Annotated in this window: 43 protein-coding genes (1 of these 43 cut by a window edge); 20 read left to right on the forward strand and 23 right to left on the reverse strand. The window is 73.0% G+C overall.

What is annotated here, in order from left to right:
- The first annotated feature begins 7 nt into the window (after positions 1 to 7).
- The 3 genes from glgX to ACIGXM_RS06480 all read left to right on the forward strand — a co-directional run bounded on the left by glgX (position 8) and on the right by ACIGXM_RS06480 (position 5,897).
- A complete protein-coding gene (gene glgX / locus ACIGXM_RS06470) occupies positions 8 to 2,200 on the forward strand; it encodes a glycogen debranching protein GlgX (protein ID WP_396557499.1) in 2,193 nt (730 codons plus the stop codon).
- Between the two features lie 83 nt (positions 2,201 to 2,283).
- Positions 2,284 to 4,095 carry an ABC transporter ATP-binding protein gene (locus tag ACIGXM_RS06475; RefSeq protein ID WP_396557501.1) on the forward strand — a complete coding sequence of 604 codons (1,812 nt, stop codon included), beginning with the start codon at positions 2,284 to 2,286 and terminating at the stop codon, positions 4,093 to 4,095.
- Positions 4,092 to 5,897 carry an ABC transporter ATP-binding protein gene (locus ACIGXM_RS06480; RefSeq protein WP_396557503.1) on the forward strand — a complete coding sequence of 602 codons (1,806 nt, stop codon included), beginning with the start codon at positions 4,092 to 4,094 and terminating at the stop codon, positions 5,895 to 5,897. Before ACIGXM_RS06475 ends, ACIGXM_RS06480 begins: the two co-directional genes overlap by 4 nt.
- 258 nt (positions 5,898 to 6,155) lie before the next feature.
- Here the strand turns inward: ACIGXM_RS06480 and glgP are convergent, their stop codons facing one another.
- A complete protein-coding gene (glgP, locus tag ACIGXM_RS06485) occupies positions 6,156 to 8,804 on the reverse strand; it encodes an alpha-glucan family phosphorylase (protein WP_396557505.1) in 2,649 nt (882 codons plus the stop codon).
- Between the two features lie 954 nt (positions 8,805 to 9,758).
- On the opposite strand from glgP, the gene ACIGXM_RS06490 reads away from it, so the two are divergent.
- The 7 genes from ACIGXM_RS06490 to pyk all read left to right on the forward strand — a co-directional run bounded on the left by ACIGXM_RS06490 (position 9,759) and on the right by pyk (position 22,745).
- On the forward strand, positions 9,759 to 11,684 hold the full coding sequence (locus tag ACIGXM_RS06490) for an alpha-1,4-glucan--maltose-1-phosphate maltosyltransferase (protein WP_396557507.1): 1,926 nt from the start codon (positions 9,759 to 9,761) through the stop codon (positions 11,682 to 11,684).
- Positions 11,681 to 13,384, forward strand: a complete 1,704-nt coding sequence (treS, locus tag ACIGXM_RS06495) for a maltose alpha-D-glucosyltransferase (protein WP_396557509.1) — start codon at positions 11,681 to 11,683, stop codon at positions 13,382 to 13,384. Before ACIGXM_RS06490 ends, treS begins: the two co-directional genes overlap by 4 nt.
- Before the next feature lie 227 nt (positions 13,385 to 13,611).
- Positions 13,612 to 15,135 carry a maltokinase gene (locus ACIGXM_RS06500; protein WP_396557511.1) on the forward strand — a complete coding sequence of 508 codons (1,524 nt, stop codon included), beginning with the start codon at positions 13,612 to 13,614 and terminating at the stop codon, positions 15,133 to 15,135.
- A 70-nt stretch (positions 15,136 to 15,205) separates the two neighbouring features.
- On the forward strand, positions 15,206 to 17,671 hold the full coding sequence (glgB, locus tag ACIGXM_RS06505) for a 1,4-alpha-glucan branching enzyme (protein ID WP_396557512.1): 2,466 nt from the start codon (positions 15,206 to 15,208) through the stop codon (positions 17,669 to 17,671).
- 201 nt (positions 17,672 to 17,872) lie between these two features.
- The gene (gene pta, locus ACIGXM_RS06510) at positions 17,873 to 20,047 is read left to right on the forward strand and encodes a phosphate acetyltransferase (protein ID WP_396557514.1); all 2,175 of its coding nucleotides are present in this window, start codon (positions 17,873 to 17,875) and stop codon (positions 20,045 to 20,047) included.
- Complete coding sequence (locus ACIGXM_RS06515; RefSeq protein WP_396557516.1) at positions 20,044 to 21,249, forward strand: acetate kinase; 1,206 nt, start codon at positions 20,044 to 20,046, stop codon at positions 21,247 to 21,249. The genes pta and ACIGXM_RS06515 overlap by 4 nt, the downstream gene beginning before the upstream one ends.
- 65 nt (positions 21,250 to 21,314) lie before the next feature.
- Complete coding sequence (gene pyk, locus ACIGXM_RS06520; protein WP_396557518.1) at positions 21,315 to 22,745, forward strand: pyruvate kinase; 1,431 nt, start codon at positions 21,315 to 21,317, stop codon at positions 22,743 to 22,745.
- Positions 22,746 to 22,816: 71 nt separating this feature from the next.
- Here the strand turns inward: pyk and ACIGXM_RS06525 are convergent, their stop codons facing one another.
- The 4 genes from ACIGXM_RS06525 to trxA all read right to left on the reverse strand — a co-directional run bounded on the left by ACIGXM_RS06525 (position 22,817) and on the right by trxA (position 27,319).
- Positions 22,817 to 24,256, reverse strand: a complete 1,440-nt coding sequence (locus ACIGXM_RS06525) for a hypothetical protein (protein WP_396557520.1) — start codon at positions 24,254 to 24,256, stop codon at positions 22,817 to 22,819.
- The gene (locus ACIGXM_RS06530) at positions 24,253 to 24,801 is read right to left on the reverse strand and encodes a DUF6114 domain-containing protein (RefSeq protein WP_396557522.1); all 549 of its coding nucleotides are present in this window, start codon (positions 24,799 to 24,801) and stop codon (positions 24,253 to 24,255) included. Before ACIGXM_RS06530 ends, ACIGXM_RS06525 begins: the two co-directional genes overlap by 4 nt.
- A gap of 166 nt (positions 24,802 to 24,967) precedes the next feature.
- Complete coding sequence (locus tag ACIGXM_RS06535) at positions 24,968 to 25,612, reverse strand: DUF6230 family protein (RefSeq protein WP_396557524.1); 645 nt, start codon at positions 25,610 to 25,612, stop codon at positions 24,968 to 24,970.
- Between the two features lie 705 nt (positions 25,613 to 26,317).
- Complete coding sequence (gene trxA, locus ACIGXM_RS06540) at positions 26,318 to 27,319, reverse strand: thioredoxin (RefSeq protein WP_396557526.1); 1,002 nt, start codon at positions 27,317 to 27,319, stop codon at positions 26,318 to 26,320.
- A 377-nt stretch (positions 27,320 to 27,696) separates the two neighbouring features.
- On the opposite strand from trxA, the gene ACIGXM_RS06545 reads away from it, so the two are divergent.
- Positions 27,697 to 28,323 carry a TetR/AcrR family transcriptional regulator gene (locus ACIGXM_RS06545; protein WP_396557528.1) on the forward strand — a complete coding sequence of 209 codons (627 nt, stop codon included), beginning with the start codon at positions 27,697 to 27,699 and terminating at the stop codon, positions 28,321 to 28,323.
- A 55-nt stretch (positions 28,324 to 28,378) separates the two neighbouring features.
- Here ACIGXM_RS06545 and ACIGXM_RS06550 read toward each other — a convergent pair whose 3' ends face one another.
- From ACIGXM_RS06550 to ACIGXM_RS06565, 4 genes are all read right to left on the reverse strand, one after another.
- Positions 28,379 to 30,064 carry a methylmalonyl-CoA mutase gene (locus ACIGXM_RS06550; protein WP_396557530.1) on the reverse strand — a complete coding sequence of 562 codons (1,686 nt, stop codon included), beginning with the start codon at positions 30,062 to 30,064 and terminating at the stop codon, positions 28,379 to 28,381.
- A 149-nt stretch (positions 30,065 to 30,213) separates the two neighbouring features.
- Positions 30,214 to 30,552 (reverse strand): DUF3817 domain-containing protein, encoded by a 339-nt coding sequence (locus ACIGXM_RS06555; protein WP_396557532.1) that lies wholly within the window; start codon positions 30,550 to 30,552, stop codon positions 30,214 to 30,216.
- A 98-nt stretch (positions 30,553 to 30,650) separates the two neighbouring features.
- Positions 30,651 to 31,166: a MarR family winged helix-turn-helix transcriptional regulator gene (locus tag ACIGXM_RS06560; RefSeq protein ID WP_396557534.1), complete on the reverse strand. Its 516-nt coding sequence runs from the start codon at positions 31,164 to 31,166 to the stop codon at positions 30,651 to 30,653.
- 76 nt (positions 31,167 to 31,242) lie between these two features.
- Complete coding sequence (locus ACIGXM_RS06565; RefSeq protein WP_396557536.1) at positions 31,243 to 31,569, reverse strand: DUF3817 domain-containing protein; 327 nt, start codon at positions 31,567 to 31,569, stop codon at positions 31,243 to 31,245.
- Between the two features lie 192 nt (positions 31,570 to 31,761).
- Between ACIGXM_RS06565 and ACIGXM_RS06570 the strand changes: the two genes are divergently transcribed.
- Both ACIGXM_RS06570 and ACIGXM_RS06575 read left to right on the forward strand, forming a co-directional pair.
- Positions 31,762 to 32,538: a DUF2127 domain-containing protein gene (locus ACIGXM_RS06570; protein ID WP_396557538.1), complete on the forward strand. Its 777-nt coding sequence runs from the start codon at positions 31,762 to 31,764 to the stop codon at positions 32,536 to 32,538.
- 97 nt (positions 32,539 to 32,635) lie between these two features.
- Positions 32,636 to 33,160: a MarR family winged helix-turn-helix transcriptional regulator gene (locus ACIGXM_RS06575; RefSeq protein WP_396557540.1), complete on the forward strand. Its 525-nt coding sequence runs from the start codon at positions 32,636 to 32,638 to the stop codon at positions 33,158 to 33,160.
- A gap of 10 nt (positions 33,161 to 33,170) precedes the next feature.
- On the opposite strand, the gene meaB is transcribed toward ACIGXM_RS06575, so the two are convergent.
- Together meaB and ACIGXM_RS06585 are read right to left on the reverse strand one after the other, a co-directional pair.
- A complete protein-coding gene (gene meaB, locus ACIGXM_RS06580; RefSeq protein ID WP_396557542.1) occupies positions 33,171 to 34,130 on the reverse strand; it encodes a methylmalonyl Co-A mutase-associated GTPase MeaB in 960 nt (319 codons plus the stop codon).
- A 78-nt stretch (positions 34,131 to 34,208) separates the two neighbouring features.
- Positions 34,209 to 35,414, reverse strand: coding sequence for an acetyl-CoA C-acetyltransferase (locus ACIGXM_RS06585; RefSeq protein WP_396557544.1), 1,206 nt, complete (start codon positions 35,412 to 35,414; stop codon positions 34,209 to 34,211).
- A gap of 209 nt (positions 35,415 to 35,623) precedes the next feature.
- Between ACIGXM_RS06585 and mce the strand changes: the two genes are divergently transcribed.
- The 3 genes from mce to ACIGXM_RS06600 all read left to right on the forward strand — a co-directional run bounded on the left by mce (position 35,624) and on the right by ACIGXM_RS06600 (position 42,159).
- Positions 35,624 to 36,061, forward strand: coding sequence for a methylmalonyl-CoA epimerase (gene mce, locus ACIGXM_RS06590; protein WP_396557546.1), 438 nt, complete (start codon positions 35,624 to 35,626; stop codon positions 36,059 to 36,061).
- Between the two features lie 453 nt (positions 36,062 to 36,514).
- On the forward strand, positions 36,515 to 41,122 hold the full coding sequence (locus ACIGXM_RS06595; protein WP_396557548.1) for a hypothetical protein: 4,608 nt from the start codon (positions 36,515 to 36,517) through the stop codon (positions 41,120 to 41,122).
- 107 nt (positions 41,123 to 41,229) lie between these two features.
- Entirely contained in the window at positions 41,230 to 42,159 is a 930-nt protein-coding gene (locus ACIGXM_RS06600; RefSeq protein WP_396557550.1) for a cellulose-binding protein, read from the forward strand.
- Positions 42,160 to 42,235: 76 nt separating this feature from the next.
- Here ACIGXM_RS06600 and ACIGXM_RS06605 read toward each other — a convergent pair whose 3' ends face one another.
- Positions 42,236 to 43,039 carry an alpha/beta fold hydrolase gene (locus ACIGXM_RS06605; RefSeq protein ID WP_396557552.1) on the reverse strand — a complete coding sequence of 268 codons (804 nt, stop codon included), beginning with the start codon at positions 43,037 to 43,039 and terminating at the stop codon, positions 42,236 to 42,238.
- 99 nt (positions 43,040 to 43,138) lie between these two features.
- On the opposite strand from ACIGXM_RS06605, the gene ACIGXM_RS06610 reads away from it, so the two are divergent.
- Positions 43,139 to 44,161, forward strand: a complete 1,023-nt coding sequence (locus ACIGXM_RS06610; RefSeq protein ID WP_396557554.1) for an ABC transporter ATP-binding protein — start codon at positions 43,139 to 43,141, stop codon at positions 44,159 to 44,161.
- A gap of 1 nt (position 44,162) precedes the next feature.
- Positions 44,163 to 44,930, forward strand: a complete 768-nt coding sequence (locus tag ACIGXM_RS06615) for an ABC transporter permease (protein WP_396558325.1) — start codon at positions 44,163 to 44,165, stop codon at positions 44,928 to 44,930.
- Positions 44,931 to 44,966: 36 nt separating this feature from the next.
- On the opposite strand, the gene ACIGXM_RS06620 is transcribed toward ACIGXM_RS06615, so the two are convergent.
- Complete coding sequence (locus tag ACIGXM_RS06620) at positions 44,967 to 45,299, reverse strand: ATP/GTP-binding protein (RefSeq protein WP_396557556.1); 333 nt, start codon at positions 45,297 to 45,299, stop codon at positions 44,967 to 44,969.
- Between the two features lie 433 nt (positions 45,300 to 45,732).
- On the opposite strand from ACIGXM_RS06620, the gene ACIGXM_RS06625 reads away from it, so the two are divergent.
- On the forward strand, positions 45,733 to 46,878 hold the full coding sequence (locus ACIGXM_RS06625; RefSeq protein ID WP_396558327.1) for an LLM class flavin-dependent oxidoreductase: 1,146 nt from the start codon (positions 45,733 to 45,735) through the stop codon (positions 46,876 to 46,878).
- A 100-nt stretch (positions 46,879 to 46,978) separates the two neighbouring features.
- Here ACIGXM_RS06625 and ACIGXM_RS06630 read toward each other — a convergent pair whose 3' ends face one another.
- Positions 46,979 to 47,371 carry an SCO5389 family protein gene (locus ACIGXM_RS06630; RefSeq protein WP_396557558.1) on the reverse strand — a complete coding sequence of 131 codons (393 nt, stop codon included), beginning with the start codon at positions 47,369 to 47,371 and terminating at the stop codon, positions 46,979 to 46,981.
- 695 nt (positions 47,372 to 48,066) lie between these two features.
- Between ACIGXM_RS06630 and nucS the strand changes: the two genes are divergently transcribed.
- The gene (gene nucS, locus ACIGXM_RS06635; RefSeq protein WP_396557560.1) at positions 48,067 to 48,726 is read left to right on the forward strand and encodes an endonuclease NucS; all 660 of its coding nucleotides are present in this window, start codon (positions 48,067 to 48,069) and stop codon (positions 48,724 to 48,726) included.
- 86 nt (positions 48,727 to 48,812) lie between these two features.
- Here nucS and ACIGXM_RS06640 read toward each other — a convergent pair whose 3' ends face one another.
- From ACIGXM_RS06640 to atpA, 9 genes are all read right to left on the reverse strand, one after another.
- Positions 48,813 to 51,206, reverse strand: coding sequence for an ATP-binding protein (locus ACIGXM_RS06640; RefSeq protein WP_396557562.1), 2,394 nt, complete (start codon positions 51,204 to 51,206; stop codon positions 48,813 to 48,815).
- Positions 51,207 to 51,447: 241 nt separating this feature from the next.
- On the reverse strand, positions 51,448 to 51,834 hold the full coding sequence (locus ACIGXM_RS06645) for an STAS domain-containing protein (RefSeq protein ID WP_396558329.1): 387 nt from the start codon (positions 51,832 to 51,834) through the stop codon (positions 51,448 to 51,450).
- Between the two features lie 266 nt (positions 51,835 to 52,100).
- Complete coding sequence (locus ACIGXM_RS06650) at positions 52,101 to 52,973, reverse strand: 3-hydroxyacyl-CoA dehydrogenase family protein (protein ID WP_396557564.1); 873 nt, start codon at positions 52,971 to 52,973, stop codon at positions 52,101 to 52,103.
- Between the two features lie 184 nt (positions 52,974 to 53,157).
- On the reverse strand, positions 53,158 to 53,730 hold the full coding sequence (locus ACIGXM_RS06655) for a cob(I)yrinic acid a,c-diamide adenosyltransferase (protein ID WP_396557566.1): 573 nt from the start codon (positions 53,728 to 53,730) through the stop codon (positions 53,158 to 53,160).
- Between the two features lie 248 nt (positions 53,731 to 53,978).
- Positions 53,979 to 54,479 carry a DUF2550 domain-containing protein gene (locus ACIGXM_RS06660; RefSeq protein WP_396557568.1) on the reverse strand — a complete coding sequence of 167 codons (501 nt, stop codon included), beginning with the start codon at positions 54,477 to 54,479 and terminating at the stop codon, positions 53,979 to 53,981.
- A gap of 174 nt (positions 54,480 to 54,653) precedes the next feature.
- On the reverse strand, positions 54,654 to 55,034 hold the full coding sequence (locus ACIGXM_RS06665) for a F0F1 ATP synthase subunit epsilon (protein ID WP_396557569.1): 381 nt from the start codon (positions 55,032 to 55,034) through the stop codon (positions 54,654 to 54,656).
- 201 nt (positions 55,035 to 55,235) lie between these two features.
- Complete coding sequence (gene atpD / locus ACIGXM_RS06670; RefSeq protein WP_396557571.1) at positions 55,236 to 56,681, reverse strand: F0F1 ATP synthase subunit beta; 1,446 nt, start codon at positions 56,679 to 56,681, stop codon at positions 55,236 to 55,238.
- 2 nt (positions 56,682 to 56,683) lie between these two features.
- The gene (locus ACIGXM_RS06675; protein ID WP_396557573.1) at positions 56,684 to 57,598 is read right to left on the reverse strand and encodes a F0F1 ATP synthase subunit gamma; all 915 of its coding nucleotides are present in this window, start codon (positions 57,596 to 57,598) and stop codon (positions 56,684 to 56,686) included.
- Between the two features lie 32 nt (positions 57,599 to 57,630).
- Positions 57,631 to 57,671 carry the 3' portion of a F0F1 ATP synthase subunit alpha gene (gene atpA, locus ACIGXM_RS06680; RefSeq protein WP_396557574.1) on the reverse strand. Its footprint extends 1,534 nt past the window's final position, so 41 of the gene's 1,575 nt are visible here — the last part of the coding sequence; its start codon lies beyond the right edge, outside the window — the gene reads right to left on this strand; the stop codon is at positions 57,631 to 57,633.

Consider the following 57,671-nt stretch of genomic DNA (forward strand, 5'->3'; position numbering starts at 1 on the left):
CGTGGTCATGACGGCAGGGCAGGAACTGGAGAGCGGACCCGGCCGTCCCGCCGCCCCGACCAGCGCCCCGCACCAACCGCCGCAGACCCCCTGGCCGGGCAGCTGGCAGCCGCTCGGCGCCCGCTACCGGCACGACCCGCAGGGCACCCGCGGCACCAACTTCGCGCTCTGGGCGGCCGGCGCCGAGGCCGTCGAGCTCTGTCTCTTCGACGACGACGGCCAGGAGACCCGCCACCCGCTCACCGAGCAGACCTTCCAGACCTGGCACGGCTACCTGCCCGGAGTAGGCCCCGGCCAGCGCTACGGCTACCGGGTGCACGGCCGCTGGGACCCGTGGACCGGCGCCCGCTGGAACCCGGCCAAGCTGCTGCTCGACCCGTACGCCCGGGCCGTGGACGGCGTCTTCACCGGCCACGACGCCTGTTGCGGCTCGGTCCGCGACTGGCCCGAGCCCGGGGTCGCCGACACCGTCCGGGACAACCGCGACTCCGCGCCGTACGTGGCCAAGGGCGTGGTGGTGCACGACGACGACGACTGGTCCGACGACCGCCGCCCGAAGACCCCGTGGGCCGAGACCGTCCTCTACGAGCTGCACGTGCGCGGCTTCACCCGCCGCCACCCGGGCATCCCGCCCGAACTGCGCGGCACCTACGCCGGCCTGGCCCACCCCGCGGCCATCGAGTACCTGACCGGCCTCGGCGTCACCGCCGTCGAGCTGCTCCCGGTCCACCAGTTCGCCAGCGAGGACCACCTGCACGCCAAGGGCCTCGCCAACTACTGGGGTTACAACTCGATCGGCTGGTTCGCCCCGCACGGCGGCTACTCCTCCTCCGGCACCCGCGGCCAGCAGGTCGGCGAGTTCAAGCGGATGGTCCGGGCGCTGCACCGGGCCGGCATCGAGGTGATCCTCGACGTCGTCTTCAACCACACGGCCGAGGGCGGCGAGCTGGGCCCGACCCTGTCGCTGCGCGGCATCGACAACGCCGGCTACTACCGCCCGGCCCGCGGCAACCGCGGCTACGCCGACTACACCGGCTGCGGCAACACCCTGGACACCCGGCAGCCGCACGCGCTGCGGCTGGTCACCGACTCGCTGCGGTACTGGGTGAGCGAGATGGGCGTGGACGGCTTCCGCTTCGACCTGGCCGCCGCGCTGGCCCGCGGCGGCGACGGGGTCGAGATGCACCACCCGTTCCTGGCCGCGGTCTCCCAGGATCCGCTGCTCAGCCGGGTCAAGCTGATCGCCGAGCCCTGGGACGTCGGCCACGGCGGCTACCAGGTCGGCAACTTCCCGCCGCTGTGGGCCGAGTGGAACGACAAGTACCGGGACACCGTGCGGGACTTCTGGCGCGGCGCCCGACCGGACGTCCGCGAGCTGGGCTACCGGCTCTCCGGCTCCTCCGACCTCTACCAGCTCGGCGGCCGCCGCCCGTACGCCTCGGTCAACTACGTGACCGCGCACGACGGTTTCACCCTGCGCGACCTGGTCACCTACCAGGCCAAGCGGAACGCCGCGAACGGCGAGGACGGCCGGGACGGCACCGACGACAACCGGTCCTGGAACTGCGGCGTCGAGGGCGAGACCGACGACCCGGCGGTGGCCGCGCTGAGACTGCGCCAGCTGCGCAACCTGATGGCCACCCTGCTGCTCTCGACCGGCGTCCCGATGATCACCGCCGGCGACGAGTTCGGCCGCACCCAGCAGGGCAACAACAACGCCTACTGCCAGGACAACGAGATCAGCTGGGTGGACTGGTCGCTGCTGGCCGACCCCGAGTGGCGCCGGTTGCACGAGCTGACCGCCCGGCTGATCCGGCTGCGCCGCGAGCACCCGGTGCTGCGGCAACGGGCGTTCTTCTCCGGCCGGGCCGCCGTGCCGGGCGGGCAGCGCGACCTGACCTGGCTCACCCCGCGCGGCGAGGAGATGACCGAGGCCGACTGGTTCGCCCCGACCGCGGTGCTCGGGATGCTGCTCTCCGGCGGCGCGATGTCCGAACGGGACGAGCACGGCTGCGAGTTGAGTGACGACAGCTTCCTGCTGCTGCTCAACGCCTCGGCCCGGCCGGTCGAGTTCGTGCTGCCGCCGGGCGGCCCATACCGGACCGTGCTGGACACCGCCGACCAGGCGACCGGCGCGCTGGCCGCCCGTTCGCTGCGCCTGCTGCGGGCCGTGGCGGGGGCCGCGAACGGGCGGCGCTGACCGCACCGCCGGTGGCCGGTTCCGGACCGCGCGACGTGAAAACCTGGTGAGAAATCAAGGTCCGGCGCCCTACCCTCTCGGCGATGGACGAGAACACCACCCCCGCGCCCTCGCCCGCCACGGAACCCACCAGGTCGACCGTGCGCTCGCTGCTCCGGCTGCGAACCTACGCCCGACCGATCCGCTGGTACCTGGCCGGATCGATCCTGGCCGCCCTGATCGCCTCCTCGACCGTCCTGGTGGTGCCACTGGTGCTGGGCCGGATCGTGGACGGCCCGATCGCCCACCACGACCTGGGCGGGCTCTGGGCACCCACCGGACTCCTGCTGCTGCTCGGGCTGGCCGAGGCCGGGCTCTTCGGCCTGCGCCGGGTGCTGATCGCCCGTCCGCTCTCCCGGGTCGAGGCCGCCATGCGCGACGACCTCTACGCCAAGCTGCAACGGCTGCCGGTGGCCTTCCACGACCGCTGGCCGTCCGGCCAGTTGCTCTCCCGGGCCACCTCGGACATGTACACCCTGCGGCTCTTCCTGGCCTTCCCGCTGGTCTTCCTGATCGTCAACACGCTGGTCTTCCTGGCCGGCAGCACGCTGATGTTCGCGCTGGACTGGCGGCTCGGACTGATCGCGCTGCTGCCCACCGGTCCGCTCATCGTGCTCTGCCACTACTTCGAGAGCCGCTACTCGACCGCCGCCCGACTGGCCCAGGACCGCAACGGTGACCTGGCGACCGTGCTGGAGGAGTCGGTGCTCGGCATCCGGATCCTCAAGTCCTTCGGCCGGCACCGGACGATGGCCCAGCGGTTCCGCGAGCAGGCCGGCGGGCTGCGCTCGGTCGAGCTGCACAAGGCCCGGATGCTCGCCAACCTCTGGGCGGTGATCGTCGGTCTGCCCGAGGCCGCGCTGGGCTGCTCGCTGGCGGCCGGGGTCACCCTGGTGGCGCACGACGAGCTCAGCGCGGGCAACCTGGTCGCCTTCCTCTCCACCGCGCTGGCGCTGCGCTGGCCGGTCGAGTCGCTGGGCTGGCTGCTCGCCTACAGCAACGAGGCCGGCACCGCCGCCGACCGCTACTTCGAGGTGATGGACACCCCGGAGGAGCCCGAACTGGCCGTCGAGCAGACCGTGCCGACCGGCGACGGCATCCGCTTCAGCAAGGTCACCTTCCGCTACCCGGACGCCCCGGCCGACAGCCCGGACCTGCTCCGCGGCATCGACCTGCACATCCGCAGCGGCGAGACGATGGCCCTGGTCGGCGCCACCGGCAGCGGCAAGACCACGCTCACCGCGCTGCTCCCCCGGCTGTACGACGCCACCGGCGGCACCATCACGCTGGACGGCCAGGACATCCGGCGGCTGCCCCGGCCCCGGCTGCGCGAACTGGTCGCGGTGGCCTTCGAGGAGCCCACCCTGTTCTCCGCCAGCGTGCGGGAGAACGTGCTGATGGGCGCCCCGGACGCACCGCCGGAGGCGCTGGAGCGGGCGCTCGCCACCGCCCAGGCCGGCTTCGTCCACCAGCTGCCGCAGGGGGTCGACACCGAGGTCGGCGAGCAGGGCCTGAGCCTCTCCGGCGGCCAGCGCCAGCGGCTGGCGCTGGCTCGGGCGGTGGTCGGCGACCCGCGCTTCCTGGTGCTGGACGACCCGCTCTCCGCGCTGGACGTGCACACCGAGGCGCTGGTCGAGCAGGCGCTGCGCGAGGTGCTCGCCGGCTCCACCGCGCTGGTGGTCGCGCACCGGCCGAGCACGGTGCTGCTGGCCGACCGGGTGGCCGTGCTCGCCGACGGCCGGATCCTGGCCGTCGGCACCCACCAGGAGCTGCTGGACTCCTGTCCCGCCTATCGCGAGCTGATGTCCGGCCGCAGCGCGCTCGAAGAGAGCCTGGAAGGGAGCGTGGCCCGATGACCACCGTCGTGGAAGAGCCGATCGTCACCGACGACGAGGACATCCCCGTCCCGCCCGGTGCCTCGCGCGCGCTGCTGCGCTCGCTGCTCGCGCCGCACCGGCGCCGGGTGGTGCTGGCGATGCTGCAGATCATGGTCCAGCAGGCCGCCCTGCAGTCCGGCCCGCTGCTGGTGGCCGTCGCCATCGACCAGGGGATCCCGGCGCTGCGCCGGCACGACAGCGGCCCGCTGGTCGCGGTCACCGCCGCCTACCTGGGCTGCGCCGCGCTGAGCACGCTGCTGCAACGGGCCTTCATCCGGCTCTCCGGGCTGATCAACCAGGACATCCTGCTGGAGCTGCGGAGCCGGATCTTCCGGCACGCCCAGCGGCTCGGGCTGGACTTCCACGAGCGCTACACCTCGGGCCGGATCATCTCCCGGGCCACCAGCGATGTGGACACCCTGCGCGAGCTGCTCAACGAGGGTCTCCAGGAGCTGCTCTCGGTCGCCCTCTCGGTCGCCTACATCGCGGTCATCCTGCTGGTGATGGACTGGCGGCTGGGCCTGCTCTCGCTGGTCTCCGCGCTGCCGATGTACCTGCTGGTGCGGATGTTCCAGCGGCGCAGCGGACGGGTCTACCGGCGCTCGCGGACCGCCAACGCCTCGGTGATCGTCCGCTTCACCGAGACCATGAACGGCATCCGCCCGGTGCAGGCGTTCCGCCGCGAGGCGGCCAACGAGGCGGCCTTCCGCGAGGTCAACCAGGGCTACGCCAAGTCCAACGCGGACGGCCTGCTGGAGATGGCCCGCTACGTCGGCTACTCCCGGGCCACCGCCAACCTGTGGATCACCGGCGTGGTGCTGGCCGGCGCCTGGCTGGTCACCGACGGCAGCCTGGAGCTCGGCGTGCTCACCGGCTTCGTGCTCTACCTGCGCCGGCTCTACGACCCGATCGACCAGCTGGCGATGTTCCTGAACAGCTACCAGGCGGCCGGCGCGGCGCTGGAGAAGATCTCCGGCCTGCTGGCGCACGAGCCCTCGGTCGCCGAGCCGGTCAGCCCGGCCGAGCTGCCGCGGACCGGCGCCAAGGGCCGCACGGTGGCCTTCGAGGGCGTCGGGTTCGCCTACCGCACCGGCAGGCAGGTGCTGCCCGCGTTCGACCTGACGCTCGCCGCCGGACGGACCACCGCGGTGGTCGGCGCCACCGGGGCCGGCAAGTCCACCCTGGCCAAGCTGCTGGCCCGGTTCTACGACCCGTCCACCGGGCGGATCACCCTGGACGGCGTGGACCTGCGCGAGCTGTCCACCACCGAGCTGCGGCGCGGCGTGGTGATGGTCACCCAGGAGTCCTTCCTGTTCTCCGGCACGGTGGCGGAGAACATCGAGATCGGCCGGCCCGGCGCCTCCCGGGCCGAGGTCGAGGAGGCCGCCCGGGCGATCGGCGCGTACGAGTTCATCTCGGCGCTGCCGGACGGCTTCGACACCGACGTGCGCAAGCGCGGCGGCCGGATCTCGGCCGGTCAGCGCCAGCTGGTGGCCTTCGCCCGGGCGCTGCTGGCCGACCCCGCGGTGCTGATCCTGGACGAGGCGACCTCCTCGCTGGACGTCCCCGGCGAGCAGGCGGTCCAGCGGGCGATGCGGACCGTGCTGGCCGGCCGGACCGCCGTGATCATCGCGCACCGGCTCTCCACGGTGGAGATCGCCGACCGGGTGCTGGTGATGGACCAGGGCCGGATCGTCGAGGACGGCTCCCCGGCCGAGCTGGTCTCCGCCACCGGCCGGTTCGCCACGCTGCACACGGCCTGGCGGGAGAGCCTGGTGTGACCCTCACGGCGGGGGAGGTCACTGCCGAGCCCGTGGTGGGGGGGGGGGGGGGGCGGGCGCCCCCCCCCCCCCGGCGGCCCCCCCCCCCCCCCCCCCCCCCCCCCCCCCCCCCGCCCCCCCCCGGGGGCGGCCCGCCCCCCGGGGGGGGGGGGGGTGGGGGGGGGGGGCCCCCCGCGGGGGGGGGGGCGCGCGGGGGCGGGCGGGGGGGGGGGGCGCCCCCCCCCCCCCCCCCCCCACCACGAGTGGACGGCCACCCGTTCAGCGCAGCACACCCGCGTCCATCCCGGCCGACTCGGCGGGCAGCGCGACCAGCCCCAGCTCGGCCGGCGAGGCCAGCAGCGGATGGGTCGGCAGCACCCGGACGGTGTAGCCGAACGGGCCGGTCCGGCTCAGCTCCAGGGTGCCCTCGTAGCGCTGCCGGCCGTCCAGGTCCGGACCGCCGACCGGCTTGAGGGTCTGCACCTCGGCCTCGCCGATCCGGTCCGACTCGTCCACCTCGCCGGAGACCACCTGGACCTCGACGTCCCCCGCCGTCAGGCTGCCCAGCGCGACCTGGGCCCGCAGCGCCAGGCTGCTGCCCAGCTCCGGCGCCTCGGCCGGGCCGGCCGCGTCCACGTGCTCGACCCGGACGGCCGGCCAGGCCTCCCGGACCCGCGCCTTCCAGCCGGCCAGCAGCCGCGCGCCGTCCCCGGCCAGCTCGCGCTGGGCCAGCGCGGCCGGCGCGTACAGCCGCTCGACGTACTCGCGGACCATCCGACCGGCCAGCACCTTGGGCCCGAGGGTGACCAGGGTGTGCCGGACCATGGCGATCCAGCGGTGTGGCAGGCCGTCCGTCCCCCGGTCGTAGTAGCGGGCCGCCACCTGGTGCTCGATCAGGTCGTACAGCGCGGCGGCCTCGATGTCGTCCCGGTGCTCCTCGGTGAAGCCGGGGGCGTCGGCGGTCGGGATCGCCCAGCCGTTCCGGCCGTCGTACCACTCGTCCCACCAGCCGTCCAGCACCGAGAGGTTGAGGCAGCCGTTGAGCGCGGCCTTCATCCCCGAGGTGCCGCAGGCCTCCAGCGGGCGCAGCGGGTTGTTCAGCCAGACGTCGCAGCCCGGGTAGAGGTGCTTGGCCATCGCCATGTCGTAGTCCGGCAGGAAGACGATCCGGTGGCGCACCGCCGGGTCGTCCGCGAACGACACCAGCTGCTGGATCAACCGCTTGCCGCCGTCGTCCGCCGGGTGGGCCTTGCCGGCCACCACCAGCTGCACCGGGCGGGTCGGGTGCAGCAGCAGCCCGCGCAGCCGGTCCGGGTCGCGCAGCATCAGGGTGAGCCGCTTGTAGGACGGGACCCGGCGGGCGAAGCCGATGGTCAGCACCTCCGGGTCGAGCACCGAGCCGGTCCAGCCCAGTTCGGCGTCACCGGCGCCGCGCTGGCGCCAGGAGGCCCGGACCCGGCGGCGGGCCTCCTCGACCAGCTGGCCGCGCAGCGCCCGGCGGACCTCCCAGATCTCCGCGTCGCCGATCCGCTCCACCCCGGTCCAGCGCTCGGTGGCGCCACTGGCCAGCGCGTCCTCGGTGCGCTCGGCGCCGATCTCGGCCGCGCCGAGCCGGAGCACCTGCGGGTCGACCCAGGTGGGCGCGTGCACGCCGTTGGTGACCGAGGTGATCGGCACCTCGGCGGGGTCGAAACCCGGCCAGAGCGCGCCGAACATCGAGCGGCTGACCTCGCCGTGCAGGGTGCTCACCCCGTTGGCGCGCTGGGCCAGCCGCAGGCCCATCACGGCCATGTTGAACAGCTTGGGGTCGCCACCGGGCCAGCTCTCCAGGCCCAGCGCGAGCACCTGGTCCACCGGGACGCCGGGCAGCGCGGCGTCCCCGCCGAAGTGCCGGGCCACCAGCTCCCGGTCGAACCGGTCGATGCCGGCCGGGACCGGGGTGTGGGTGGTGAAGAGCGTGCCGGCCCGGACCGACTCCAGCGCGGCGGCGAAGTCCGGCCCGCCCTCCGGCCCGCCCTGCTGCTCGGCGACCAGCTCGCGGATCCGCTCGATGCCGAGGAACCCGGCGTGGCCCTCGTTGGTGTGGAAGACCTCGGGGGCGGGGTGGCCGGTGAGCCGGCAGAAGGTGCGCACCGCGCGCACGCCGCCGATCCCCAGCAGCATCTCCTGCAGCAGCCGGTGCTCGCTGCCACCGCCGTAGAGCCGGTCGGTGACGTCCCGCTCGGCGGCCGCGTTGGCGTCGATGTCGGAGTCCAGCAGCAGCAGCGGGACCCGCCCGACCTGGGCCTTCCAGATCTGGGCGGCCAGCGTGCGGCCGGCCGGCAGCGTCAGGTCCACCCGGCAGGGCGTGCCGTCGGCCTCGCGCAGCGGGGTGACCGCCAGCTCGTCCGGGTCGAGCAGCGGGTAGCGCTCCTGCTGCCAGCCCTCCCGGGTGAGCGACTGGCGGAAGTAGCCGTGCCGGTAGAGCAGCCCGACCCCGATGATCGGCACGCCCAGGTCACTGGCGGCCTTGAGGTGGTCGCCGGCCAGGATGCCGAGGCCGCCGGAGTACTGCGGCAGCGCGGCGGCGATGCCGTACTCCGGCGAGAAGTAGGCGATCGCGGCCGGCAGCGCACTCTCGCCGGGCGAGCGGGCGGCCTGGTACCAGCGCGGGGCGCCGAGGTAGTCGTGCAGGTCGTCGGCGAGGTCGCCGAGCCGGCGCAGGAAGCGCCGGTCGGCGGCGAGCGCGGCGAGCCGGGCGGCCGGTACCTCGCCCAGCAGCCGGACCGGGTCCTCCCCGACGGACTCCCAGACACCGGGATCGACCGAGCGGAACAGTTCCCGGGTCTCCGGGTGCCAGGACCAGCGCAGGTTTAGCGCGAGTTCGTGCAGCGGATGGAGTTGCTCGGGGAGGACGGTGCGGACGGTGAATCTGCGGATGGCCTTCACGGCCCGAAGCGTAGACCGGGGCGACCGGGTGAGGTGGCGTCAACTCCCGTAGGGCGGCTCCATTCGGGGGATGGATGAGATCGCGTCCAGCGCATCCAGTTGCACAGGGGGCGCACAGGGCGCGAATAGCGCCTGGAGCGCACAACCCCTCCCCCTCACATCCGCCGTTTCACATTCTCTGATGGCCGATCTGCTCCCCCGCTCCGGTCGGAACTGGCTGCGAACCGAGTGGTAAGACCTGTGATCAATGCGAGGATGGGATCAGGCCGCAATCGCAGCGGGTGAAGCGTGGGTGGCGAACCCCGCGCGGCGCGGCCGGTCCTCCGCGCCCAACAGCTTTCTCCCTGAATCTCCGTTAGCCCACTCGGCCGACGCGTCGACCTTTCGCGTGGGCCGCCGCGTGTCCTCAAACCTGCCCCGGTCGTTTCCGGGGTGGGTCGGAATCGCCCACAAGGCGTGCCGCGAGGCCGCGCGCCGGGACGCGCGCCCCTCGCACGCTCCGGACCGCCGTGGGCACCGGAGGGCGGCCAGGTTCCCGGGCCCGGCGGTCCGGGCAGGCTTCCGGTCGCTCGTCAGTCCCCCCACCCAGCAGTCCTCGCGGCACTCCCGGCCCATGAATTCCCCGCGGGAGGTGCCGCCGATCTCGGGCAGGAGTTTGGCATGCACGGCGACACACGGGATCAGTCCGCACTGGTGACCGAGGGATTGGAAGATCCCGCCGGGTCGGCGCCGTTCTCGGCCATAGAGGGGGCGTCCGCGGTGCGCGCCCCCCGAACGGCCGAATCACCGTCAGAGAAATCACAGCCCGCGAAATCGCGGCCCGCCCCGGCCGCCCGGAGCCGCGCCCCGCGCAAGACCGCGGCCGCCCCCCGTCGGAGCACCACCACCCCCGCGACCGGCGCCACCGCACCCCGGCGGGCCGCCGCCCCGCGCCGGACGAAAGAGAGCGACCCGATGATCGGCCGGATCCCCGTCCTGGACGTCGCCCCGGCGGTGGACGCCGGCCGCCGGCCGGCCCGTGCGGTGGTCGGCGAGACCTTCCAGGTCAGCGCGACGGTCTTCCGCGAGGGTCATGACGCGGTGAACGCCAACGTGGTGCTGCGCGACCCGCGTGGCCGCAGCGGCCCGTGGACCCCGATGCGGGAGCTGGCGCCGGGTACCGACCGGTGGGGGGCCGACGTCACCCCGACCGCGCCGGGCCGCTGGACCTACACCGTGGAGGCCTGGAGCGATCCGGTCACCACCTGGCGGCACACCGCCTCGATCAAGCTGCCGGCCGGCCAGGACGTCGAGCTGACCCTCGAGGAGGGCGCGCAGCTGCTGGAGCGGGCGGCCACCGGGGTGCCGAAGCGGGACGGCCGGGCGCACGTGCTGGCGGCGGTGGACGCGCTGCGCGACGCGGCACTGCCGCCGCTGTCCCGGCTGGCCGCCGCGCTCGCCCCGAAGGTGACCGCGCTGCTGGCCAGGCACCCGCTGCGCGAACTGGTGACCGCGTCCCAGCCGATGGTGCTCCAGGTCGAGCGCCAGCGCGCGCTGTTCGGGTCCTGGTACGAGTTCTTCCCGCGCTCGGAGGGGGCGACGCTGGACCCTCCCCGCTCCGGCACCCTCCGGACGGCGGCCGAGCGGCTGCCGGCGATCGCCGCGATGGGCTTCGACGTGGTGTACCTGCCGCCGATCCACCCGATCGGGTCAGCCTGGCGCAAGGGCCCCAACAACACCCTGACCGCCGGGCCGGACGACGTCGGCTCGCCGTGGGCGATCGGCTCCCCGGAGGGCGGTCACGACGCCGTCCACCCGGAGCTGGGCACCCTGGAGGACTTCGACGCCTTCGTCACCCGGGCGGGTGAGCTGCGACTGGAGGTGGCGCTCGACTTCGCCCTGCAGTGCTCTCCCGATCACCCGTGGGTGAACAAGCATCCGGAGTGGTTCAGGCGGCGGACCGACGGCACCATCGCGTACGCGGAGAACCCGCCGAAGAAGTACCAGGACATCTATCCGGTCGACTTCGACCAGGACTTCGACGGCATCGTCAAGGAGACGCTGCGGTTGCTGCGGTTCTGGATGGACCACGGGGTGCGGATCTTCCGGGTCGACAACCCGCACACCAAGCCGGTGCGCTTCTGGGAGAAGGTGATCGCGGACATCAACCGGACCGACCCCGACGTGATCTTCCTCGCCGAGGCGTTCACCCGCCCCGCGATGATGCACACCCTCGCCAAGGTCGGCTTCCAGCAGTCCTACACGTACTTCACCTGGCGCACCAGCAAGCACGAACTCACCGAGTACCTCACCGAGTTGAGCGGTGACGCGGCCGCCTACATGCGTCCCAACCTGTTCGCCAACACCCCCGACATCCTGCCGCACCACCTCCAGCACGCCGGCCTGCCCGCCTTCGCGCTGCGCGCGGTGCTGGCCGCGACCCTCTCCCCGAGCTACGGGATCTACGCCGGCTACGAGTTGGGCGAGAACACCCCGACCGGCACCGGCGCCGAGGAGTACCTGAACAGCGAGAAGTACCAGCTGCGCCCGCGCGACTGGACCCGCGCCGACACCCTCGCCCCCCTGCTGACCACCCTCAACCGGCTGCGCCGGCGCCACCCGGCCCTTCAGGAACTGCGCAACCTGCGCTTCCTGCACACCGACAACGACCAGGTGATCGCCTACGTCAAGCGCACCGGCGAGGACCACGTGATCACCGTGGTGAACCTGGACCCGCACCACCCGCAGGAGGCCACCGTCAGCCTGGACACCGACGGCCCGCTCAGCGTCCGCGACGAGCTGACCGGCGCCACCTACGGCTGGCAGCGCCACAACTACGTCCGGCTCGACCCCGCGGTCGCCCCGGCCCACCTCCTCACGGTTCGGAGGAACCCTCAGTGATTGTGAACGAGCCCGTCCACGACACCTTCGCGGACACCGAGAAGAAGGACCTGGACCCGGAGTGGTTCAAGCGGGCCGTCTTCTACGAGGTCCTGGTGCGGTCCTTCCAGGACAGCAACGGCGACGGGGTGGGCGACCTCAAGGGGCTCACCTCGAAGCTCGACTACCTCCAGTGGCTCGGCGTCGACTGCCTCTGGTTGCCGCCGTTCTTCGCCTCCCCGCTGCGCGACGGCGGGTACGACGTGGCCGACTACAAGTCGGTGCTGCCGGAGTTCGGCGACCTGGCGGACTTCGTGGAGTTCGTGGACGCGGCCCACAAGCGCGGCATGCGCGTGATCATCGACTTCGTGATGAACCACACCAGCGACCAGCACCCGTGGTTCCAGGCCTCCCGCAACGACCCGGACGGCCCGTACGGCGACTTCTACGTCTGGGCCGACGACGACAAGCAGTACCCGGACGCGCGGATCATCTTCGTCGACACCGAGACCTCCAACTGGACCTACGACCCGGTCCGCAAGCAGTACTTCTGGCACCGGTTCTTCTCCCACCAGCCTGACCTCAACTACGACAACCCGCGGGTCCAGGAGGAGATGATCGCCGGGCTGCGGTTCTGGCTGGACCTCGGGATCGACGGGTTCCGGCTGGACGCGGTGCCCTACCTGTTCGCCCGGGAGGGCACCAACTGCGAGAACCTGCCGGAGACCCACGAGTTCCTCAAGCGGGTCCGCAAGGAGATCGACGCCGACTACCCCGACACCGTCCTGCTGGCCGAGGCCAACCAGTGGCCCGAGGACGTGGTCGACTACTTCGGCGACTTCACCTCCGGCGGCGACGAGTGCCACATGGCGTTCCACTTCCCGGTGATGCCACGGATCTTCATGGCGGTGCGCCGCGAGTCCCGCTACCCGGTCTCGGAGATCCTCGCCAAGACGCCGACCATCCCGTACGGCTGCCAGTGGGGCATCTTCCTGCGCAACCACGACGAGTTGACCCTGGAGATGGTCACCGACGAGGAGCGCGACTACATGTACGCGGAGTACGCCAAGGACCCGCGGATGCGGGCCAACGTGGGCATCCGCCGCCGGCTCGCGCCACTGCTGGAGAACGACCGCAACCAGATCGAGCTGTTCACCGCCCTGTTGCTCGCGCTGCCCGGCTCCCCGGTGCTCTACTACGGCGACGAGATCGGGATGGGCGACAACATCTGGCTGGGCGACCGGGACGGCGTGCGGACCCCGATGCAGTGGACCCCCGACCGCAACGCGGGTTTCTCCTCCGCCGACCCGGGCAGGCTCAGTCTGCCGCCCATCATGGACCCGGTGTACGGCTATCAGGTGACCAACGTCGAGGCGCAGCAGAGCAGTTCGTCCTCGCTGCTGCACTGGACGCGTCGCATGATCGAGATCCGCAAGCTCAACCCGGCCTTCGGCCTGGGTAGTTACCGCGAACTTCCCTCCAGCAACCCGGCCGTGCTGGCCTTCGTCCGGGAGTACGAGGGCGACCTGGTCATGTGCGTCAACAACTTCTCCCGCTTCCCCCAGCCCACCGAGCTGGACCTGCGGCAGTACGGCGGACGCTATCCGGTCGAGCTGATCGGCGGGGTCCGCTTCCCCTCGATCGGCGAGTGGCCGTACCTGCTCACCCTCGCCGGCCACGGCTTCTACTGGTTCCAGCTGCGCAGGCCCGGAGCGCAGTAACGATCCATCAGCTTCATCCGTACGCCGGGGCGCGCGGGCCGCGCCGCACGCCCCCTCGGGATCGCGCACTCCCACGTACGGAGAACAGCCCAACGAGCACCCACCCGCAGGCGTGACACCCGAGTGTCCCTCTCGCGTGCCGCCACAGCAGCGCCGCCGAAATCCGGAAGACTGGCGGGCCCGGCCAGACTGTCGGGCCGTCAGCCTGTCTCCGGGGAAAGGGAGTCATGTCGGAAATCTCCCGTTCTCAAGCCCACGCCCACCGGGACGCCGGCCCCGCGCCACGCGGCACGGGCGGGCCGCACGGTGCCGCGGCCCGTGGCGCCGGGGCGCACGCCCCCGGGGCCCTGGGCAGCAGACCGCGCAGCAGCGCCTCGCTGGCGGTCGGAGAACTGGTCCAGGCCGCCCTGCCGCTGATCGCCGACTGGCTGCCCGGCCAGCGCTGGTACGCCGGGAAGGGGCAGGCCATCACCGGCCTGCGCCCGCTCACCGCCACCCCCCTGCTCACCGGTGATCCGGCGATGCTGCACCTGCTGCTCCGGGTCGAGCACGGCGGCGGCACGGACATCTACCAACTGCTGCTCGGCCTGCGCACCGAGGCACCCGGCGGGATCGGCCCGGAGGCCCTGCTCGGCAGCCTCACCCACGGCCCCTACGACGGCGCCGCGCTGTACGACGCGGTGCACGACCCGGAGCTGACCGGCCGGCTGCTCGCCCACCTGGCCACCGCCGACCGCTTCGGCCCGCTCGCGTTCCGCCGCACCCCCGGCCCCGGCCTGCCCAGCGACCTGCCCGGCCGGGCCGGCACCGCCGAGCAGAGCAACACCTCGGTCATCTACGGCACCGCCTTCATCCTCAAGCTGTTCCGCCGGATCAGCCCCGGCACCAACCCGGACCTGGAACTGTCACTGGCGCTGTCGCGGGCCGGGAGCACCCGGATCCCCCGGGTCGCGGCCTGGTTCGAGAGCCGGATGGAGGGCACCGAGCCGGCCACCCTGGGTCTGCTGCAGCGCTTCCTGCCGGACGCCGAGGACGGCTGGGAGCTGGCCCTCGACCAGGTGGCCCGGCTCAAGGGCGACCCCAGCCCGGGCAACTTCGCGGTCGAGGCGCACCGGCTCGGCCGGGCCACCGCCGAGGTGCACCGGGTACTGGCCCGCGCGCTGCCGGTGGCCCGGCTGGACCGCGAGCAGACCGGCCGGCTGGCCACCGCGATGGCCGAGCGGCTGGACGTGGCGGCCACCGCCGTCCCCGCGCTGCGCCGCTACCGGCCGGCCCTGCACGCCGCCTTCCGACAGCTGACCGCCGACCACCTGACCGGGCTGCCGGTGCAACGGATCCACGGTGACCTACACCTGGGCCAGGCGATGCGCACCCCACACGGCTGGGTGCTACTCGATTTCGAGGGCGAGCCAGCCAAGACGGTGGCGGAGCGCCGGCTGCCGCAGCCGGCGCTCCGTGACGTCGCGGCCATGTTGCGCTCCTTCGACTACGCCGCCGCCCACCTGCTGGCCGGAGCCGACCCGGACCCGCAGCTGGCACACCTCGCGGCCAGCTGGGCGGCCCGCAACCGGACCGCCTACTGCGCGGGCTACACCGCGGCCGGCGGCATCGACCCGGGCGGCTGCCCGGAGCTGCTGCGGGCGCTGGAGATCGACAAGGCGGTGTACGAGGTGGTGTACGAGGCACGGCACCGGCCGGGCTGGCTACCGATCCCGCTCACCGCGATCCACCGGCTCGCCACCGCCCCCTGACCGTCCACACCCCACCCGCCGGACCACCCCACCCGCTCGCCGATCCGCCCCCTGCCAGGAGGACGCCGCCGTGGCCCCGCTCGACCGAACCAACCCGACCGTGCCCGCCACCTTCCTCCCGGCAGGCGGCCGGCGGCAGCGCACGGAGGCGCCCCGGCGACCCGCCGAACCGGACCCGGCCGCCCTGGCCGACCCCGCCGCCCCCGCCGACGTCCCGGCCACCGCCGCCCCCGCCGACGTCCTGCCCACCGCCGAACCGTCCACCGTCACCGAACCGGCTGCCACCGCCGAGCCACCCGCGGCTCAGCCGCCCGCGGCCGGGGCCGGGGCCGACGGCACCGGGCTGGCCCTGCGACTGGCCGAAGCCCCGCTGCCGCCCGCCGAGATCGAGCGCCTGGTCAGCGGCGCGCACCACGACCCGCACGCCCTGCTCGGCGCCCACCCCACCGCCGGCGGCACCGCGATCCGGGTGCTCCGCCCGCTGGCCGAACAGGTCACCGTGGAGACCCCGTACGGACCGGCCGAGCTGACCCACCAGCAGTCCGGTCTCTTCACCGGCCTGCTGCCCGGCCCGGCGATCCCGGCCTACCGGCTGCGGGTCGGCTACCCCGGCTGCGAGCCGCTGCTCCAGGACGACGGCTACCGCACCCCGCCCACCCTCGGCGAGCTGGACCTGCACCTGATCCAGGAGGGGCGGCACGAGCAGCTGTGGCGGGCACTGGGCTCGCACGTGCGGACGGTGGACGGGGTGACCGGCACCGCGTTCGCGGTCTGGGCGCCGAACGCGGTCGGGGTCCGCCTGGTGGGCGACTTCAACCACTGGGACGGCACCGGCCACCCGATGCGCTCGCTCGGTTCCTCCGGGGTCTGGGAGCTGTTCGTGCCCGGGCTCGGCGACGGAACGCTCTACAAGTACGAACTGCGCACCCGGGACGGCCGGTCGCAGCAGAAGGCGGACCCGCTGGCGCGCGCCGCGCAGTGCCCACCGGAGACCGCCTCGATGGTGCACACCTCCAACTACCGCTGGCAGGACGCCGACTGGCTGGCCAACCGGGGAAGGATGCCGCACCATCTGGGCCCGATGTCGATCTACGAGGTCCATCTCGCCTCCTGGCGGCCCGGGTTGAGCTACCGCCAGCTGGCCGAGGAGCTGCCCGCGTACCTGCGCCAACTGAGCTTCACGCACGTCGAGTTCATGCCGGTGATGGAGCACCCCTTCGGCGGATCCTGGGGCTACCAGGTCTCCGGCTTCTACGCGCCGACCGCGCGGCTCGGCTCCCCGGACGACTTCAGGTACCTGGTCGACTCGCTGCACCGGGCCGGGATCGGGGTGATCGTCGACTGGGTGCCGGCACACTTCCCCAAGGACGACTTCGCGCTCGCCCGGTTCGACGGCGACCCGCTGTACGAACCGGCCGACCCGCTGCGCGCGGAGCACCCGGACTGGGGGACGCTGGAGTTCGACTACGGACGGCGCGAGGTGCGCAACTTCCTTGTGGCGAACGCTGTTTACTGGTGCGAGGAGTTCCACATCGACGGGCTGCGGGTGGACGCGGTCGCCTCGATGCTCTACCTCGACTACTCCCGCGAGGGCGGCCAGTGGAGCCCCAACCAGTTCGGCGGCCGGGAGAACCTGGACGCCGCCTCGTTCCTCCAGGAGATGAACGCCACCGTCTACCGCCGCTGCCCCGGCGTGGTGACCATCGCCGAGGAGTCCACCGCCTGGAACGGGGTGACCCGGCCGACCGACAGCGGCGGGCTGGGCTTCGGCCTGAAGTGGAACATGGGCTGGATGCACGACTCGCTGGTCTACCTGTCCAAGGAGCCGGTGCACCGCAAGTACCACCACAACGAGATGACCTTCTCGATGGTGTACGCCTACTCCGAGAACTACGTGCTGCCCATCTCGCACGACGAGGTGGTGCACGGCAAGCAGGCGCTGGTCTCCAAGATGCCCGGCGACTGGTGGCAGCGACGCGCCAACCACCGCGCCTACCTGGGCTTCATGTGGGCCCATCCGGGCAAGCAACTGCTGTTCATGGGACAGGAGTTCGCGCAGGGCGCGGAGTTCCACCACGAATCCGGGCCGCAGTGGTGGGTGCTGGCGGACGACTGGCCGGCCGCCCCGGACCACCTCGGCGTGCGGCGGCTGGTCGGCGACCTCAACGGCACCTACCTGGCCACCCCCGCGCTCTGGGAGCGGGACACCGTCCCCGAGGGCTTCAGCTGGCTGGACGGCGGCGCCGCCGACGACAACCTGTTCAGCTTCGTCCGGTACGCCGCCGACGGCAGCCCGCTGGTGGCCGTCTGCAACTTCTCCCCGGTGGTCCGGCAGGGCTACCGGATCGGCCTGCCCACCCTCCCCGGCGACCGGCGGCTGTGGACCGAGGTGCTCAACACCGACGCCGAGCGGTACGGCGGCAGCGGGGTCGGCAACCCCCGGCTCACCGCGGAACCGGTGGAGTGGAACGGCCGCCCGTACAGTGCCGAGCTGACCCTGCCGCCGCTGGCCACCTGCTGGTTCCGGCCCGCCTGAGCCGCTGCCCGGACCCGGCCGCCGGAGGAGGGTGCCCTCGGCGGCCGGGCCGCTCCGCCGCGCTGACCGGGACCTTCGTCCCTTGCTTCGCGCAGCCTCATCCGCAATGCGAACGGGAAGGCGAAATGCGAAGGTAGGCTCGAACCGAGTTCCGGCCCGGATCGCGCCGGACGGCACCCAGCAGCGAACGGAGAGACTCGCGTGGCGCGCAGCGTGTACGTGGCCGGAATCGACCGGGGGGACGGCCGGCAGGCTGTCGAACTCGGGGTCATGGAAATGCTCACCCGCCAGGTGGACCGGGTCGGCGTCTTCCGTCCGCTGGTACACGCGCCCGGACCGGGCGAGCCCGGCAGCGACCACGTGGTCGAACTGCTGCGGGCCCGCTACCGGCTGGACCTGCCGGCCACCGACCTCTACGGGCTCGGCTACGAGGAGGCCGCCGCGCTGGAGGCCGCCCAGGGCCAGGACGAGCTGGTCAGCACCCTGGTCGACCGGTTCCGCGCGCTGGAGCGCAAGTGCCAGGCGGTGCTGGTGCTCGGCACCGACTTCGCGGACACCAACATCCCCGACGAGCTGGCCTTCAACGCCCGGCTCGCCAACGAGTTCGGCGCCGCGGTGCTCCCGGTGGTCGGCGGCCACGACGAGGACCCGGAGGCGGTGATCGCCGAGGTGCTGGGCGCCCACCGGGCCTACACCGACCTCGGCTGCGCGACCCTGGCGATGATCGCCAACCGGGTCGCGCCGGGCGCAAAGCAGCAGGTGCTGCGCGGGCTGAACGGCAAGCTGTCGGTGCCCGCCTACGTGATCCCCGAGGAGCCGGCGCTGGCCGCGCCGACCGTGGCGCAGCTGATCGAGGCGACCTCCGCCGAGGTGCTGCTCGGCGACGCGGCGGGGCTGGCCCGGGACGTCCGCGGCTTCGTCTTCGGCGGCGCGATGCTGCCCAGCTTCCTGCCCGCGCTGACCGAGGGCGCCCTGGTGGTCACCCCCGGGGACCGCGCCGACCTGCTGATCGGCTCGCTCGCCGCACACGCGGCCGGCGCGCCGCCGATCGCCGGTGTGCTGCTGACGCTCGGCGAGCACCCCGGCCCGGACGTGATGGCACTGGCCGCCCGACTCGCCCCGGGCACGCCGGTGGCCGTCGTCCCCGGGACCAGCTGGCCCACCGCGGCCACCCTCACCCACCTGGAGGGCAAGCTCGGCTCGGCCACCCCGCGGAAGGCCGAGATCGCCCTCGGCCTGTTCGAACTGCACGTGGACACCGTCGAGTTGACCAGCCGGATCGAGCTGAGCCGGTCCGAGCGGGTGACCCCGATGATGTTCGAGCACGCGCTGCTGGAGCGGGCCCGCGGCCGGCGCCGGCACGTGGTGCTGCCGGAGGGCACCGAGGAGCGGGTGCTGCGGGCCGCCGAGGTGCTGCTCCGCCGCAACATCTGCGACCTCACCCTGCTCGGCGAGGTGGAGGCGGTCCGCCGCAAGGCCGCGAGCCTGGGCATCGACCTGCCGCACGCCGATGACACGGCGGCGCCGGGCGACCGGGCCCGGGCCCGGATCGTCGACCCGGCCACCAGCCCGCTGCGCCAGCGGTTCGCCGAGCTCTACGCCAAGCTCCGGGCGCACAAGGGGATGACCGTCGAGCTGGCCCTCGACGTGGTCACCGACGTCAGCTACTTCGGCACCCTGATGGTCCAGGAGGGGATCGCCGACGGCATGGTCTCCGGCGCGGTGCACTCCACCGCCGCCACCATCCGGCCGGCCTTCGAGGTGATCAAGACCTCGCCGGGCTCGGCGATCGTCTCCTCGGTCTTCTTCATGTGCCTGGCCGACCGGGTGCTGGTCTACGGCGACTGCGCGGTCAACCCCGACCCGGACGCCCAGCAGCTGGCCGACATCGCCATCCGGTCCGCCGAGACCGCCGCCCGGTTCGGCGTGGAGCCGCGGGTCGCGATGCTCTCCTACTCCACCGGTACCTCCGGCTCCGGCGCGGACGTGGACAAGGTCCGCAAGGCCACCGAGCTGGTCCGCTCGCTGCGGCCGGACCTGCCGGTGGAGGGCCCGATCCAGTACGACGCCGCGGTCGACCCGCGGGTGGCCGCCACCAAGCTGCCGGGCTCGACGGTCGCCGGGCGGGCGACCGTGCTGATCTTCCCCGACCTGAACACCGGCAACAACACCTACAAGGCCGTGCAGCGCTCGGCCGGCGCGGTGGCGGTCGGCCCGGTGCTGCAGGGGCTCCGCAAGCCGGTGAACGACCTCTCCCGGGGCGCGCTGGTGCAGGACATCATCACCACGGTGGCCATCACCGCCATCCAGGCCCAGACCTCCGAGACCGACTCCCCGACCCCGCAGACCGACTCGCAGAAGGAGGCGACCTCGTGACCGAGGCGACCCGCGTCCTCGTCCTCAACGCCGGCTCCTCGTCGGTCAAGTACCAGCTGATCGACATGGTCGACGGCGAGCGGCTGGCCGCCGGGCTGGTGGAGAAGATCGGCGAGCGCACCGGCCGGCTGGTGCACACCCCGCACGGTGCCCCGAGCCGCGAGGCCGTGCAGACCTTCCCGGACCACTCCAGCGCGCTGAAGGCGGTGGCCGAGGAGCTGGCCGAGGACGGCCACGGCCTGGACTCCCCCGAACTGGCCGCGGTCGGCCACCGGGTGGTGCACGGCGGCAAGCGGTTCACCGCGCCGACCGTGATCACCGAGGAGGTGCTCACCGAGATCCGCCGGCTGGTCCCGGTGGCACCGCTGCACAACCCGGCGAACATCACCGGCATCGAGGTGGCCCGCTCGCTGCGGCCCGACCTGCCGCAGGTGGCGGTCTTCGACACCGCCTTCCACACCACCGTGCCGGAGCACGCGGCCCGCTACGCGATCGACCAGAAGACCGCCGACCAGCACCGGGTGCGCCGCTACGGCTTCCACGGCACCTCGCACCAGTACGTCTCCCGGGCCACCGCGCGGCTGCTCGGCAAGGACCCGGCCGAGGTCAACGTGATCGTGCTGCACCTGGGCAACGGCGCCTCCGCCTCGGCGGTGGCCGGCGGGGTCTGCGTGGACACCTCGATGGGCCTCACCCCGCTGGAGGGCCTGGTGATGGGCACCCGTTCCGGTGACCTCGACCCCGGGGTGATCTTCCACCTGCACCGGGTCGGCGGGCTCTCCATCGACGAGATCGACGATCTGCTCAACCGCCGCAGCGGCCTGCTGGGCCTGTGCGGCGACAACGACATGCGCGAGATCATCCGCCGCAAGGAGGCGGGCGACCAGGACGCCGCGCTGGCCTTCGACGCCTACGTCCACCGGCTGCGCAAGTACCTCGGCGGCTACTACGCGGTGCTCGGCCGGGTGGACGCGATCGCCTTCACGGCCGGCGTCGGCGAGAACGCGGCCCCCGTCCGGGCCGCCGCCACCGCCGGCCTGGAGGAGCTGGGGATCGTGGTGGACCCGGAGCTGAACTCGGTGCGCTCCTCCTCGGCCCGGTTCATCTCGCCGGAGCACGCCCGGGTGGCGGTCGCCGTGGTGCCCACCGACGAGGAGCTGGAGATCGCCCAGCAGGCCTTCGCCCTGGTTCGCGAGGGCTAGCCGACCAAGGCATCGGAGCTTCGTCCCAATCCCGGGGAATAACTCATACGGATAGGATCATCCATATGCGCCGAGCGAAAATTGTCTGCACCCTGGGTCCGGCGACGGACTCGTACGAACAGCTCAAGGCCATCGTCGAAGCGGGCATGAACGTCGCCCGCCTCAACATGAGCCACGGCTCCCACGCGGAGCACGAGGAGCGGTACCGCAAGGTCCGCCAGGTGTCCGAGGACACCCACCGCACGATCGGCGTGCTGGCCGACCTGCAGGGCCCCAAGATCCGTCTGGCGACCTTCGCCAACGGCCCGGTGACCGTTGACAACGGCGACACGTTCACCATCACCACCGAGGACGTCCCCGGTGACCAGCACATCTGCGGTACCACCTACAAGGGCCTGCCCGGCGACGTGAAGCCCGGCGACCCGATCCTGATCAACGACGGCGTCATCGCCCTGGAGGTCGTCAGCGTCGACGGCCCGCGGGTGAAGACCGTGGTGGTCGAGGGCGGGGTGCTCTCCAACAACAAGGGGATCAACCTGCCCGGCGCGGCGGTCAACGTGCCGGCGCTCTCCGAGAAGGACAAGGACGACCTGCGGTTCGCGCTGCGGCTCGGCGTCGACATGGTCGCGCTCTCCTTCGTCCGCAACGCCTCCGACATCCACGACGTGCACAAGGTGATGGACGAGGTCGGCATCCGCGTCCCGGTCATCGCCAAGATCGAGAAGCCGCAGGCCGTCGAGGCGATGGAGGAGATCGTCCTCGCCTTCGACGCGGTCATGGTGGCCCGCGGCGACCTCGCCGTGGAGTACCCGCTGGAGCGGGTGCCGCTGGTGCAGAAGCAGCTGATCACGCTCTGCCGGCGGAACGCCAAGCCGGTGATCGTCGCCACCCAGATGATGGAGTCGATGATCCACGCCTCCCGGCCGACCCGCGCCGAGGCCTCCGACGTCGCCAACGCGATCCTGGACGGCGCGGACGCGGTGATGCTCTCCGCCGAGTCCAGCGTCGGCAAGTTCCCGGTCGAGACGGTCCGCACCATGAGCCGGATCTGCGAGACCGCCGAGGAGGAGCTGGCCCGCCAGGGCCTGCAGCCGCTCAACCCGGGCCGCAAGCCGCGCACCCAGGGCGGCTCGGTCGCCCGCGCCGCGTGCGAGCTGGGCGACTTCCTGAACGCCAAGGCGCTGGTGGCCTTCACCAAGTCCGGTGACACCGCCCGCCGGCTCTCCCGGTACCGCTCGCCGATCCCGGTGATCGCCTTCACCCCGGACGCCGCCACCCGCAACCAGCTCGCGCTGAGCTGGGGCGTCGAGGCGTACGTGACCGAGCAGGTGGCCACCACCGACGAGATGGTGGTCCAGGTCGACCAGGAGCTGCTCTCGATGAAGCGCCTGGCCGGTGGCGACACCGTGATCGTCACGGCCGGCTCCCCGCCCGGCGTCCCGGGCAACACCAACATGGTCCAGGTCCACCACCTGGGCCAGCGCGCCGGCCTCTGAGGCCTGCCCGCCCCGAACGCGGCGAGGGCCCCCACCGCACGGTGGGGGCCCTCGCCGCGTTCGGTGTGTTCTCAACTCCCGTATGGGGTGCTGTCGTTGTAGAGGTGCATGCCCGGGATGGTCAGGGTGCCGCCGAACTGGCCGGCCTGGACGGCGGTGACCCCGGTCATCGTCATGTCGATCGGGATCGGGATCGCGCCGATCAGGTCGTAGAGCCAGGTCGGGAGGGTGTCGGGGGTCAGGGTGATCGGGCCGAGGTCGGGCAGCGGGATGCCGTAGAGCGCGGAGAGGGTGCCGGTCAGGCTCTCCACGTACATGGTGACCGGGCCCTGGCGCATCGTCGACGTACTGCCGGGCGCGCCCTTGACGTGGAAGGTCTGGCCCGGGACCTCGATTGTCGACATATCGAGATCGCCGATGTCGACCGAGCTGACGGTGAACTTGAGCACCCGCTTGGTCTGGCCGTCGGCCATCTGGACGTTGTAGACGCCGCCGAAGACCGCGCCGTAGAGCGCGAGCTTGCTGGAGCGCAGGGTCCAGTTCTGCTGCGGGACGATCTGGCCGGACGGGCTGTCGGCCGCGGCCACCTTGCTGGTGTCCACCGGGCAGAGCGGGGCCTTGTCGCCGGCCGCCAGCGCCTTCGCGGCGGCGGAGGGGGCCATCGAGCCGGTGGGGGTGGGGCTCGGGGTCGCCGGGGCCGTGGCGGAGGCGGAGGACGATGCGCCGGGCGTGGCGGCGGACTGGGCGGCGGCGGAGGACGACGGGCTCGCGGACGGCCCGGGGGCGGGGGCCGCTGCCGGGGCGTCGGCGGCGCGCTGCTGGGCGGGCGGCGTCTGGGCCGCGGGTGGCTGGGCCGGCGCCGGAGTGGTCGGCGCGGCGGCGGCCGGCGTGGTGGGAGTCGACGCGGTGGGAGTCGACGCGGTGGGAGTCGGCGTGGGGCCGGGGGCGCCGCCGGTCTGCTGGTTCTGGTGGGTCGGGTCGAAGATCCCGGCGATGCCGCTGATGATGCCGCCGATCAGGTCCTGCCCGTGGTTCGGCTGCGCGGCGGCGGCCTGGACGACCTGGGTGGCGGCCGTCCGGTCGGCGGGGGTGACGACCGCGGCATCGGTGGCGCTCTTGGCGGCGGGGCTCGGGGTCGTGCTGCCCCGGGCGGTGTCCGGCGCGGTGGCGGACGACCGGGACGGTGCCTGCGAGGGTGGGGACGAGGGGGACGGCGAGGCCGAGGTCGCGCTCGGCTTCGGGTCCGGGACCGGCGTCAGCTGGCTCTTCGGCACCGGCGTGATGGCGACCGGGGTGTCCGGCGCGGTGCAGGAGGTCCCGGCGTTCGGGGTGACCGCGGCGGCCAGGTCCGGGGCCATGCTGCTGCCCATCAGCAGGGCGGTCGGCACGGCGGCGAAGGCGAGCAGCCGGGCCCGGTTGCGTCCGCCGCCGCGCGGTGCCGCGTGGCGCGGACCGGCCGTCCGGTGCGGCACCGCCGGGGTCACCGCGTCGTCCTCCGGCCGCGCGCTCACCGCTCCTCCCCCGGCTGCTCGGCGATCTCGGCGATGACCGCGGTGTCCGCGATGTCACCGGTGCCCGCGGCGGCCGTGTTCACCGGCAGGACGGCGGCACCCGGGCCAGCCGGGAGCGGCTCGTCGGCGTCCGGCCTGAACGGCGCCCAGGCGCAGAGCATCCCACCGCCGATCAGCCCCGGGATCAGCCCCATCATGAAGCCGCCGAGGTTGGAGACCGGGATCGAGATCAGCGCCAGGATGGTGACCGCGACCCCGCAGAAGATCCGCACCAGCGGCTGGAACCAGACGGTCACCCCCAGCAGCATCATCAGCAGCCCGATGATCAGCGAGCCGGCTCCGGCGGTGGTCGCCATCGCCACGGTCAGCCCGCCGAGGGTCAGGTGGGCGTACGGGAAGTAGAGGATCGGTAGGCCGCCGATCATGGCCAGCAGGCCGCCCCAGAACGGGCGGCTCCGGCGCCAGGCGCGGAACCTCCGTTGCAGTCGGGTGAACCCGTCGACGTCGGCGTCCGCGGGCCACTCCTCGGCAGTTGCGCTGGTCACGATGGAACTCCTCGTTGATGGGTCCGAGGGAGGAACTGTGGGGGTGCGGCCCGGGGCGGCCGTACGTGCCGCCCCGGGCCGCCGGGACCGACTGACCGCCGGCCTCGGGGCCGCCCGTGGGGGCCGGCGCGGCCGGCGGCCGCTCCGGCTCCCCGTCAGGGGCGGCTCAGTAGCACTCGACGCCGGTGCCGGAGCCCTGCTTGATGTTCAGCTTCAGGCCGTTGAGCGTGAAGGTGCCGGCCGAGGTGGCCCAGGCGGTCTGCTGGACGTTGGTCAGGTCGGCGCTGCTGGCCGACTGCGCGAAGCCCGTGGCACCGCTCGGCAGCCCGGTGCCCTGGTGGCTCTTCCAGCCCTGGACGGCGGTGCCCTGCAGGGTGGAGGCGTCCTGGCCGATGTTGATGTTCTGGAAGGTGGCGTCCGCGTTCAGCTGGTTCAGGTCGATCAGCAGGTTGCTGGCCGTGACCGGCTTGTTCGGGTCCTGACCGGCGTTCAGCACCAGGGTCCACTTGCCGAGCGGGCCGAGGTCGGTCACCACGGACTGGCACAGGTTGTTGATGGTGGCCGTGTCGAAGGCCGAGACGGCGACCACGTGCGGGGTGCCGTTGCTCTCCACGTCCACCGAGCCGAACTGGGCGAAGTTCGTGCCGTGCAGGTGGTCGGTGGTGACCTTGAAGCTCTGGCCGGAGACGCTGAACGACGCGGCCAGCGCGCTGTCGGCGATGCTCAGGCCGATGCCGGCGGTGGCGGCGATGCTGGGCACCATGACGAGGGCGAAGCGCTTCCAGCGGGTCTTGCCATAAGTCTTGGACATGCGTGTCCTCCTTCTCGGACGTACATCTCCGGACCGGTCCGGCACCCGTGGCGCCGATCCCGTCCTGGGATGGGAGAGAGCTACGTCCTCGGTAGCGGAGAGCGCCGTCGCCGACTCCGGGCGCGGACCGCGGCTGCGGGCCACTCCCGTCCCTGCGCCGCTCGCCCGGAAGGGCGGGCGGGCACGATCGGCGACATCGACGATCACCCCCGAGCGACAACCAGACGGCCGCGCGGGGCTGCGCGACCGGAGAAAGGACAGGATCCGCCGTGGGCCGCGGATACCCCCCTGCCCTCTCAACCGCCGAACGGTTCCGACGGTTACCCGGTGGGGATCCCGCACTCCTGCCGTCCGGTGGGTGACCGGGGGCGGAAAAGTGAGGGACCGGGCGTGGCCGATCGTGCTGTAATCACGGCCGAAGCACAAGAGGTTCATTACTGACGGGTAATCCAACAGTCGAGCCGACAGCCGGTGAACCAGACATGACATCGACGCAGCGTGACGTCACATGGGGTTCGCACTGCGGAAATCTGCTGGAAATACGGAGGAAAGCACAGTGGGCGATCACCCAAGGTGATCGCCCACTGATGTTGTCAAGATTTGATAAAGCTGACGGTGCGATGCCGAAATGTCGGCAAATCACCGCCGACACCGCAGGTCACCGACCGTGCCACCGAGCCGGCCTGACGGCCCGTCAGCAGGGGTCTAGAAGAGCACCCGGGCCAGCGCGGTGCGGGCCGCGGTCACCCGCGGGTCCTCCGGGCCGATCACCTCGAAGAGCTCCAGCAGTCGGAGCCTGGCGGTGTCCCGGTCGGCGCCGGCGGTCCGGCCGACGGTGTCCACCAGGCGCCCGAAGGCGTCCTCGACGTGACCGCCCACCAGGTCCAGGTCGGCCGCGTCCAGCTGGGCGGCGACGTTCTTCGGGTCCTGCGCCGCCGCGTTCCGGACCGCCTGCGGGTCCAGCCCCTCCACCCGGCGCAGCAGCTGGGCCTGGGCCAGGCCCAGCTGGGCCTCGGTGTTGCCGGGCTGGTCGGCGAGCACGTTCTGGTAGGCCTGGATGGCGCCGCCCAGGTCACCGCGGTCCAGCGCCTCGTGCGCGGCGTTCAGCGCCGGGTCCTGCGGCGCCGCGTAGCCGGCCGTCGGGGCGCCCTCGGCGGGCAGCCCCGCGCCGGCACCGCCGACGATGCCGAAGCGCTGCTCGGCCACCTGGATCAGCTGGTCCAGGATCTTGCGGACGTTGGCCTCGTTCTCGGCGCCCTGGAAGAGCGGCACCAGCTGGCCGGCCACCACGGCCATCACCGCGGGGATGCCCTGGATGCCGAACTGCTGCGCGATCAGCTGGTTGGCGTCGACGTCGATCTTGGCGAGCACGATCCGGCCGGCGTACTCCTCGGCCAGCCGCTCCAGGATCGGGCTGAGCTGCTTGCACGGGCCGCACCACTCGGCCCAGAAGTCGACGACCACCGGGACCTCGGTGGAGCGCTGGACCACCTCGTCCTCGAAGGTGGCCTCCGTGACGTCGACCACCAGCGGGTAGCCGGCGGTCGGGAGCTCGACACCGGCCGCCTCGGCGGCCGCGTTCTGCCGGGCCCGCTCGGCCCGGGCCTGCTCGGCCTTCTGCGCGGCCTCACCGGCCGCCTTCACCGCGGCGAGGTCGACCGCTCCACGCAGGGCGGCGCTGTTCAGATGCGTGTTCCGTGGCTGCATGACACCATCCTCCCCCGTCCGCGACCCTGCCGAGTGCCATCCGCCGGGAAAGTCCGCCGCGGGCGTCCTCGCCCGGTCCGGCGGCCGTCCCGGCGCCGGCCGATCCCCCTGGTAGCTGTTCCCGCTGCGGCGCGGATCCCCACCCGCGCCTCGCGCCCGACCCCTCCCACAGGGCCGGCGCATGGTTGCCGCTCTATTCGCTACGGGTCGTAGCGTATCTGGACCCGCACCCCTCGCCGCAAGTCCCCCCGGGGCCGGCGGGACGTGACGTGCCCCACTTTCGCGGTCGCCGTTTCGTCGATACGGTTACCAGCCCCACCCAGAAGCTACTCACGAGTACTCAGCTGCTCAAGAGCACACCAGCGCAAGGAGCCCCGGTGGCCACCCTCCCACCCCGACCCGCGCGCGCGAAGGGCCGCCCGCGCAGCGCCGCCGCCGACCGCGCGATCCTCGACGCCACCCGGGAGGCGCTGGCCGAACTCGGCTGGGGCGGGCTCACCATCGGCCACGTGGCCACCCGGGCCGGGGTCGCCAAGACCACCCTCTACCGGCGCTGGCCGTCCAAGAACGAGCTGGTGGTGGATGCCGTCGCGAGCCTCTTCGACGAGCTGGAGATGGCCGACCTGGGCAGCCTGCAGGCCGACATGGAGGCGGTGGTGGCGCAGTTCGCCGCGCTGCTGGTCCGGCCGGAGAGCCAGGCCGCACTGCTCGCGCTGTTCGCCGAGGGCAGCCGCGACCCGGAGCTGCGCCGGCGGATCCGCGAGCGGATCGTCGATCCGCAGAAGCGGCTGGTGCGCCAGGGGCTGTCCCAGGCGCTGGATCGCGGCGAGCTGGCCCGGGACCGGGACGAGGCGGTGGCGGCCGAGCACATCGACATCATCTTCGACACCATCGCGGGGACGGTGGAGCACCGGATCCTGGTGACCGGGCAGCCGGCCACCCAGGAGTGGATCCGGCGGTTCACCACGCTGCTGCTCACCCCCGGGCTGGACAGCACGGGTTGACAGTCGAGCGCTGGAAGTCGAGCAGATCGACTTCCAGCGCTCAGGTTCGGGAGGATCAGAAACCCGCCGGCTCCCGGTAGACACCCCACTCCGCACGCAGCGCGTTGCAGATCTCGCCCAGCGTCGCCTCGGCCCGCACCGCCCGCAGCATCGGCGGGATCATGTTCTCGCCGCTCCGGGCCGCCGCCAGCATCGCGTCCAGCCCGGCCTTGACGGCCACCTCGTCGCGCCGTGCCTTGCGCTCGCGCAGCACCCGGACCTGCTCGCGCTCCACCTCGTGGCTGACCCGGAGGATCTCCAGCTCCTTGGTGACCGTGCCCGGGTGGCAGTTGACGCCGACCACCCGCTTGTCGCCCTTCTCCACACCCTGTTGGTACGCGAAGGCGGCCTCGGCGATCTCGCTCATGAACCAGCCCTCCTCGATCCCGCGCAGGATGCCGGCGGTCATCGGACCGATCGGGTGGTCGGCCGAGCCCTTGGCCAGGATCCGGGCGAAGATGCTCTCCGCCTGCTGCTCGATCCGGTCGGTCAACGCCTCGACGTACCACGAACCGCCCAGCGGGTCGGCCACGTTGGCCACCCCGGTCTCCTCCATCAGCACCTGCTGGGTGCGCAGCGCGATCTCCGCGGCCTGCTCGGACGGCAGCGCCAGGGTCTCGTCCAGGGCGTTGGTGTGCAGCGAGTTGGTGCCGCCGAGCACCGCCGAGAGCGCCTCCACGGCGGTGCGGACCACGTTGTTGTAGGGCTGCTGGGCGGTCAGCGAGACACCGGCGGTCTGGGTGTGGAAGCGCAGCCACTGCGCCTTGTCGGTCTTCGCGCCGTACGCCTCGCGCATCCAGCGCGCCCAGATCCGGCGCGCCGCGCGGAACTTGGCGATCTCCTCGAAGAAGTCCAGGTGGGCGTCGAAGAAGAAGGACAGGCCGGGCGCGAAGACGTCCACGTCCAGGCCGCGGGAGAGGCCCAGCTCGACGTAGGCGAAGCCGTCGGCGAGGGTGTAGGCGAGCTCCTGCGCGGCCGTCGCGCCGGCCTCCCGGATGTGGTAGCCGGAGACCGAGAGCGGCTTGTACGCCGGGATCCCCTCGGCACAGTGCGCCATCAGGTCGCCGATCAGGCGCAGGTGCGGCTCGGGGGCGAAGAGCCACTCCTTCTGCGCGATGTACTCCTTGAAGATGTCGGTCTGCAGCGTGCCGTTGAGCACCGCCGGATCGACGCCCTGCCGCTCGGCGGCCACCAGGTACATGCAGAAGATCGGGACGGCCGGGCCGCTGATCGTCATCGAGGTGGTGACGTCGCCCAGCGGGATGGAGTCGAACAGCACCTCCATGTCGGCGGCCGAGTCGATCGCCACGCCACAGTGGCCGACCTCGCCGAGCGAGCGGGCGTCGTCCGAGTCGTACCCCATCAGGGTGGGCATGTCGAAGGCGACCGAGAGGCCACCGCCGCCCGCCGCCAGGATCATCTTGTACCGCTCGTTGGTCTGCCGGGCGTTGCCGAAGCCGGCGAACTGGCGGATGGTCCAGGTCCGCCCCCGGTAGCCGGTCGGGTGCAGACCGCGGGTGAACGGGTACTCGCCCGGCCAGCCGATCCGCTCGAACCCCTCGTACGGCTGCCCGGCCGGCGGGCCGTAGACGGGCTCCACCTGATCGCCCGAGAGCGTGGTGAAGTCCGCGTCGCGCTTGCGGGCGCTGTCGTACCGCTGCTGCCAGCGCTGCCTGCCGCGCTCGATCTCCTCGGCGTCCATGAGCCCCGCTCCCGGTCGATGGTAGGACGTCCTAATAATTTACTCGGACGTCCAACTACTTGTCGATGAGCAATGTCCGCGAAACGCCGACGGCCCGCGCCCGCGTCGCAGGGCACGGGCCGCCAGTTCGCCGGCAGCGGTTCGCGGGATCAGGCGCCGACCGGCTGCTCGACGGGCGCCGGAGCCTTGGCGGCGGCCATGTCGCGCATCAACCGGCGCTCGGCGAGGAACGAGGCGAACGGGATGCAGCCGGCCGCCAGCGTGAAGAGCATCCGGCCCATCGGCCACTTGAGCTTCTGGCCGAGCATGAAGGTCACCACGAAGTAGGCCAGGTACAGGTAGCCGTGCAGCATCGCGACGTACATGGTGGCCTGCGCGCCGGTGTCGAAGCCGTACTTCGCGATGATGAAGCAGCAGAAGATCAGCAGCGCGCAGCCGGTCGCGATGGCCAGGGCGCGGTACCAGGCCAGCAGGGGGGTGGGCTTCATAGGTGGTCGCCTCGCTTGGCAAGATCGTCCGGTACGTCCGGATCCGCGTACCGCTCACCCGAGGGTAACCGGCGGTTCCTCGGCCCCCGAACCGGGGCCTACTCCTCCGGCGCGGCGAAGTCGCCGGCCGCCACCCGCAGCGGCCTGAGCAGGTCGAACACCTGTCGGCACTGTTCGGCGTCATAGGACTCCAGGCCGAACTCGATGGCCATCAGCTCCCGGGTGGCCTGCTCGACCACCGTCCGGCCGCGGTCGGTGATCGCCGCCAGCACGCCCCGGCCGTCCAGCGGGTTGGGCCGCCGGGAGACCAGGCCGGCCTTCTCCAGCCGGTCCACCGTGTTGGTCACGCTGGTCGGGTGGACCATCAGCCGCTCGCCGATCTTGGAGAGCGAGAGCTCGCCGGTCCGGCTGAAGGTGAGCAGCACCAGCGCCTCGTAGCGGGCGAAGGTCAGCCCGTACGGCTTGACCACCGCGTCGACCCGGGCCAGCAGGATCTGGTGGGCGCGCATCACCGAGGTGATCGCCGCCATCGCCGGGGCGTCGCCGAAGCGGCGGCTCCACAGCTCGTCGGCGCGGGCGATCGGGTCGAAGGCGAGAGCGAGGGGTTTGGCCACCTCCTCACCGTACCGGCGGGGCACCCTCACCCGATCGGCCGACCGCATGATGGGACCGGCCGCGGAGCGACCCGCCTCAGGCGGCGGCCTCGACCGCGGCGGCCGGCGCGCCCTCGCCGCGCTCCTCCCTGGCCAGCATCCGCTCGGCGAAGAACCCGCCGGTCGGCAGCACCGAGAGCACGAAGAGCAGCGCCGCCCGCTTGCCGGTCCAGCCCTGCTTCTGCCAGGCCAGGCCCCAGAACGCGACGTACGCGATGAAGAGCATGCCGTGGATCATGCCCATCACCGGGACCGCGTTGAAGCTGGTGGTGCGCTTCAGCACCGAGCAGATCAGCAGGAGTATGAAGGAGAGGCCTTCGGGGCCGGAGACGAGGCGCAGGCGGTGGGCGGCGCTGTTCTTCATGACGGGGTACCTCACAGGGCGGCGGGGGCTTGTGAACGGGCGCACAAGCCGGTCGGCCCATTATCACCAGCCACCTCGCCCGGACCGACGCCAGGGGGCGCGGGGTGGCCGGAATCACAGCCTTCGAACACCGGCTCGCTATCCTCTTCCCGCACGGCCCGAGCGGGCCACGAACCACGGGGGAGCACCACCATGTTCAAGCGGGACTGGGATCGCCGGACCTGCGCCAGGCGCGGCCACACCACCTACGCGCCGACCGAGCCGGAGCAGCGGCAGCGGCTGCACACCGCCACCGCGCACGGCGAGGCCTGGCGCTGCCTGCGCTGCGGCGACTTCACCCTCGGCGCCCCGCACGGCTCGGGACCGGCCGCCGACGCGCCACTGGTCCCGCGCGGCAAGGCGCTGCGCGACCTGTTCGTGCTGCGCTTCCTGGCCGTCGAGCGGGTGCTGCGCGGGATCCTGATCGTCCTGGCCGCCTGGGCGGTGTGGAAGTTCTCCAACAGCCAGGACGCCGTGCAGCGGCTGTTCGACCAGGACCTGACGATCTTCAAGCCGGTCGCCGACCACTTCCACTACGACCTCAACCACTCCCCCGTGGTCGACACCATCCGCAAGACCTTCAGCTACCAGAAGAAGACCCTGGTGATCGTCGCCCTGGCGCTGCTGGCCTACGCGCTGATCGAGCTGGTCGAGGGGGTCGGACTCTGGCTGGGCCGGCGTTGGGCCGAGTACCTGACGGTGGTCGCCACCGCCGCCTTCCTGCCGCTGGAGGGCGAGGAGCTGACCCACCACGTGACCGCGTTCAAGGTGGTCACGCTGCTGATCAACGTGCTGGCGGTGGTCTGGATCCTGGTCTCCAAGCGGCTGTTCGGGCTGCGCGGCGGCGTGGTGGCCTTCGAGGCCGCGCGGCACTCCGCCTCGCTGCTGGAGGTCGGGCGGGCCGCCGGCGAGCCGGTCGCATCGCGCTGAGCCGATCCATGTCACTCGTTCGAGTGAATCCGGGTCCCGAGTGGATCACCTCGGGAAGATAGTAGAATGTTGAACTAGTTCGCGTATCATGGTCGGTATGGATACGCACGCCACCGAGCCGGCGGAGCAGCAGGCCGCCACGGACAGCTCCGCCGCCGACGACACCCCCTGGCTGACCGCCCGGGAGCAGCGGCTGTGGCGCGCCCACCTGGAGGTCAGCAAGCTGCTGGAGTACCAGCTCAGCCGCGAACTCCAGCCGCACAACCTGGCGATCAACGACTACGAGATCCTGGTCGTGCTCTCCGAATCGCCCCAGCGGCGGATGCGGATGACCGACCTGGCCACCGCCACCCTGCAGTCCAAGAGCCGGCTCTCACACCAGATCACCCGGATGGAGAGTGCCGGCCTGGTGCTCCGTCAGGAGTGTCCGGGCGACCGCCGGGGCCTCTACGCCCACCTCACCGACCAGGGCTGGGAGACGCTGCGGAAGGTCGCGCCGGACCACGTCCGCAGCGTCCGGGCGCACTTCGTCGACCTCTTCGACCACGACCAGATCGACGCCATGTACGAGGCGCTGGCCCCGATCGCCGAGCACCTGCGCGGGCTGCGCGGCCGCGGGTAGGCCCGGGGGCCTACGCCTGGTCGGTCAGGCCCGCCACCAGCAGGTCCGCCGCGCCGTACGGGTCCAGCTCGCCGCCCGCCACCTTCTCCGCCAACGCGTCCAGGTGCCGGTCCCCGTGCAGGTCGCCGATCCTGGCCCGCAGCGCGACCAGCGCGATCGCCTCGATCTCCGCCGCCGCCCGACGCCGACGACGGGCCGTCAACTCGCCGCCGGCCGCCAGCCAGGCGTGGTGCTTCTCCAGCGCCTCGACCAGCTCGTCCACGCCCTCGCCGCGGGCCGCCACGGTCTTGACGATCGGCGGCCGCCAGTCCCCCGGCTCACGCGCCTCGCCCAGGCCCAGCATGTGGCTCAGCTCCCGGGCGGTCGCGTCCGCGCCGTCCCGGTCGGCCTTGTTGACCACGAAGACGTCGCCGATCTCCAGGATCCCGGCCTTGGCGGCCTGGATCCCGTCACCCATCCCGGGGGCCAGCAGCACCACCGTGGTGTCGGCCTGCGCGGCCACCTCGACCTCGGACTGCCCGACCCCGACCGTCTCCACCAGGATCACGTCGCAGCCCGCCGCGTCCAGCACCCGCAGCGCCTGCGGCGCGGCCCAGGAGAGCCCGCCCAGGTGGCCGCGGGTGGCCATCGAGCGGATGAAGACGTCCGGATCGGTGGCGTGGTCCTGCATCCGCACCCGGTCGCCCAGCAGCGCGCCGCCGGAGAACGGCGAGGACGGGTCGACCGCCAGCACGGCGACCCGCTTGCCGACCCGCCGGTAGGCCGCCACCAGTGCCGAGGTCGAGGTGGACTTGCCCACCCCGGGCGAACCGGTCAGCCCGACCGTGTAGGCGTGCCCGGTGTACGGGGCGAGCGCGGCCATCGCCTCGCGCAGTTGCGGGGCGTCGTTCTCGACCAGCGAGATCAGCCGGGCCACCGCGCGCGGGCGCCCGGCGCGGGCCTGCTCGACCAGCGTCGGCACATCGATCATGGAGGTTCCGTCTCTTCCGGTCGGGCCGGTGCCCCCGGCGGGGGCGCCGGCCGTGGCGCTCTGTGGGGCCGGCCCGGGTCAGGCCTTGGGCACCCGGACGATCAGCGCGTCGCCCTGGCCGCCACCGCCGCACAGCGCCGCCGCGCCGACCCCGCCACCGCGCCGCCGCAGCTCCAGCGCCAGGTGCAGCACGACCCGGGCGCCGGACATCCCGATCGGGTGGCCGAGCGCGATCGCGCCGCCGTTCACGTTGACCTTCTCCTCGGTGACCCCGAGGTCCTTCATCGACTGGTAGGCGACCGCGGCGAAGGCCTCGTTGATCTCGATCAGGTCGAGGTCCTCGACGCCGATGCCCTCCTTGGCCAGCGCGTGCCTGATCGCGTTGGACGGCTGCGACTGCAGCGAGTTGTCCGGGCCGGCCACGTTGCCGTGCGCGCCGATCTCGGCGATCCAGCTCAGGCCCAGCTCCTCGGCCTTGGCCCGGCTCATCACGACCACCGCGGCGGCGCCGTCGGAGATCTGCGAGGAGGTGCCGGCCGTGATCGTGCCGTCCTTGGTGAAGGCCGGGCGCAGCCGGGCCAGGGTCTCCACGGTGGTCTCGCCGCGGATCCCCTCGTCCTGGGCGAACAGCACCGGGTCGCCCTTGCGCTGCGGGATCTCGACCGGGGCGATCTCGGCGTCGAACACGCCGTTCTTCTGGGCCGCGGCGGCGCGCTGGTGGGAGAGCGCGGCCAGCCGGTCCTGGGCCTCGCGCGGGATGCCGAGCCGGGCGTTGTGGTTCTCGGTGGACTCGCCCATCGGGATGTTCTCGTACGCGTCGGTCAGGCCGTCGTGGGCCATCGCGTCCAGCATCGCGATCGAGCCGTACTTGTAGCCCTCGCGGGACTTGGGCAGCAGGTGCGGGGCGTTGGTCATCGACTCCTGGCCGCCGGCCACCACGATGTCGAACTCGCCGGCCCGGATCAGCTGGTCGGCCAGCGCGATGGCGTCCAGGCCGGAGAGGCAGACCTTGTTGATGGTCAGCGCCGGCACGTTCATCGGGATGCCGGCCTTGACCGCGGCCTGCCGGGCCGGGATCTGGCCGGCCCCCGCCTGCAGCACCTGGCCCATGATCACGTACTGGACCTGCTCGCCGCTCACACCCGCCCGTTCCAGTGCGGCCTTGATGGCGAACGCGCCGAGCTCGGCGCCCGAGAAGCCCTTCAGCGAGCCGAGCAGCCGGCCCATCGGGGTCCGGGCGCCCGCGACGATCACGGACGTAGTAGCGGTGGAAGCGGTAGGCATGGAACGAGCCCCTTCGCACGTCGTGGCCAGCGAGCCGCTGCGGACGGTCGAGCACGGCAGCAGGGCCCGGGGAGCGGGATGCTGCTCAATGTACTGACCCGTAACCCGGGCGTCACCGGAGCGGCGGTGTGATCAGGCTCGCACGTGGCCTGGTGGCGCGGCGGGCCGGTTGTGCGCTGCACTGGGCCCACTCACCCTAGGAGGCTTCCGTGTTGACCCGGATCGACCACATCGGCATCGCCTGCTTCGACCTCGACAGGACGGTCGAGTTCTACCGTGCCACCTACGGCTTCGAAGTGTTCCACACCGAGGTGAACGAGGAGCAGGGCGTCCGCGAGGCCATGCTCAAGATCAACGACACCGGGGACGGCGGCGCCTCCTACCTCCAGTTGCTGGAGCCGATCCGGGAGGACTCCACGGTCGCCAAGTGGCTGGCCAAGAACGGCGAGGGCGTGCACCACATCGCCTTCGGCACCGCCGACGTCGACGCGGATGCCGCGGCGATCAGGGAGAAGGGCGTCCGGGTGCTGTACGACCAGCCGCGCCGCGGCTCGATGGGCTCGCGGATCACCTTCCTGCACCCGAAGGACTGCGGTGGCGTGCTGACCGAGCTGGTCACCTCGGCGGATGACCCCGCGGAGCACTGAGGAATCGCCCCGGGCGAGGCCGGAACCCGCCGGTAACCTGCGGAAGAGCCGGACTCGGCGGTTACAGCCCCGTTCTCGCCCACTACAATGCCCAGGTGCGTGACGGCCTCCGCGAGGACCGGCCCGGCAGGCACAGCCGAGGGCGGGGAAGCCGACGATGACGGTCATCCCCGGTCGCAGGGGAGTCCGTAACCAGGGCACGGCTGAACAGTCGCGAGTCGGATCTGTCACCATTCTCCACAAGGCAAGAGTTCGCCCAGGAGTCCACCCGGTCGGCGGAGCGCGGTCAGTGCCGCGCGCCACCGGCCCAGGGCCCCGACCGTGGCGGACGACCCCATCCCGGGGCCGTCCACCGGCCGCGGATGCAAGGACCGGCGCGGTCCGCCTCAACCCGAGGCCGGAACCGGACCACGCCGGTCGAGGACGCGACCAGGAGATGGATGGGACCGCGGAGTGCGGGGCAACGACCGCTACGAGGTTGATGATCACCTCTCCCAGTTCGAAGCCGAGATGGAGCGGCTTCGCAAGGAGCGGGACAAGACTGTCGAGCATGCCGAGGACCTCGCCTACCAGGTGGAGGTGCTCCGGGCCAAGCTGCACGAATCCCGTCGCCAGCTGGCCCAGCCACGCGCCTTCGATACCGTCTCCGGCCAGGCCGAGCAGCTGCTCCGGAACGCCGAGATGCAGGCCCAGCAGCTCCGCGCGGACGCCGAGCGCCAGCTGCGCGACTCCCAGGCGGCCACCCAGCGGCTGATGGCCGAGGCCGCCGAGCGCACCGCCCGGCTCGAGGCCGAACTCCAGGCCCGTCGTCGCCGGCTCGACGAGGAACTGGCCGAGCTGCGGCGCAACGCCGAGCGGCACGTCAACGAGAACGTCAACTGGGCCGAGCAGACCCGCGCCGGTACCGAGCAGGAGGCCAAGCGCCTGCTCCAGGAGTCCCGGGCCGAGGCCGAGCGGCTGATCGCCGCCGCCCGGGCCGAGGCCGCCGCCCTCTCCGACCAGGCCCGCGCCCAGACCGCCGCCGACGTGGACGCCGCCCGTGGCGAGGCCCAGGCCGCCGCCGAGGCCGCCCTGCTGCGCGCCCAGAACGACGCCGAGGCGCTGCTACGGGCCGCCGGCGAGCAGGCCCAGCAGGCCAGCGCGCAGGCCGAGGAGCTGCGCGGCAGCGCCGTCAGCGAGGCCGAGCAGCGGCTGGCCGCCGCCCAGACCGCCGCCGAGCAGCGGCTGGCCGCCGCCGAGGCGGAGATCACCGAGCTCAAGCGGCAGGCCGCCGAGGCCCAGCGGCAGGCCGAGGCGGACGCCGCCGAGGCCAAGGCCGAGATCGAACGACTGCGCGAGGACGCCCGGGCCGAGGCCGAGCGGGCCCACCGGGCCGCCGAGGAGCTGCGCGAGCAGGCCGCCCGGGCCGCCGAGCGGTTGCAGGCCGAAGCGGCCGCGTTCGCCGAGCAGCGGGTCGCCGACGGCGAGGCGGCCAGCGAGCAGCGCTCGCAGACCGCCAGGGCCGAGGTGGCCCGGATGGTGGCCGCGGCCACCAAGGAGGCCGAGCTGATCCGGGCCGAGGCAGCCGAGCTGCTCGCCCGGGCCCGGAACACCCAGGCCGAGGCGGACGCCGCCAAGGCCGCCGCCGCCGAGGAGAGCGAACGGCTGCGCGGCGCCGCCGAGAGCGTGGCCGCCGAACTGCGCGCCGAGGCCGAGGCGGCGATCGCCGAGCTGCGCGCCGCCGCCACCGCGGAGGCCGCCGAGCTGCGCGGCCAGGCCGAGGCCGCCGCCGAGGCGCTGCGCGCCGACGCCCGCGAGCAGGGCCGGGCCGAGGGGGCCAAGGACGCCGCCGTACACCTGGCCAAGGCCGCCAAGAGCGCCGAGGAGTCGCTGGCCCGGGCGGGCCAGGACGCCGAGGCGACCCGCGCCGAGGCCGCCGCCGAGGCCGAGCGGATCCGCACCGAGGCGGCCGCCGAGGCCGAGCGGCTGCGGGTGCAGGCCCAGGAGGCCGTCGAGCAGGCGCAGAACGCCGCGCTGGACGACGCCGCCGGGATCCGCGCCCGGATGGAGGAGATGCAGGACGAGGCCGCCAGGCTGCGCGCCGAGGCGGAGGAACTGCGGGCGCACGCCGCCGCCGAGGCGGAGAAGGTCCGCGGCGAGGCGCGCCGGCAGGCCGTCGTCCAGATAGAGGAGTCGGCGAAGACCGCCGAGGAGCTGCTGACCAAGGCCAAGGCCGACTCGGACGAGCTGCGGGCCGGCGCCGGCGCCGAGGTCGAGCGGCTGCGGGCCGAGGCCAAGGAGCAGGTCGGCCAGATGCAGGCCCGGGCACAGCAGATGCTGGCCCGGGCGCGCAGCGAGGCCGACAAGCTGGCCGCGGCCGCCGAGCAGCAGCACCGGGACACCGTCGCCGCCGCGAAGGCCGCGGCGGCCGAGAACCGCACCGCCGCCGAGCGGGAGACCGCCGAACTGCGGCGCGAGGCGGCCGAGTTCGACCAGCGGGTGCGGGCCGAGGCGCAGACCGCGGCGAGTGCCCTGCAGGCCGAGGCGCAGGCCGCCGCCGAGGCACGGGAGGCCGAGGCACGGACGCGGGCCGAGCGGCTGCTGGCCGAGGCCGAGGCGACCGCCGACGCGCAGCGCGAGGAGAGCCGGCGAGCCGCCGAGGACGCCGCCGCCGCGCTGCGGCGCGAGCGCGAGGAGACCGCCGCCCAGCTGGCCGCCGCTCAGGAGACCCGCGAGGCCGCCCAGGCCGCCGCCGCCGAGCTGACCGAGCGGACGGCCGCCGAGACCGCCGAACTCACCGCCCGCACCGCCGCCGAGGTCGCCGCGCTGCGCGAGGCGGCCGAGGACGAGGCCGCGGAGCTGACCCGGCGTGCCGCCGCCGAGGCGGCCGAGCTGACCGAACGGACGGCCGCCGAGACCACCGAGCTGCGCGAGGCCGCCGAGAACGAGACCGCCCAGGTCCGTGCGGAGGCCGGCGTCGCCGCCGAGACCCTGCGCGCCCAGGCAGCCGAACAGCTGGCACAGGCCGAGGAGTTCGCCCGGACCACCCGGAGCGAGGCGGCCGCGAGCGCCGAGGCGGCACTCGCCGAGGCCACCGCCACCGCCGCCGGGACCCGCGCCGAGGCCGACCAGGAGGCCGAACGGCTGCGCGCCCAAGCCGCCGAGGAGCTGGAGCAGGCCCGGCTGGAGGCGGCCGGCACCAGCTCAGCGGCCACCACGCGGGCCGCCGAGCTGGTCACCGCCGCCGAGGACGAGGCCTCCGAGGTCCGGCAGTCGGTGGCCGGGCTGCACGAGAAGGCCGCCCAGCAGGTCGCCGAACTCGTCGAGCGCACCGAGCGGGAGACCGCCGAGACCCGCGAGCTGGCCGAGCGCGAGACGGCCGAGCTGCGCGAGCGGGCCGCGACCGAGGCCACCGAACTGACGGCCCGTACGGCTGCCGAGGTCGCCCAGCTGCGCGAGGCCGCCGAGCAGGAGACGGCCGAACTGCGCGAGCGCACCGCCGCCGAGACCACCGCCGAACGCGAGGCCGCCGGGGCCGAGGCCGCCCGGACCGTCGGCGACGCCGAGGCGTACCGGGACCGGGTGCTCACCGAGGCGGACGAGCAGGCCGCCGCCGTCCGCGCCGAGGCCGACGCCTACCGCACCCGGGTGCTCGCCGAGGCCGAGGCCGAGGCGGCCCGGCTGGCCGGCGAGGCACAGGAGTACGACGCCGCGCTGCGCACCGAGGCCAACGCCGAGCGCCGGCAGGCCGAGGAGTACGCCACCCAGCAGCGCACCGAGGCCGAGGCGCAGGCCCAGCGGACCCTGGCCGAGACCGAGGAGCTGGCCACCCTCACGATGGCCGAGGCCGAGCAGTACGCGGCCCGCCAGCGCACCGAGGCCGAGGAGTTCTCGGCCGCGACCCGCGCGCTGGCCGAGGAGTACGACGCCGCCACCCGGGCCCGCGCGGAGTCCTTCGACGCCGCCACCCGCGAGCAGGCCGAGCAGTACGACTCGGCGACCCGCGCGCAGGCCCAGTCCGTGCTGGAGAAGGCCTTCGCGGACGCCGAGGCACTCGGCGAGGAGGCCCAGGGCACCGCACTGGCCACCACCGCCGCCGCCGAGGAGCAGGCCGACGCGATGGTCGCGGCCGCCCGCAAGGAGGCCGACCGGCTGGTCGCGGCCGGCGAGGCGGCCGGCCAGGCCGAGGTCGAGCGGGCCCGTGCCGACGCGGACGCGCTGCTCTCCGAGGCCCGCCGGGACGCCACCGCGATCCGCGAGCGCGCCGAGGAGCTGCGCGAGCGGACCGACGCCGAGATCGAGGCGCTGCACGAGCGGGCCCGCAAGGAGAACGCGCAGGCCATGAAGTCGGCCGGCGAGCGGGTGGACGCCCTGGTGACGGCGGCTCAGGAGCAGCTGACCGAGGCCGAGGACCAGGCGGTCGCCGCGGTCGCCGAGGCCGAGGAACGCGCCGCCGCGCTGGTCGCCGCCGCCGAGGAGCGGGCGAACGAGCTCACCTCGGAGGCGTCCGCGGAGGCCAGCAAGGTCCGGATCTCCGCGGTCCGCAAGGCCGAGAGCCTGCTGAAGGGCGCCGAGCAGAAGCTCGCCGACTCGACGGCCAAGGCCGAGCAGCGGCTGGCCGAGGCCACCGCCGAGGCCGAGCGGCTGGAGAGCGAGGCCACCACTCGGCTCGCCACCGCCCGGGACGAGGCCGAGGAGCAGATCGAGGCCGCCGCGGCGGAGGCCGCCAAGCGGCTGCGGACCGCGGCCGAGAACGCCGACGAGCAGCTGCGGTTGGCCGAGGAGGAGGCCGAGCGGCTGCGCGCCGAGGCCCGCGGGGAGGCCCAGCGGATCACCGACGAGGGCCGCCGCGAGCTGGACGAACTGGTGCGCCGGCGCAAGGACATCAACACCGAGATCTCGCGGGTACAGGACGTGCTGTCCGCGCTGGAGGCGTTCGAGGCACCGTCACCTGTACAGCAGACGAAGCCTCGGGAGACGTCCGGTTCCGGCGGCAAGAACAACGGGGGTTCGAAGGCGGGCGCGGGAGTGGGCGCCCCCCGATCGGGTGGCGGCAGGTCCCAGGGGACACCACCCGATTGAGCGGACATTGTCCGTCAGCCATAGGCTTTTTGCCTACGACACTCCGGTAACGTGTCAGGATTCCCTCAACCACCTCAGCGGTCTGACGACAGGAAGCCCAGAACCCCATGAGCGACAGTCACTCCCCTCACGGCTTCGACCTGGTGCGCCGTGGGTACGAGCGCGCCCAGGTCGATGAGCGGATCACCAAGCTGGTGGCCGATCGTGACAGTGCATTGACCAGGATCGGCGCGCTGGAGAAGCGGATCGAGGAGCTCCACCTCGAGACGCAGAGCGCGCAGGCCGCGGTCACCGAGGCGGAGCCCTCCTACGCCGGGCTCGGTGCGCGGGTCGAGAAGATCCTGCGGCTGGCCGAGGAGGAGGCGAAGGACCTGCGTGAGGAGGCCCACCGGGCCGCCGAGCAGCACCGCGAGCTGGCCGAGGCGGCCGCCCAGCAGGTCCGTTCCGAGGCGGAGAACTACGCCAAGGACCGCAAGGCGAAGGCCGAGGACGAGGGCCTGCGGATCGTCGACAAGGCCAAGAGCGACAGCGCCCAGCTGCGCGCCGAGGCCAACAAGGACGCTCAGAACAAGCGCGAGGAGGCGGACGCCCTCTTCGAGGAGACCCGCACCAAGGCCGCCCAGGCCGCGCTGGAGTTCGAGACCAACCTGGCCAAGCGCCGCGAGCAGTCGGAGCGCGACCTGGCGGCCCGCCAGGCCAAGGCCGAGAAGCGGCTGGCCGAGATCGAGCACCGGGCCGAGCAGCTCCGCCTGGAGGCCGAGAAGCTGCGCACCGACGCCGAGCGCCGGGCCCGGCAGACCGTGGAGACGGCCCAGCGCCAGTCCGAGGACATCGTGGCCGACGCCAACGCCAAGGCCGACCGGATCCGCAGCGAGTCCGAGCGCGAGCTGGCGGCGCTCACCAACCGCCGCGACAGCATCAACGCCCAGCTGACCAACGTGCGCGAGATGCTCGCCACGCTGACCGGCGCGGCGGTCGCCGCCGCCTCGCTGCCGACCGACGACACCCTGGGCGTCCCGGCGCAGCAGTCCCGCTGACCCCCGCTCACAGCGGGCCCGTCGTACCCACCGGCTCGGCCCCCGTCGCACCCGCGGCGGGGGCCGAGCCGTCCGCTCACGCGGGCCCGGAACCGGCCCGCTCGACCCGGCGCAGCAGGCCGAGCACCGCGACGGTGAACGCCTCCGGCGCCTCCAGCGCGCTCAGGTGGCCGGCCAGCGGGATCAGCGTCAACTCGACGTCCGGCAGCGCCTGCGCCATCGCCTCGGCTTCGGACGGCGGCGCGAGCGCGTCCTCGGCGCCGACCACCACCGCCGCCGGCACCCGCAGCCCGGCCAGCACCTCGAACGCCTCGGTGCGGGCCGCCATCGCGCGCTGCGCCCAGGCCGCCCCGGCCGGCGTTGCGGTCGCCATCAGCTCGCGCACCTCGGCGGCCAGCGCGGCCGGCGTCCCCGGCGCCAGCAGGGTCTCCTCCATCCGCTCCTCGACCAGCAGCCGGACGCTGTCCCGGGCCAGCACGGCGGCGGCGATCCGCTCCCGGTTGGCCCGGGCCGGCGCGGGGTCGGCGCCGGCCTTGGTGTCGGCGAGCAGCAGCCCGGCCAGCCGGTGCGGGTGGCGCCGGGCGAACTGCATCGCGACGTAGCCGCCCATCGAGAGCCCACCGACCACCGCGCGGGCCACCCCCAGCCGGTCCAGCAGCCCGGCGACGTCGTCGGCCAGCAGTTCCAGCGCGGGCGGGTCGGTGCGCGGCGGCGTGCCGCCGAAACCCGGGAGGTCGGGGGCGATCACCCGGGCCCGGCTGCCGTCGGGGCCGGGCAGATCGGTCAGCTGTCGCTGCCACATCCGGGCCGAAAGCGGGAAGGCATGAAGGAGGACCAGCGGTGTGCCCGTCCCGTTTTCGAGTACGGAGAGATCGGTCATGGCGCCCACGGTAGGGCGTCGGCGCCGAGAGCCGTACCGGACGGGCCGGGCAGTCTGATTTGTCATAACCTGACGAGGAATGTCCGACAGGGAGCAGCGATGATCGAACTCCATGACCTGACCAAACGGTTCGGCGACAAGACGGCGGTGGACGGGCTGAGCTTCCAGGTGCGGCAGGGGGTGATCACCGGCTTCCTGGGCCCGAACGGCGCCGGCAAGTCCACCACCATGCGGTTGATCCTCGACCTGGACCGGCCCACCAGCGGCCGGGTGACCATCGACGGCAAGCACTACGGCCAGCTCAGCGAGCCGCTGAAGTACATCGGCGCGCTGCTGGAGGCCAAGGCGGTGCACCCCGGTCGGACCGCCTACGACCACCTGCTCTGGCTGGCTCAGAGCAACCGGATCCCGACCCGCCGGGTGGACGAGATGCTCGCCCTGGTCGGCCTCACCGAGGTGGCCCGCAAGCGCTCGCGCGGGTTCTCGCTGGGCATGGGCCAGCGCCTGGGCATCGCCTCGGCGCTGCTCGGCGACCCGCGGATCGTGATGTTCGACGAGCCGGTCAACGGGCTCGACCCCGAGGGCATCCTGTGGATCCGGAACCTGATGAAGCGGCTGGCCGCCGAGGGCCGGACGGTCTTCGTCTCCTCGCACCTGATGAGCGAGATGGCGGTGACCGCCGACCACCTGGTGGTGATCGGCCGCGGCAGACTCCTCGCCGACCTGCCGATGGCCGCCTTCATCGAGCGCAACTCCCGTTCGGCGGTGCGGCTGCGCACCCCGCAGCCGGAGCAGTTGCTGGACGCGCTGGCCGGCCGGTCGATTCCGGTCGAGCCCGGGCCGGACGGCTCGTTCGAGGTGGTCAACGGCGATCCGGCGGTGCTCGGCGACCTGGCCGCCGCGCACGGCATCGCGCTGCACGAGCTGAGCCGGCAACGCGCCTCGCTGGAGGAGGCGTTCATGCGGATGACCGCGGACTCGGTGGAGTACCACGCGGGCGGCGTGCCGCACGCCAACGGCCACACCGCCCCGGCCGGCGTCGGCGCGCCCGCCACCTGGGGCGCGAGCTGGCAACCGCCCGCCGGTCGGCGGCAGAAGAAGCAGCAGAAGGGTGCGAACTGAGATGGGCTCCTTCCCCGCGATCCTGCGCTCCGAGTGGACCAAGATCCGCAGCGTCCGGTCCACCGTCGTGACGCTGCTGCTCACCTTCGTGGTGACGGTCGGCCTCGGCGCGCTGATCTCGCTGCTCACCAAGAACAACTTCACCGACTTCAACCGCAATTCGGGCACCCCGTTCGACCCGACCGCGACCAGCTTCGCCGGGATCATGCTGGGCGAGATCGCGATGATCGTCTTCGGCGTGCTGGCGGTCGGCAACGAGTACAGCAGCGGGATGATCCGCGCCTCGCTCGCCGCCGTGCCGCAGCGCGGCACCCTGCTGAGCGGCAAGGCCGTGGTGGTCGGCTCCCTGGCGCTGCTGGTGTCGGTGCTGACCGCGTTCGTGGCCTTCTTCCTGGGCCAGGCACTGCTCGGCGACCACCACACCACGCTCGGCTCCCCCGGGGTGCTGCGAGCGGTGCTCGGCGCGGCGGTCTACCTGACCCTGCTCTGCCTCTTCGCCGCCGGGGTGACCGCGATGCTGCGCAACCAGACGCTGGCGCTCGGCGTGCTGGTGCCGTTCTTCTTCCTGCTCTCGCCGATCCTCTCGGCGGTGCCCAAGGTCAAGGCGGTGGCGCACTACTTCCCGGACTTCGCGGGCCGGCAGATGCTGACCGTCGTCCCGCCGCCGAACGAGCCGTACGGCTGGGTGGCGGGCCTGGTCATCTGCGCGGCCTGGACGCTGGCCGCGCTGGCCGGCGGCGCCGCCGTGCTGAAGAGCCGCGACGCCTGACGGCCGACCGGCGGCAGGGCGGCGGGCGGCGGTCCGTCAGTAGCGCGGGGCGTTCCGCCCGCGCGGGATCGCCGCGCCGCGCCGCTCGCGCGCGCCCCAGCACGCCCGGTGCCAGTGCCGCCGGTCGTCCACCCCCGCGCCGTACGAGGGCCAGGCCACCACATGGCCCACCCCGGGCGGGATCTCCTGGTCGCAGCCCGGGCAGCGGTAGTACCGGCCCGCGCTGCCGGCCACCGTCTGCACCACCCACTCCTCGCCGCGGTAGCTCTCGGTGCGCCGCAGCGAGCTGCCCGGCGGGGCGGCCGGCTCGCCGTCCCGACCTGCGCTGCCGGCGGTCCGCTGAGTGATCCGGTTGCGACGGGGAGACACGGTGTTCACCTCTCGGCGGGGGCCTGTTCGCCATCCAGGTTAAGGGCCGCACCGGGCGCCGATCCGGTCCCGCCGACTTCCCGGAGCTCTCTATCACGGGCCGCCCGGGCCGTGCGGTGTTTCCGCCGATATCCACCCGTTCTTCTGGGAAATCAGTGAATCGGCGTGCCATTGGCACATGACATGGGTTACTCACAGTGGTGACACCGCAGGGCTCGGACGGCCTGCGCGCACCCCAGAAGGGCTTCCCGTGACCAAGACCAGCACCCGCGCCCGCGCCGACGCCGCTGCCCCGCCGCCCCTCGGCGCCGCCCCGTCCGAGCTCCCGCCACGGCTCACGCTGGCCACTTCCGTCGGCCACACCAGCCCCACCGGCCCACTCGGCGCGGTGGCCGCCGAGCGCGGCGGCAACCATCCAGTGGCCGGCGACACCATCCGGGTCGGCGCGTTCCTGCTCTCGGCACAGTTCCCCGGGCAGAGCCACGCCGAGGCGCTGGAGCGCACGGTGGCCGCCACGATCGCCGCCGAGCGGGCCGGGCTGGACGCGGTCTGGCTGGCCGAGCACCACTTCGTACCGTACGGGGTCTGCCCGAACGCGGCCACCCTGGCCGCCCTGCTGCTCGGTCGCACCCGCCGGATCCAGCTCGGCACGGCGGTCAGCGTGCTGTCGACCAGTCACCCGGTGGCACTCGGCGAGCAGGCGGCCCTGCTGCACCTCACCTCCGGCGGCCGGTTCACCCTCGGGGTGGGCCGCGGCGGGCCGTGGATCGACCTGGCGGTCTTCGGCGGCGGGGTGACCGCGTTCGAGGAGGGCTTCGCCGAGCGGCTGGACCTGCTGCTGCGCTGGCTGCGCGGCAGCCGGGTGCGCGCGGACGGCCCGCAGTTCAACTTCCCGGAGGTCGCGGTGGTCCCCCGGGCCAGCGAGCCGGCCCGGCTCAGGAGCCCCGAACTCGCCGACTGGCTGGGCCTGGCGCACGACCGGGCGGCGCTGCGCTTCCCCCGGCAGCGGACCGAGCCTCAGCGGGAGCTCGGCGGCGGGTCGGCCGGGGCCGCGGGGCCGCCGGTGGTGGTCGCCTGCACCTCGCCGGGCAGCGTTCGGCTGGCCGCCGAGCGCGGGCTGCCGATGCTGCTCGGGATGCACTCCGGTGACGAGGACAAGCAGCAGATGTTGGCCGCCTACCGGACCGCCTGGCGCGAATGCGGGCGCGGCGAGGACCAGTTGGCCCGAGTGGAGCGGGAACACGTGGCCGCCGGGGTGGCCCAGGTCGCCGACCGCGGACCGGCCGCCCGGGCGGCGCTGATGAGCGCGATGCCCGGCTGGTTCGAGTACGGGCTCGGGGCGCACCGCACGGTGGACGGCCGGGAGCGCAAGATGCGCGACCCCTACGCCTACACCGAACTCCTTTGCGATCTGCATGCGGTGGGCACTCCGCGACAGTGCGCCGACCGGCTGCTGGCCACCGCCGAGCGCACCGGGATCCGCCGGTTCGCGCTGCTCGCCGAGGGCTCCGGCGACCGCGAGGCAACCCTGCACAACCTGACCCGGCTCGGCACCGAGGTGCTGCCGCAGCTGAGTTGACCGGCCGCACCGCGCGTCGCGCCCTCTCCGGCGTTCCGGCCGCCGTTCCGTCGTCGTGGCCGGTCCCGCGCCGACCCGCGGGGCCGGCCTCGACGACGGCTCAACAGTCGCGCAGTTCCGGCGACTGGTTCAGCAGTTGGGCGCGGACGGACGTGAAGCGCCGGTAGCGCTCCTCGGCGTCCTCAGCCGGGGCGAAGACCGCCACCCGGTGACAGTTCTGGAAAGCCAGCCGGACCCCGAAGTGCCGCTGCAGGGCACCACGGATCGCGTCGCTCGCCATGGCGCGCAGCAGCTGACCGCGGGCCTGCTCGCTGGGCGGCGGCACGTGGTTGTCGGCGAAGCCGGTGCCGTCGACCCCCATCTGGGCCACCAACGAGCTGATCAGGTCCCAGGCGTAAGGCAGGGACGTACGGACGCAGTCGACGAACTCCCGCTCGTCGACCTCGCCTCGCTCGGCCTTCTCCAGAAGAGCCGGTGAGACGTCGAGCGACATGGGTTCTCCTCTCGCGGTCCACCCGTACGCTGCGCACGAGTGGTCTTGCGTTGGTGCGGATGGTGCCGTGTCGTACTCAGGAGGTTCCTGCCGGAACGGGCCGGCACAGGCCTGGTGGCGCTGCCCGAACGCGGGCCAGGGCCGTGCCGGTCGGTCCCGGCGGTGGGACGCGGGTGTCGTACGGCGGTGGCCGGCCACCGCGCGGCACCTGCGTCGCGAACGGCGCCCTGGCTGGGGCGGGCGCCGCTTGGACCAGGGTGTCAGCCTCGGCTCAGCCAGGCTGGCAAATGCTGCTATTCCCGTCGAGTTCACCAGCACTACGGCCAGAATGGCCGGAACTCGTCGAACTGTTCATCTCAGCTCCCCCATCCCCGTTGGCTGCGTGGATGGCCAGAAGCCGTCACCCAACGTAGCTGTCCGTGCGCGCACGCGCCAGACTTCTGGAGCATCGCGCTCCCGCCTCCCCATGGTTCGCCCCCCGGAACGACTCGGCATGCCCCTGGTTCCGACTCGCATCAAACGGCCCCGTGCGGCCCCCGCGGGCAACCGTCAGTCTTGCCGGGCCAGGCCCAGGGACCGGGAATCCCACCGGCGCTCGCCCCGCCCCCGTGCGCCGCGCGGGGCACACCGTCGAGCGCCGGTCACCCAAGGCGACCGGGCCCGGAGCGGTCCCCGGAGCGCCTAGGCTTGCCCTCATGCGTCTCGTGATCGCCCGTTGCTCAGTCGACTACGCCGGTCGGCTCTCCGCCCACCTGCCGTCCGCCACCCGCCTGATCCTGGTGAAGGCCGACGGCAGTGTCAGCATCCACGCCGACGACCGTGCCTACAAGCCGCTCAACTGGATGTCGCCGCCGTGCAGCCTCAAGGAGGCCGAGGGCTCATGGACGGTGGAGAACAAGGCCGGCGAGAAGCTGATCATCACGCTGGAAGAAGTGCTGCACGACTCCTCGCACGAGCTGGGCGTGGACCCCGGGCTGATCAAGGACGGCGTGGAGGCCCACCTCCAGGAGCTGCTCGCCGACCGGATGGAGGTACTGGGCGCCGGCTGGTCGCTGGTCCGCCGCGAGTACCCGACCGCGATCGGCCCGGTGGACATCCTCTGCCGCGACGCCGAGGGCGGCACGGTCGCGATCGAGATCAAGCGCCGCGGCGAGATCGACGGCGTCGAGCAGCTCACCCGCTACCTCGAACTGCTCAACCGCGACCCGCTGCTGGCCCCGGTGAAGGGCGTCTTCGCGGCCCAGGAGATCAAGCCCCAGGCCCGCGTGCTGGCCACCGACCGCGGCATCGACTGCGTGGTGCTGGACTACGACGAGCTCCGCGGCATCGACGACGACAAGCTGAAGCTCTTCTGAGCCGGCAGTGAGCCGGACGGCCCCGGGCTGGGGAACCCAGCCCGGGGCCGTCGCGCTGCCGGAGCACACCGCCCCGGCGCCGCCCGCTACTCCAGCTTCGGCGACGGTCCGCTCGACCCACCGGCCGACGGCGACGACGGAAGCGACGGCGACACCTGGGACGGCGAGGGCGTCGGCGACTTCGTCGGCGGCGTCGGCGACACCGGAGGCGGCGAAGCCGGGTTGCTCGATGTCGAGGTACTCGGCGCCGGCGTCGACGGGCCCGGCGCCGACGGCGTCGCCGGCCCCCCCGTCACCCCGCCGCTCGACCCCGGCGTCGCCGACGGGCTGCCCGTCCGCCCTGCGCCCGGCACCCGGGTCGGGGACGCCGTGGCCCCCGCCGACGCGCCGACCGCCATCGTGGGGTCGGTCACCGGCCCCACCCCGCCCGCGCCGCCCGTCGCCGTGGCGCTCGCCGAGCCGGTGGGCGTCGCGGAGGCCGTGCTCGGCGCGGTGGCCCCGGCGTCCCCGCCGAGCGTCAGCCCACCCGAGGTCCCGGTGCCACCCGACGGCACGCTCCGGACTCCCCCGCCGGTCCCGCCGGACCCACCGGTCCCCGCCACCGCCGCTATCCCGACCGCCGTGCCGAGCACGCCGATCGCCAGCAGCCCCGCCCCGGCCGCCAGCAGGTGCTGCCGCGACCACCCGCGCAGCACCCGCACCGGCACCTTCGCGGACTGGAGGGAACGTTCCGCCAGCGCCCGGATGACCGGCCGTCGGCTCGCCGGCAGCCCGGCCTCCGGAGCCGCCGGCGGCCGCTCCTCGTCCGCCAGCAGGTTGAGCAGCCGCCGGGTGGCGGCCACCCCGCGCGCCTCGCCCAGCGCCCCGCGCAACGCGGTGGCCGCCTCCAGCGCGGCCCGCGCCTCCTCGCGCCGCCCCTGCACCACCCGCAGCACGCCCAACTCGTGCTGGAACCAGGCCTCGTCGCGGCTCTGCCCGTCCTCCCGGGCAACCGCCAGACCCAGCTCCAGGACCTCCTGCCAGGCCCCCCAACGCAGTGCCAGCGCGAACGCCGGAGCGGCCGACCGGGCCAGGCGCAGCATCGCGCCGGTCCGGCCGGCCGCCCGGTCGGCGTGCAGCGCGCCGATCACGACCTCCGCCTCGGCGGCTATCTGCTCGGTGCTGACCGAGCCGTGGCCGACCCACCAGGAGAAGTGCCGGGCCGCCCCGGCCGTCGCGGCGGCGGGCGTCGCGGACGTGCCGTCGGGCGCCTCGCGCTCCGCCCACCCGGCGGTCAGCAGCTCGGTGGCGCCCGCGGTGAGCCGGTGGTGCCCGCCGATCGGCTCGGCCAGGCCGCGGTCGGCGAGTTCGCGCAGCGCGCTCTCGCCCTGGTCCACCTCGATCAGCGCGGGCAGGTGCGGTGCGGTCGGGCACTCCCCGCCGAAGGCCAGCGCGAGCCGCAGGACGGCCTGCGCGGGCTCACCCAGCCCCTGGGCCAGCTGGATCGCCGGCGCGGCGCTCTCGGCCACGGAGGGCAGCGGCAGGGTGGCCCGCAGCTCGGCCTCCCGGACCGCCGGGTCGGCCGGTCCGTCCTCGTCGTCCTCGCCCTCTCCCGCCCCGCCGAAGACGCCCCGCCGGTCCTCCTCCGCCGCGACCAGCGCGTCCACCGCCAGGTCGCGCTGCCGCAGCAGCGCCGCCGCCTGGACGAAGCGCAGTGGCAGGCCCTCCGACTCGAACCAGAGATCGACCGCCCAGGACCGCTCGGCCTCGTCCAGCACCCGTCCGGCCAGCCGGGCGGTGAGCGCCAGGCAGGCGGCCCGGGAGAGCCCGCCGACCAGGTAGTCCTCCAACCGCGACCCGGTGGGCAGCACCCCGCCGGAGCCCGCCGCGACCGAGACCAGGAAGGCGCACTCCGGCGCGGCGGCCAGCAACTCCTCCAGCTCGGCGCCGTCCGACCCGAGTTCGTCGATCAGCACGATCGCGCCCACCGGCGCCAGCAGGGTGCGCAGCTGGTCGCGGTCCGGGCGGAAGCCGGGCGCCCGATGGGTCGCCGCGAAGAGGTCCTGGAGCAGGTCGTCGGCGGTCCGCCGGTGCCCGCAGAGCTGGACCACGCCGTCCGGCGCCAGCTCCCCCGCACCTTCGGCGACGGCGGCCAGCAGCGCGCTGCGCCCGGAGCCCTGCTCGCCGACCAGGCGGATCGAGCGGCCCTCGGCGAGCATCCCGAGCAGCTGGGCGACCTCCGCCTCGCGGTCCAGCAGCGGCAGGTCGGCCGCGTCGGCACCGAGCGCCAGCGGGCCGACGGCGGCCCGGTTGCCGGGGCGCGCGCCGGGACGCTGGGCGTTCGGCTGCCGGCGCTGCGGCGCGGGCCAGTGCTCGGGCGGGCAGAGCTGGACGTCCGAGCCGTCCGGCCCGCCGACGGTCACCAGGTACCGTCCGGAGACCAGTTGACCCGCCCGCACGCGCAGGCTCTCCTGCCCGAAGTCCCCGGATGGCTGTCCCAACGTCGCGCTCTCCGCCCCTGCCGTGCCGGACGGCCAGGCGCCGCCGGCTGGTTCACCGACCGGCCGCCCGGTTCGCGTACCGGCGGCCGACGGACCGCCGGTCATCGCGGGCGGCGCGGCAGCCCCAACGGGCGCTTCTGCCGCCACCCGCGCGGCGCCGGACGGTCCCCTCTGAGCGCAGACTTTCCCACACTCACGGTGTGCCGCGCAGCACGGACCCCCCGGCCGGCAATCCGGTGACTCAGAGCAACGGAGCGGCCACCGACTGCACGCCGGGCAGCGGCCCGCTCAGGGTGGCGCCGAGCGGCTCGATGACCATGCCCTCCACCGCCAGGATCCGGTGCAGCCGGGTCGCCACCAGCAGCCGCTGCAACTGCGGCGGGACGTCCCGCAGGACCAGCCGGCGGCCGAGCCGGCCGGCCCGCCGGTGCGTCCCCATGATCACGCCCAGCCCGGTGGCGTCCCAGGACTCCAGGCCGGAGAGGTCCAGCACCAGGTCGCCGGCCCCGGAGTCGACCGCCTGGTGCAGCCGAGCCCGGGCGTCGGCGGCGGTCCGGACGTCCAGCCGGCCCTCGACCGCGAGGCCGGCGTGGCCGTCGGCCGGGTCGCCGGCCGTCCGGATCTCCAAGATGCGCACGCTGTCCTCCTCCGCAGGCCGTCAGGACCGGAAACCGTCAGGGCCTTCGGGCCCAGGGGACGACACCCCCACCATCTGACGCCGGACCAGCGGCCCGGGTTGCTGATCCCCGCCGGATCTGAAGCGACTTCACTCGTCCGAGGGAATATACGCAGTGGTCCGCTGGTCACACGCTCGATTACCGCGCAAATCACCCATCTGCGGCAGCGTCGTGAGCAAACTCACCCGGGCCGGCCGGTCCCCGTGGCGCGGTCCGGTCAGCCCTGGTAGCCGTAGAAGCCGCGACCGCTCTTGCGACCCAGGTCGCCGGCGGTGACCATGCGGGCCATGATCTCCGGCGCGGCGAACTTCTCGTCCTGGGTCTCGTCGTAGATGTTCCGCGCGGCGTGCAGCAGGATGTCGACGCCGGTCAGGTCGGCGGTCTGCAGCGGGCCCATCGGGTGGCCGAAGCCCAGCCGGCAGGCGGTGTCGATGTCCTCGGCGCTGGCCACCCCGGTCTCGTACAGCTTGGCGGCCTCCACCACCAGGGCGGTGATCAGCCGGGTGGTGACGAAGCCGGCCACGTCGCGGTTGACCACGACCACCTCCTTGCCCACCCCCTCGGCGAAGGCCCGGGCGGTGGCCAGCGTCTCGTCGCTGGTCTTGTAGCCGCGCACCAGCTCGACCAGGCGCATCAGCGGCACCGGGGAGAAGAAGTGCACACCGACCACGGCCTCCGGCCGCTCGGTGACCGCGGCGATCCGGGTGATCGGGATGGCCGAGGTGTTGCTGCCCAGCACGGCGCCGTCCTTGGCGAGCTTGTCCAGCTCGCGGAAGACGCCCTCCTTGACCTCCAGTTGCTCGAAGACCGCCTCGATCACCAGGTCGGCCTCGGCGACCGCGCCCAGGTCGGTGGTGGTGGTGATCCGGGCCAGCGCCTCGGTGGCCTGGTCGGCCGTCATCCGACCCTTGCTCACGAACTTCTCGTACGAGGCCTTGATGCCGTCCAGACCGCGCTGCAGCGCCTGCTCGGTGACGTCCCGCAGCACCACCGGGTGGCCGGCCTGGGCGGACACCTGGGCGATGCCCGCGCCCATGAGGCCGGCACCGATGACGGCGATCTGCTGGGACTGAGTGGGTACCTTGCTCATGGCTGCTCTCCCGGGCTTCCCGATACCTGCGTCTGGCATCCTGAGGACGGCTCAGGGGGTCTCCCAGGAGCCGCTCCGCTCACCGCTCGGACTGTAGTGCCCCGGCCCCGGCCGTGGGGAGATCGCCGGGTGTGATCTGTGTCGGAACAGGACACTGAGCGCCCGTCAGCTCGGTGCCTCCCGGCTACCGGTTCTCGCCCGGCACCCAGAGCACGTCACCGCGCTCCTTGTTGGCCGCCCGGGCCAGGATGAACAGCAGGTCGGAGAGCCGGTTGAGATACCTCGCGGTCAGTGGGTTGACGGTGTCCCCGTGCACCTCGATCGCCGCCCAGGTGGACCGCTCGGCCCGGCGCACCACCGTGCAGGCCAGGTGCAGGTACGCGGCCCCCGGGGTGCCGCCCGGCAGGATGAAGCTGCGCAGCTTCTCCAGGTCGGCCAGGTAACGGTCGCAGTCGGCCTCCAGCCGGTCGACGTAGCTCTGCTCGACCCGCAGCGGCGGGTACTTCGGGTTCTCCGTCACCGGCGTGGCCAGGTCCGCGCCGACGTCGAACAGGTCGTTCTGGATCCGCGTCAGTACCGCGACCACGTCCTCGGCCAGCCCCCCGGCCGCGATGGCCACCCCCAGCGCGGCGTTGGCCTCGTTGCTGTCGGCGTACGCGATCAGCCGCGGGTCGGTCTTGCTGGTCCGGCTCATGTCACCGAGCGCGGTCGTGCCGTCATCCCCGGTACGGGTGTAGATGCGTGTGAGATTGACCATGCCCGAAGCCTACTCAGGCCTCCCGGGGCTCACCCGTGATCGAGACGTCGATCACAAAGCCCTCGGCGGGGCCCTCGGGGGTGGTGATCCCGGTGCCGAACGGCACCTTGCTCGACACCGCGTAGCTCGCCGCCGCCTCGTCGCTACGCGACGTTGACCCTCCCCCAGCCCGCGAGTCTCGTCGCTACGCGACGTTGACCCTCCCCCACCCTCCGGGCGGGGGGACCCCCAGCCCGCGAGTCTCGTCGCTACGCGACGTTGACCCGCTGCCCCGGCGGGGCGGCTTCCAGCCAGGCCAGGAAGCCGGTCAGCGCGTCGTCGCTCATCGCCAGCTCCAGCGGGGCGCCGTTGTGCAGGCAGCGCAGCACCACCGAGCCGGAGAGCAGGGCCAGCTCCTCCTGCCCCTCGGGGTAGCGGCGGCCGAGCACCTCGATCTCCCGACGCGGTAGCACCTTGCGCGGCCGTGGGGCGTACGAGAAGACCCGGAACCACTCGATGTGGTCACCGCTGTAGCGCCCGATACCAAAAACCCACCCCTTGCCGTCGGTCGCGGGGACCGGGGCGGAGGTGGGCTGTCCGTTCTCGTCGAGGTCGGGCTCGGTCGAGGCGTCGGCCGGCATTTTGAGCCGGTAACTGCAGTCGAACGTGCCGCCGACCCGCTGGATCACCCGGCGGCGTACCGCGAACGCCACCAGGCCGATCACCCCCACGGCCACGACCGCCGCGCACACCACAAGGGCGAGGACCATGCTCACCGACCTCCTCGCTGACTCGCCGACGCGCGCCCGCGTCCCCGCTGTCCCCGTTGCCGGCCATCCTGTCGGACAACCGGATCGTCCCTACCAACTGATACGACAGTCCCGGGGTCACGCTAGGCGTCCCCGGGACCGTCGGCCGGCCCGGTACCGGGCCGCAAAGCTCTCTCAGGCTGCCTTGCGGCGGCCCGCCGCGACGAGGCGGACCTCGGCGCGGCGCTCGGCGTGCGCGTCGTCCTCGCTCTTCGCGAGCTCCAGCGCGCGCTCCGCGCGGTTCACATCGATCTCGTCCGCCAGCTCGGCGATCTCCGCGAGCAGAGACAGCTTGTTGTTGGAGAACGAGATGAAGCCACCGTGCACGGCCGCGATGACGGTGCCGCCATCGGTCGTGCGGATGGTGACCGGGCCGGACTCCAGCACGCTCAGCACCGGCGTGTGACCCGGCATGATGCCGGTGTCACCGGAGGCGGTGCGCGCGACGACGATGGTGGCCGCACCGGACCACACCTTGCGGTCGGCTGCGACCAGCTCGACGTGCAGCTCAGCCAACGTGGGCTCCTAGGCTCTTGCAACGCCCGATTACTCGGGAGTTTCGGTAAGAATAACGGGCCCGCGCCCCTGTCATGAAACGGGGAGCGCGGAGATGACCGGAATCACAGCCGCTGAGCCACGAGGGGTGGCCCCCAGGGTTCGGGGACCACCCCTCATGGTCGGTCAGCCGTCAGCCGGCCCGGGCACCGGGACCGGTGCTTACTTCTTGGCCAGCTCGGCGGCGTTCTTCTCGAGGTCCTCGATGCCACCGCACATGAAGAAGGCCTGCTCCGGAACGGAGTCGTACTTGCCGTCCGCGATGCGGTTGAAGGCCTCGATGGTCTCCGACAGCGGCACGGTCGAACCCTCGACACCGGTGAACTGCTTCGCCACGTAGGTGTTCTGCGAGAGGAAGCGCTCGATCCGGCGGGCGCGGTGGACGGTGATCTTGTCCTCCTCGCTGAGCTCGTCGATGCCGAGGATCGCGATGATGTCCTGGAGGTCCTTGTACTTCTGCAGGATCCCCTTGACCCGCATGGCCGTGTCGTAGTGGTCCTGCGCGATGTAGCGCGGGTCCAGGATGCGGGACGTGGAGTCCAGCGGGTCGACGGCCGGGTAGATGCCCTTCTCCGAGATCGGGCGCGACAGCACGGTGGTCGCGTCCAGGTGGGCGAAGGTGGTGGCCGGGGCCGGGTCGGTCAGGTCGTCCGCGGGGACGTAGATCGCCTGCATCGAGGTGATCGAGTGACCGCGGGTCGAGGTGATGCGCTCCTGCAGGAGGCCCATCTCGTCGGCCAGGTTCGGCTGGTAACCCACCGCGGAGGGCATCCGGCCGAGCAGGGTCGACACCTCGGAACCGGCCTGGGTGAACCGGAAGATGTTGTCGATGAAGAGCAGCACGTCCTGGCTCTGCACGTCGCGGAAGTACTCCGCCATGGTCAGCGCGGACAGCGCGACCCGCAGACGGGTGCCCGGCGGCTCGTCCATCTGGCCGAAGACCAGCGCGGTCTTGTCCAGGACGTTGGAGTCGATCATCTCCTGGATCAGGTCGTTGCCCTCACGGGTACGCTCCCCGACGCCGGCGAAGACCGAGACACCACCGAAGTTGGCGGCGACGCGGTAGATCATCTCCTGGATGAGGACGGTCTTGCCGACACCGGCGCCACCGAACAGGCCGATCTTCCCACCGCGGACGTACGGGGTGAGCAGGTCGATGACCTTGATGCCGGTCTCGAACATCTCGGTCTTGGACTCGAGCTCGGAGAAGTTCGGGGCCTTGCGGTGGATCGGCCAGCGCTCGGTCACCTGGGCGTTGAACTCCGCCTGGTCGACGTTGAGGACGTCGCCCAGCGCGTTGAACACCTTGCCCTTGGTGATGTCACCGACCGGGACGGAGATCGCCGCGCCGGTGTCGACGACGGTCGCGCCGCGGACCAGGCCGTCGGTCGGCTGCATCGAGATGCCGCGGACCAGGCCGTCGCCGAGGTGCTGGGCGACCTCCAGGGTCAGGGTCTTCTTGCCCGAGCCGTCGGGGTTCTCGACCTCGACGTGCAGGGCGTTGAACATGTCCGGAATCGCGTCGACGGGGAACTCCACGTCGACGACCGGGCCGATGACCCGCGCGACGCGGCCCGTCGCCGTGGTCGGCTCAACAGTGGTGGTCATTCTCATTCGCTCCCCGCGCTAGCGTCGGCCAGCGCGTTGGCGCCACCGACGATCTCGCTGATTTCCTGGGTGATCTCGGCCTGACGGGCCGAGTTGGCAAGCCGCGTCAGCGACTTGATGAGCTCGCCGGCATTGTCGGTCGCGCTCTTCATCGCGCGCCGGCGGGCGGCGTGCTCGGAGGCGGCCGCCTGCAGCAGCGCGTTGTAGATCCGGCTCTCGACGTACCGCGGCAGCAGGGCGTCCAGGACACCCTCCGCCGACGGCTCGAAGTCGTACAGCGGGAAGATCTCCGACTTGGCCGGCTTCTCGTCACTCAGCTGGACCTCGTCCAGCTTGAGCGGCAGCAGCCGGGCGTCCACGGCGGTCTGGGTCAGCATCGAGACGAACTTGGTCGAGACCAGGTACAGCTCGTCCACCCCGCCGGTCTCGGCGGTGAACGCCTCGATCAGCGTGCTGCCCACCGTCTTGGCGTCAGCGTAGGTCGGCTTGTCCGAGAAGCCCGTCCACGCGTCCGCGACCTCGAGGTTGCGGAACCCGTAGTACTGGACACCCTTGCGGCCGGTGATGTAGGTGACGACCTCCTTGCCCTCGCCGCGCAGGCGCTCGGTGAGCGCCTGCGCCTGCTTGATGGCGTTGGTGGAGTAGCCACCGGCCAGCCCGCGGTCCGCGGTGACCAGCAGCACCGCGGCGCGCTTGGCGGCCGGGTTCTCCGTGGTCAGCGGGTGCTTGGCGTTGGACCGGGTGGCGACCGCGGCCACCGCCCGGGTCAGCTCGTCGGCGTACGGAGTGGAGGCGGCCACCGCGCGCTGCGCCTTGACGATGCGCGCCGCGGAGATCATCTCCATCGCCTTGGTGATCTTCTTCGTCGCGGTGACAGAGCGGATCCGGCGCTTGTAGACCCGAAGCTGTGCTCCCATGGGTCGTTACGTCCTTTCCCTCGCTACCGGACTCAGGCCTGCTCGCCGAGGAGCTTGCCGTCGGCGGTGGTGA

It is taken from the genome of Kitasatospora sp. NPDC052896, assembly GCF_044547075.1.
Lineage (GTDB): Bacteria > Actinomycetota > Actinomycetes > Streptomycetales > Streptomycetaceae > Kitasatospora.

Coding starts and splice junctions, on each gene's coding strand:
- ACIGXM_RS06475 (WP_396557501.1), top strand. CDS start 2,284: ATGGACGAGAACACCACCCCCGCGCCCTCGCCCGCCACGGAACCCACC.
- ACIGXM_RS06535 (WP_396557524.1), bottom strand. CDS start 25,612: ATGTCCAAGACTTATGGCAAGACCCGCTGGAAGCGCTTCGCCCTCGTC.
- ACIGXM_RS06660 (WP_396557568.1), bottom strand. CDS start 54,479: ATGGTCCTCGCCCTTGTGGTGTGCGCGGCGGTCGTGGCCGTGGGGGTG.
- ACIGXM_RS06480 (WP_396557503.1), top strand. CDS start 4,092: ATGACCACCGTCGTGGAAGAGCCGATCGTCACCGACGACGAGGACATC.
- ACIGXM_RS06500 (WP_396557511.1), top strand. CDS start 13,612: ATGTCGGAAATCTCCCGTTCTCAAGCCCACGCCCACCGGGACGCCGGC.
- ACIGXM_RS06600 (WP_396557550.1), top strand. CDS start 41,230: ATGAGCGACAGTCACTCCCCTCACGGCTTCGACCTGGTGCGCCGTGGG.
- ACIGXM_RS06630 (WP_396557558.1), bottom strand. CDS start 47,371: ATGTCGCTCGACGTCTCACCGGCTCTTCTGGAGAAGGCCGAGCGAGGC.
- ACIGXM_RS06605 (WP_396557552.1), bottom strand. CDS start 43,039: ATGACCGATCTCTCCGTACTCGAAAACGGGACGGGCACACCGCTGGTC.
- ACIGXM_RS06675 (WP_396557573.1), bottom strand. CDS start 57,598: ATGGGAGCACAGCTTCGGGTCTACAAGCGCCGGATCCGCTCTGTCACC.
- nucS (WP_396557560.1), top strand. CDS start 48,067: ATGCGTCTCGTGATCGCCCGTTGCTCAGTCGACTACGCCGGTCGGCTC.
- glgX (WP_396557499.1), top strand. CDS start 8: ATGACGGCAGGGCAGGAACTGGAGAGCGGACCCGGCCGTCCCGCCGCC.
- ACIGXM_RS06490 (WP_396557507.1), top strand. CDS start 9,759: ATGATCGGCCGGATCCCCGTCCTGGACGTCGCCCCGGCGGTGGACGCC.
- ACIGXM_RS06550 (WP_396557530.1), bottom strand. CDS start 30,064: ATGGACGCCGAGGAGATCGAGCGCGGCAGGCAGCGCTGGCAGCAGCGG.
- ACIGXM_RS06565 (WP_396557536.1), bottom strand. CDS start 31,569: ATGAAGAACAGCGCCGCCCACCGCCTGCGCCTCGTCTCCGGCCCCGAA.
- ACIGXM_RS06615 (WP_396558325.1), top strand. CDS start 44,163: ATGGGCTCCTTCCCCGCGATCCTGCGCTCCGAGTGGACCAAGATCCGC.
- ACIGXM_RS06650 (WP_396557564.1), bottom strand. CDS start 52,973: ATGAGCAAGGTACCCACTCAGTCCCAGCAGATCGCCGTCATCGGTGCC.
- atpD (WP_396557571.1), bottom strand. CDS start 56,681: ATGACCACCACTGTTGAGCCGACCACGGCGACGGGCCGCGTCGCGCGG.
- ACIGXM_RS06655 (WP_396557566.1), bottom strand. CDS start 53,730: ATGGTCAATCTCACACGCATCTACACCCGTACCGGGGATGACGGCACG.
- ACIGXM_RS06585 (WP_396557544.1), bottom strand. CDS start 35,414: ATGCCTACCGCTTCCACCGCTACTACGTCCGTGATCGTCGCGGGCGCC.
- pyk (WP_396557518.1), top strand. CDS start 21,315: ATGCGCCGAGCGAAAATTGTCTGCACCCTGGGTCCGGCGACGGACTCG.
- meaB (WP_396557542.1), bottom strand. CDS start 34,130: ATGATCGATGTGCCGACGCTGGTCGAGCAGGCCCGCGCCGGGCGCCCG.
- ACIGXM_RS06575 (WP_396557540.1), top strand. CDS start 32,636: ATGGATACGCACGCCACCGAGCCGGCGGAGCAGCAGGCCGCCACGGAC.
- ACIGXM_RS06555 (WP_396557532.1), bottom strand. CDS start 30,552: ATGAAGCCCACCCCCCTGCTGGCCTGGTACCGCGCCCTGGCCATCGCG.
- ACIGXM_RS06610 (WP_396557554.1), top strand. CDS start 43,139: ATGATCGAACTCCATGACCTGACCAAACGGTTCGGCGACAAGACGGCG.
- ACIGXM_RS06570 (WP_396557538.1), top strand. CDS start 31,762: ATGTTCAAGCGGGACTGGGATCGCCGGACCTGCGCCAGGCGCGGCCAC.
- trxA (WP_396557526.1), bottom strand. CDS start 27,319: ATGCAGCCACGGAACACGCATCTGAACAGCGCCGCCCTGCGTGGAGCG.